The organism is Bradyrhizobium sp. AUGA SZCCT0182 (assembly GCF_018130185.1).
Lineage (GTDB): Bacteria > Pseudomonadota > Alphaproteobacteria > Rhizobiales > Xanthobacteraceae > Bradyrhizobium.
Genome location: NZ_JAFCLY010000055.1, coordinates 1 through 56,422, shown reverse-complemented (window position 1 = coordinate 56,422; position 56,422 = coordinate 1). Strand labels below are relative to the sequence as shown.

Sequence of the window (56,422 nt, the reverse complement as noted above, 5' to 3'; positions counted from 1 at the left end):
ACGACCTCCCATAAACCCCGCAACGCCCGCCTCGATCGCCCCATCTTAATCGAGGCACCGAGACTTACGACCCATACGCCGCGGCCGTTGTTGTTAGAAAAAGGCGTCTGCCGGCGCTGTCTCAACGAGAGGCCGCGGCGTATGGGTCCCGGATCGCGTTCGCTGCGCTCACTTGTCCGGGACGACGTGTTGAGATGTCCGGGCCCGTCGCCGCGTAAAGGTTTGATAAGCCAAAGCCTGAGAATTCGGACGCTGCGCTTCCGGCTGTGGTAAATTGCCTTCACGGATTTTGCCCCAACCGCCATTTGCATGACGATCGTGAACGACCGGACCATCACCCCGCCGATCCATGATCCCGAGCTCGACCGCCGCGTCAAAAGCGCCGGCGCGAGCAAGACGGTTTATGCGCTGGTCACCCCCGAAACCGAAGCCGCCAAGAATTTCATTCTCGGCAACGCGGTTGCTGGCCCCGACGCCGCGCGGCGTCATCATCTCGAACAATTCCGCGACGCCTGGACCGGAAAGCAATTCGCCTCGCATGAAGCCTTCATCGATCGCTGGATGGCGTGGGCGGCGCCCGTGGTCGCGATCGATGCGGCCGGTTTTCCCTGGCGATATCCGACCGCCGGCGGCAGCGAAGCGCTGTTTCACGTCATCACCGCCTACGGCAATCGCGCCCGCGTCGAAAAATTCAATCCCGAGGTGCACGTCTTCGCCGGCGAGTATGAAGGCTACAAGGCCTATGCCGAAGCCTGCGGTATCGCGGTGATCGAACATCGCCGCGCCGAGTGGCAAGCCGTCGGCCGCGCGCTTCCGAAAAATGCCGTGTTCTGCCTGAGCCAACCCTCCGCGATCGACGGCAATGTCTGGCCGCACGCCAATGATTTCCTGGCCCTGCTCGCCGCCACCGAAAAGCCCCGCGTGCTGCTCGACGTCACCTATGTCGGCTCCATTGCCGAAGCGCCCGCCGCGAAAGTTGCCGCCGACAGTCCGGCGGTGCAGGCGCTGGCGTTCAGCCTGTCAAAACCGTTCGGGGTCTATTACGACCGCATCGGCGGCATGCTCTGCCGGAACGCGATGCCGAGCCTGTTCGGCAATCAATGGTTCAAGAATCTCACTTCGCTGCAGCTCGGCTTGATCTTGCTGGAGCGTCACGACGTCTTCGATCTGCCGCGCCGCTACAAAACCGTTCAGCGCGAGGCAGCGATTCAAATCGGCCGACGCCTCGGGCTGACGCTCTCGCCCTGCGACGTCACCGTGCTGGCCCAAGCAGAAGCCAACGCCACCGACCCTGCGCTGGCGGATTTCCTGCGTCGCCCCGCCGGCGATCCCGATGCAGGCTTGCGGCTGTGCCTGACGCCTGCGATGGCCGAAATGATCGGAACCGCCGGGCCGATCGCCGCTCCTGGAGGCGCATCGTGAAAAACCCGGTCATTCTGACGGATACAAAAGAGATTCACCGCCACGTGCACGGTCTGTGGCGTAGCGCGCCGATCCGCGCCTCGCACACCGATCGCGGTTTCATCCACGACATCGTCGAGCAGTTCGCAAGCCTGCCGCGGCTGTTCTGCGACTCCACCGACGACAGATTGGAGCGTGCGCATTTCTGCTCATGGTGGGGCGTCACCATGAATCGCGCTTACGACAATCCCGCGATCGAGGACCTCTATCGCCTGCACGAGATGTTCCACGCGGCGTTCATGCCCTACTTTCCCGGCATCGGTTTTGATGCCTTCCACCGCAAGATGGAAGACAATGAACTGAAGGCCAGCGTCTGTTCGGAGATCCGCGTCTATTTCGAACTGCCGCATCTGCGCGAGCAGGCCTTTGCGCATCCGATCTATGCCGATCGCTATTTGTCCGATCCCTCGATGCAGACGCTGTGGGCCAAGAACAAGCCCGTTGCGATCGAGACGCTGCAGGAAGCGCGGCGCGACGTGATGTTTTCAAAACCCGAACACGAGATGGATCTGACGGAGCGCTGGATCCGCCGCTTCGCGCTACAGAACCGTCAGTGGTCGACCTGCTGGTACGATCAATACCTCGAGATCGAGAGCCACATGTTCGAATTCCAGATCAAGGCGTTGCGGGGTGATCGCTCGGGCGCGATCGCGGAGCATGCGGCCTGGATCGAGGCGCAGGCCGGTCAGGATGCCGAGGATCACATCCCCTACCGCCAGGAAGCCGCGCTGTTCGCCAACATCTATTGGAGCAACCGGCGCCGTTACGAGGCGGAATTCGCGAACGCGATGGGCTAAAGCGTTTTCAAGCGAAGTGGGTACCGGTTCGCGTGAAGAAAACGCGTCAAAAAAAACCTAATACTTACGCGCCAAAACTTTTCGGCGAGCCCGCAACCGGCGTGCCGCCGCCCTGGCCCACCTTCATGACCGCAAGCCCGCGTTCATTGCTGCCGTCGGAGCGGAACCTGAACAGCCCGTCGATGCCGGCAAAGCCGGACGGATTGGTCAGCGTTTCCGGCGCGAAACGTTGCGGACCTTGCGTGCGCGACAATGCGGCGACGAGCGCGACCGCGTCATAGGCGAGCGTCGCGGTGCGCACCGGCTCGCCGCCATATTTGGTACGGTAGCGGCCCGCGAAACTTCGGAAACCCGACGGGTCCGGCGCCGCATAGAGACCGCCCTGCAGCGCCGGGCTCGCGAACACCCGCGGATTGTCCCACAGGCCGGTGCCGAGCAACTGGATGTTGCGCAAATTCACGCCTGCCGCGGTGAGCGCATCCGCCGTGGCCACCACCGAATCGCCGTCATCGGCCATGAACAGCGCGTCGGCCTGACCGAGCGACTGCGAAACGGTGCGCACGGCGGCCGAACGATCGGCGCCATATTTTTCGAACGCGACGATGCGGCCCTTGCGCGCCGCCGCCTGCTTGAAGGCGCCTTCCACCACATTGCCATAGGCGTTGTCGGGCAGCAGCGCCGCAAAGGACTTCTTGCCGATGCCGGCCGAGTAATCGACGATGCGGTTGACGTCGGACTCCGGCAGGAAGCTGAGCAGATAGACGCCGCGGCCGGCCACGCTGGAGTCGGTCGAGAATGCAATCACGGACACGCCCTTCGTGCGCGTCTGCTGAGCGACCGCGGGAACCGACTGCGCAAACAGCGGGCCGAGGATGATCTCCGCGCCTTCACCGAGCGCCTGCTGGGTTGCCTGGCTGGCGCCTTGCGGGCTGCCGCCGTCATCCTTGATCAGAAGCTGGATGTTGGGATTCTGGAACTCGGCCAGCGCCATTTCGGCGGCGTTCTTCATCGACTGCGCGGCGACGCCGGCATTGCCGGCGGCCGAGAGCGGCAGGATCAGGCCGACCTTGACCTGCCCGGTGCCGACCGCGAGCGGCTGCTGCTGCGGGCCCGCGGGCCCGGCCTCGGGTTGCGGTGAGGAGAACGGGTTGGAAAACTGGCCAAAACTCTGCTGCACGCTTGAGCAGGCGCCGAGCAGCGGCGCACCGAGAATTAAGCCGACCGCCGTCCGCCGGGTTGCCCCTGACGGCTGAGGTTTGCGAATGAGCGGGCCCACCATCGTATCTCTTCTCTTGACCGACCTGGATCGGCCAGTCCTTGAACCTCAAGGACTTGAACCTCAGGACCTGAATCCTAAGGCTCCAACCTCCGGAATAAAGGCGGGCGGATTCAGGCATATTGTCGGCGAATAGTTAACCAAAACAAAAGGATTAGGGTCCCGCGGGCGCAACGCCGGTTGCGGATACCTGCCCCCTTCCCGTGATGCTAGCACCAACGTTGCCACCGCACTGTGGCGCTGGCGCTACTACCACTGTGTTCCGGTTCTGATCTTATCAGAACCGGAACACCCGGTCTTTGTACTGACGCGTTTTCTTCACGCGAACCGGTATCCACTTCGCTTGAAAACGCTTTAGATTGGCATGATGCGCGCAAAAACCAGCTCCAACTACGGGCCTGAAGCCGAACCGGGTTCTGTGATCAGGACATTTTCGATTGGCGGCCATGTCCTGACCGCCCCAAAGCCGGTTCCCGGGCTCTATCTGGTGGCCACCCCGATCGGCCACCTCGGCGACATCACGTTGCGTGCGCTTGAAACCCTGGCCGGCGTCGACATCATCGCCTGCGAGGACACCCGCATCACCCGCCGCCTGACCGAGCGTTACGTGATCTCGGCGCAACTCAAGCAGTATCACGAGCACAACGCCGCGATGGCGCGGCCAAAGATCCTGGAAAAGCTGGCGCAGGGCGCCTCGATCGCGCTGGTCTCGGACGCCGGCACGCCCCTGATCTCCGATCCCGGCTTCAAGCTGGTGCGCGAGGTCTGCGCCGCCGGTCATGCCGTGATCGCGATACCCGGCGCCTCCTCGGTGCTGACGGCGCTATCGGTCGCAGCATTGCCCACCGACCGGTTTTTCTTCGAGGGATTTTTACCCGCCAAGCAACAGGCGCGCCGCACGCGGCTGGCAGAACTTGCCCGGATCGACGCCACGCTTGTCATGTTCGAATCCGGCAACCGCATCGCCGACACGCTGGGCGACCTCGCCGACATCATGGGCGAGCGCGACGCCGCGATCTGCCGCGAACTGACAAAACTGCATGAGGAGATCTCGCGCGCGCCGGTCGCCGAACTGGCGAAGCTCGCCGATACGCTGGAGACGCGGGGCGAATTCGTGCTGGTCGTCGGCCCGCCCCGGGCGGATGCACTTGTCATGACCGAGGCTGATCTCGATGACCTGCTACGCTCCTCGCTTGCGCAGGACAGCGTCAAGGATGCGGTCGCCCATGCCGTCGAACTGTCCGGCCGCCCGCGCCGCGAAGTCTATGCCCGCGCGCTCGAGCTCGCGAAAGAATTCGGGATGGAGAGGACGATGGCGAAGACTGACGGCGCCACGCCGCCCGACGCGTCCACAAAACTCGCCGCGCCGGAGCGGGTCGCCGCCTTCCAGACCGGGCTTTCGGCCGAGACCCGCGCCGCCGCGTTCCTGATGGCCAAGGGCTACCGCATTCTCGCCAAGCGTTTCAAAACCCCCTATGGCGAGATCGATATCGTCGCCAAGAAGCGCAATCTGATCGCCTTCATCGAGGTCAAGGCGCGAGCCCGCCTCGATGATGCCGCCTATGCGGTGACGCCGCGCCAACAGGCCCGCATCATCGATGCCGCGCAGGCCTGGCTGATGGCGCATCCCGAGCATGCCGAATTCGAGCTGCGATTCGACGCCATCCTGATTGCGCCGCGGCGATTGCCACGCCATCTGTTAGCGGCATTCGACGCCAGCGTTTAAACCACCCCTTCCACAGACCCGGACCCGCCCCATGAAATTGAATGTCGCCGTCCAGATGGACCCCATCGCGCGTATCAACATCCGCGGCGATTCGACCTTTGCCTTATTGCTGGAAGCGCAGAAGCGCGGCCACGCGATCTCCTATTACACGCCGGACCAGCTCTCGCTGCGCGGCGAGGAACTGGTGGCGCCGGTGCAGGTGCTGACCGTACGCGACGAGCCCGGCAATCATTTCACCCTCGGCGAGCCCAAGCGCACGGCGCTTGATGGCTTCGACGTCATCCTGCTGCGGCAGGATCCGCCGTTCGATCTCGCCTACATCACTTCGACGCATCTGCTGGAGCGCATCCACCCCAAGACGCTGGTCGTGAACGATCCCGCCAGCGTGCGCAACGCGCCGGAAAAACTGTTCGTGCTGAACTTTCCGCAGCTGATGCCGCCGACGCTGATCTCGCGCGACATCAATGAGATCAATTCGTTCCGCGACGAGCATGGTGCCGTCGTCATGAAACCGTTGCACGGCCATGGCGGCGCCGCGGTATTTCGCGTGATGCCGCAGGACATGAACTTCGGCTCGCTGTTCGACATGTTTTCCGTCACCTTCCGCGAGCCCTGGGTGATCCAGCGTTTCCTGCCCGAGGTCAAACACGGCGACAAGCGCATCATCCTGGTCGACGGCGAATTCGCTGGCGCGGTCAACCGCGTGCCGGCCGCTGACGATCTGCGCTCCAACATGGTGCGCGGCGGCGCCGCCCAGGCCACCGACCTCTCGCCGCGCGAACGCGAGATCTGCGCCACGCTGGGACCGCATCTCCGCGAGCGCGGCCTGCTGCTGGTCGGCATCGACGTGATCGACGGCAACCTCACCGAGATCAACGTCACCTCGCCCACCGGCATCCGCGCCATCGCCCGGCTCAACGGTCCTGACGTCGCTGCAATGGTTTGGGACACCATTGAGGCGAAGCGGGCCGCGAAATAATCTTCTTCGCGGTTGTGCGCCTGCACACCACACCTGCACGCCTGTCAGGCGTCTAATCCTACTTGCCAATTTCGAGGCGCGGGAGCAGCCTGTAGCCGCGGATGAATCTGTCCGGCCACAACGCAGTTCTACAAAAACACTGGAGGAAGACGCATGACGATGGACGTATCGCGACGGTCCCTGCTTGCTCTCGGCGCAGGACTTGGTGTTGGCCTCGGCGCCTCGACCATGCTCGGCGGCAGCGCGCTGGCCAAGGCACCCAAGCTCGGCACGCAGACGCCTTACTGGCACCGCTTCGTTCTCGGTGACGCCGAGGTAACCGTGGTCTCCGACGGCCCGCTGCCGCTCGGCCCACCCAAGGGCACCTTCGTCGGCGTGTCCGACGACGAAGTGAAGAAGATGCTGACCGACAACTTCCTCGACGCCGAAAATGTCGTGCTCGAGCAGAACTCGCCGATCGTGAACACCGGCGACAAGCTGATCCTGTTCGACACCGGCATGGGCACTTCGAAAGCGTTCGGGGCGACCACCGGCCGCCAGCAGAAGAGCATGGCGGAAGCCGGCATCAAGCCGGGGGATATCGACGCCGTGGTGTGCTCGCATGCGCATATCGACCACATCGGCGGCCTCGTCGGCGCCGACGACAAGCCGCTATTCCCGAACGCGCAGGTCTACATCACCCAGAGCGATTTCGAGTTCTGGACCGATGAAGGCAAGCTCGGCAGTCCGCTGAAGGATTTTGTGATTCACGCCCGCAAGAATTTGATGCCGGTGCGCGACCGCATCGTCTTCATCAAGGACAACCAGGAATTCCTGCCCGGCGTGACCGCGATCGCGGCCCCCGGCCACACCGTGGGACACACCATCTTCATGGTGAGCTCGAAAGGCAAATCCTTTGCCTTCCTCGGCGACCTCACCCACCACCCGATACTGCTGTTGGAAAAGCCGCGGATGCAATTCTCCTACGACTCGGATCCGAAGCAGGCGGCGGACACCCGCGTGAAACTGCTCGACATGATCGCGGCCAACAAGACCCCGGTCATGTCCTATCATTTCGCCTGGCCCGGCTTTGGTCACATCGGCAAGACCAGCGAAGGTTTCCATTACTATCCGTCGGCGATGGTGATGAACCTTTGAGCTGCAATTATTCGGGGCCGGCCGTGCTGGCCCCGAATACCGCCGGGCTGAACCCGGCACTAGGGATCGACCCTAGACTGGCGTAAGCAAGGTTCAGCGAATCCTGACCCTGACGCTATCTAGGAGAGCCCCGTGACCGACCAACCGAACCCCAAGCCGGGCGACCTCGTCTATGAAGACACCGGAGCCGCCGCCCCGCTGGTCTATTTCGACATCGTCGGCGCCTACGGCACCATGAACGGCTCGGTCGAGATCGAACTCGCCACCCGAATTCTCATTCCCAAAACTGACGGTTCGACCGAGGTGAAATTCATCTCCTCAGGCCGCCTGCGCTGCAGCCAGAACGCCGCCGTCAATTTGCGCAACGGCCTCGATGCCGCGCTGAAGATGCTGGAGCCGCCGACGCCGAATATGGCGGTGGTTGCGGCGAGTAAGCTGAATTGAGGGGCGTCGAGACGGTGGAGGCAATCTCCAAGCCCCCTTTGTCGGACCACGGCTCATGTTGTTTGTGGTAATCCTAAGCGACGATGGAGCAGCAAGCATCTCAGGTTTCTTCACCACTCTCGTTGGTCCTGCTTCCGGGGCTTGATGGATCGGGTCGCCTCTTTGAATGGTTTGTCAAAGCACTGCCCCCAACGCTCAAGCCACAAATCATCTGTTTTCCGAAGCATGAGGACGACTATGGGGCGCTCGAAACCGACGTCTTGCGTTTGCTGCCTCAAGGCCAGCCGTTCGTTATTCTTGCTGAAAGTTTCTCCGGACCCCTTGCGCTACGCGTGGCAGCGATCGGGCATCCGCATCTAATCGCAGTCATTCTCGTTGCGAGCTTCGCGTCGCGGCCCGTCGCTTGGATGCCGCGCTTTGCAAGACACATCCTGCGTCCGCTCCTTTTCCGATTGCCGGGTCAGGTTCTTCTCATGAGATGGTTCTTGTTCGGCTACAGCGCTCCAGTCGCATTGATTGAGGGCACAATTGATTGTCTCAATTCGGTCGACCCGGCGGTTCTGGCTGGTCGAACGAAGGCAGCGCTTACCGTTGATGCTACGGAGGCATTCCTACGGTGCCCCGTGCCGATACTCTATCTCGGCGGGATACAAGACCGGTTGATCACTCCTCAAACGTCTGAACGATTGAAGTCGCTACGCCCCGACCTTGAGTGCGTAATGTTGGATGCGCCGCATTTTCTTCTGCAACGAGCACCTGCCGCAGCGGTCAAAGCAGTGACCGACTTCCTATGGCGCCTGAAGCCGGCTGGTCGTCATCGTGATTGGCGGGACCGCAGCATAGCCATTTGCCAAAAGATCAAGATGTTCCCGTATTGTTCTTGTGTTCCTCCCCCGGTTCCGCTACCCTCGGTAGAGGCAAGGGGTCGGCATGGTTCAGCGGGTTTCTACCGTAGCCTTTGAGGGGATCGAGGCCCGCGCGGTCGACGTGCAGGTGCAGGTCGCGCACGGGCTGCCGGCGTTTGCGATCGTCGGCCTGCCCGACAAGGCGGTTTCCGAGGCGCGCGAGCGGGTGCGTTCGGCGCTGATCGCTTCGGGGCTGGCGCTGCCGGCACGGCGGATCACTGTCAACCTCGCCCCCGCCGACGTGCCGAAGGAAGGCAGCCATTACGATCTGCCGATCGCGCTCGGCCTGATGGCCGCCATCGGCGCGATCCCGCCCGACGCGCTCGCCGGTTTCACGGTGCTCGGCGAACTCGGGCTCGACGGATCGATCGCGCCGGTCGCGGGCGTGCTGCCGGCGGCCATCGGCGCCAATTCACGCGACGAGGGCCTGATCTGCCCCGCGGCCTGCGGAACGGAAGCGGCCTGGGCGAGCCCGGACATCCAGATCATCGCGGCGAAATCGCTGATCCAGATCGCCAACCATTTTAAAGGCACGCAGCTGCTGTCGCGGCCGCAGCCGAAAGTCCACGAGCGCGAGGAAACGCTGCTCGACTTGCGCGACATCAAGGGCCAGGAGAGCGCAAAGCGCGCGCTGGAGATCGCGGCGGCCGGCGGACATCATTTGCTGATGATCGGCTCGCCCGGCGCCGGCAAATCGATGCTGGCGGCGCGGCTGCCCTCGATCCTGCCGCCGCTGTCGCCGTCGGAACTTTTGGAAGTCTCGATGATCGCCTCCGTCGCCGGCGAGATCCGCGACGGCGCATTGACCGCGCGGCGGCCATTTCGGGCGCCACATCATTCCGCCAGCATGGCCGCGCTGACCGGCGGCGGGATGCGCGCAAAACCCGGCGAGATCTCGCTGGCGCATCAGGGCGTGCTGTTCCTCGACGAATTGCCGGAGTTCGATCCGCGCGTGCTGGACTCGCTGCGCCAGCCGCTGGAAAACGGCGAGGTCGCGGTGTCCAGGGCCAATCACCGCGTCACCTATCCGGCGCGCTTCATGCTGGTCGCGGCGATGAACCCGTGCCGCTGCGGCCATGCCTATGAGCCCGGCTATTCCTGCAAGCGCGGACGGATCGATCGCTGCACAGGGGATTATCAGGTGCGCATCTCCGGCCCGATGATGGACCGCATCGATTTGCGCATCGAAGTGCCGGCGGTGACCGCGGCCGACCTGATCCTGCCGCCGCCGAGTGAAGGCTCCGCCGAAGTCGCCGCCCGTGTCGCCGCCGCCCGCGACGTCCAGCTCGCGCGCTACGCCGCCGCCGGCATGCCGCATGTCCGCACCAATGCCGAAGCCCCCGCGTCGCTGCTGGAGACCATCGCGCAGCCGGATGCGCAGGGACAAAAGCTGCTGCGCGACGCCGCCGAGACCATGAAGCTGACCGCGCGCGGCTATCACCGCGTGCTGCGCGTCGCCCGCACGCTGGCCGACCTCGACGGCGCGGACAAGATCGGCCGTCTGCATCTGGCGGAAGCGCTGTCGTATCGCGCATTGGCCGATGATTCGCGGCGCGCGGCGTGACGGTCTCGTGTATGGGTAGAGCGCAGCGAAACCCATCAACTCCATCGCAAGTCAGCGATGGGTTTCGCTGAGCCTGTCATCGGGCGCGCATTCGCGCGACCCGTTGGCTCTACCCATCCTACGAGGTCCCGGGCTTGCGCTTCCAAATCAGAAAGCCGAAACAATTCAGTTGCGGTTGTTGCCTTAGGACTGTGCCGGACCCGCAGTCGCCAAGTCGTCACTCTGGCACCACGTAAGCCGTCCCGGCGGGCCGCTTTCTAATCTTGTCGCGACAAATTGACACCACGGGCAAATCAGTTCTGAGTTTCAGAAATCGTGTCAAGTAGAAAATTTCTGTAAATCAAAAATTTTTCTGTTGTCGGCCGGCCCAAATCAGTGCGCATCTATCGCCATCCCGTCCTGGTCAGAAGGGCGTCGGCCGTCGTCACGGACGTTGGGCGGGTTGCGGTGGACGCTGGTTTACGCTGAGACGACGGCGTGGATAAGCGTACGGCAAAACCGTGTGGTCCTGGCGCCCGTTGCAGGCGTCAAGCTGTCGGAGAAGCGCAAGCGGGAACGGCGGCGACGGAGTCAACCAAGAACTCGTCTCCGGGGAGATCACGGCATAAGCCGTAAAGCCACTGCGCAGGGAATGTCGGATGTTCTCCGCTGCCCTGTATGCTCGTGTGCATTTTGTTTTGTGCAAACCGCACGCGAGACCGCGGGTGCAGCGCGCATCCGGCATTCCCTGCGCCCTCTCAATTTGGAGGGCGGGAAGTTTCTGGCAAAGCTCGGGCACGTCGTGCCGCGAGATCGCGAAGGCATGTTTGCGATGACCCATCCACGTCGTCCCGGCGAACGCCGGGACCCATACGCCGCAGCCCATCAGTGAGAGCGCTGGCGTTAGAGACCTTCTGCAAAATGGGCATCATGCGGCATGGCTCCCGGCGTTCGCCGGGACGACACGTGGAGCGAGCGAAATCTCCTCCCATAAACCCCGTAGTAACGAGTTTTCTTTACCCTCTGCCAACCATAAGCCCCCTGTCGCGGGCTTGTGCTGAGTGGGTAGTGTCATGTTGCGTTTCAAGGTTCTGGCCTCGGTGGTTCCGCTGGCCGTCGTCGCCCTGTTCGCCCGCGGCGAGTTCTCGACCGGTCCGCGCCCCTGCATCGAGATCGCGGGCGCTTCGCTCCAGATCGCGGCCCTGTCCTGGCAGGCCGAACGTCACGTCAGTTTCACCAGCGATCCCGGCCGCGCCACCGTCCGCGTCCAGATCTCCGACAGCGCGGAAGCGGCGGACTTTACCGTCATCGACGACATCGACAGCACCGAGCCCGGCGCCTGCGAAAGCCGTTCGCCGCCGCAGCTGGTCGCGATTTCCAGCTCGCCGTCGCCGTCCGAGCCCGTCATCTATCTCTCAACGGAGGGACCCGCCGATTACCGCATCTTCGTGCGCTCGAAGAGCTTTTCGGCGCGCGACGCCGCCGCCCTCATCGTCAGCGCCCGCGGCGCACAGCCGCGCGTCGTGGCCGCCTCGCTGTGAGTTAACACTTCATCAACCCTGTTTTTATCGCACCCGCGAAAGGCAGCCCGCCTCAAGCACTTTTCAAGGTCGGCGACGCATCGTCTGGCGGGAAGCACCGGGCGAATCGAGCCGCCTCAATTCGAGCAAACAATCTCAGGGTAACTGACGATGGGGCGGACTTACCGGATTAAACTATACTTCCGCCGCTTTGGCCGCCGGCATCCCTGGGTCAGCTTCACGCTTCGCTCCTTCATCGTCTTTTCCGCCACCTTTGGCGGCGCCTACGGCTTCATAACCGCAAGCCGCTCGGAAATATCCGGCTACAATCCGCATACCTTTGCGATCGGCATCAGTTTCCTGTTCGCGATCGCCTGCGTCGCGCTGGCAGCCCAGAGCGCCCGGTTTCGCTTCCTGCGCAAGAAGATGCAAAAGGTCGCCTTGCACAATGAAGCGATGGCGGACCGGAACTGGGAGTTACAGGAAGCCGAGCAGCGCACCCGCCGCCTGTTCGAATCGCAGGGCGATTTGATCATCCTGCGCAACACCGACGGCTGCATCACCTTCGTCAACGATGCCTATTGCGAACTGGCGCAAGCGCCGCGCGAGGCCCTGATCGGCAGCACCGCCACGCTCGAAGTTCTGGAACAAGGCGACAGCGTGCTGGAATGGAACGGCACCCGCATCCATGACCAGAAGATCGCGGGCCCCGAGGGCGCGCGATGGATCGCCTGGCGTGAAGCGCTGGTGCGCAACGATGCCGGCGGGCCATCCGAAATGCAGAGCGTCGGCCGCGACGTCACCAACCGCACCGAGAGCGAGCGAGCGCTCGCCGAAGCCCGCGACCAGGCCGATGCCGCCAGCCGCGCCAAGTCGCGCTTCCTCGCCATGGCGAGCCACGAGATCCGCACGCCGCTGAACGGCATCATCGGCATGAGCGGGCTGCTGCTGGATACGCCGCTGACGCCGGAACAGACCACCTACGTCAAGGCGGTGAAGACCTCCGGCGACGCGCTGCTGTCGCTGATCGAGGAACTGCTGGATTATTCCAAGATCGAGGCCGGCAAGATCGACCTCGAACATCGCGCCTTCGCCCTGCCGGAGCTGATCGAGGGCATCACCGAATTGCTGGCGCCGCGCGCGCAGGCCCGCAAGCTCGAGATCGCCGCCTATATCGACGAGCGCCTGCCGATGGAAGTGGTCGGCGATGCGGCCCGGCTGCGCCAGGTGCTGCTCAATCTCGCCGGCAATGCGATCAAGTTCACCGCGACCGGCGGCGTCGCATTGATTGTCGAGCCCGGCATCCGTCCGGGTGAAGTCAGCTTTGTGTTGCGCGACACCGGCATCGGCATCGCGCCCGAGGCGCAGGAGCGCATCTTCCGCGAATTCGAGCAGGCCGACGACCGCATCGCGCGCAGCTATGGCGGCACCGGATTGGGCCTCAGCATCAGTGACCGCATCGTCAAGCGGATGGGCGGCCGCATCACGCTGGAGAGCAAGCCCGGTATCGGTTCGACGTTCGAGGTGACGATCCCGCTGCCAGCTTCCGAGGCCGGCACGCCGAAGACGTTTGCCGCACCCGACCTGACCGGCCAGTCGGTCATGCTGGTGTCGCCGCAGGGCATCGAGGCCTCGTTGACCGCGCGGCGGCTGCAGCGCTGGGGCGGCCAGACCTGCATGGTTTCCGACGCCGACGTCGCCCAGGCGCTGTTGCCGGAGCGGCTCTGGCACGCCATCCTGATCGATCACGCGCTCGGCACCAAAGCCATCGAGGCGTTCGGCGAGGCCGCACGGCTGCACGCCACACAGCGCATCGTGATGTTCACGCCGGCGACGCGGCAGGAGTTGCAGCCTTCCGCGGCATCCCCCTTCACCGGCTATCTGGTCAAGCCGCTCCGCGCCGCCTCGCTCGCGGCGCGCCTGACGGCCACGCCCGAGATCTCGGCGCCGAGCGTCGTCAGCGATGCCATGACCGGCCTGGATGAGCCTGCTCCGACGCCGGCGCCGGCGAGCAAGGGGCTTTCGATCCTGGTCGCGGAAGACAATGAGATCAACGCGCTGTTGATGCGCTCCTTGCTGAGCCGGCTGGGGCACCAGGCGGTCATCACCACCAATGGCGAAGAGGCGCTGGAATCCTGGCTGTCGGCCAAATCAGCCGGCGCGGGCTATGATCTGGTGCTGATGGACATCCAGATGCCGCAGCTCAACGGCATCGAAACCACCAAGCGGATGCGCACGCTGGAATCCGGCCTGCCCGGACGCCGGACGCCGATCCTGGCGCTGACCGCCAACACGCTGGTGGAAGACCGCTACGCCTGTTTTGAAGCCGGGATGGATGGTTTCCTGATCAAGCCGCTCGATCGCGAGAAACTCGCCGAGGCGATCGCGGGTCTTGCAGCTTCGCGTCACATCGCGGCGTGATATCAATCGTAGGATGGGTTGAGCTCTTCGCGAAACCCATCAATGACTGGCGACGAAGCTGATGGGTTTCGCAAGGGCTCAACCCATCCTACGAAGCTAGCTACAGCCGCCGCAACGCCACCGTCTCGACGACGTGATCGGCGCCCTTCTTGAGGATCAGCGTCGCGCGCGGCCGGGTCGGCAAAATGTTGTCTTCGAGATTGGCAAGGTTGGTGCGTTCCCAGATCGCCAGCGCGGTTGCCGTCGCCTCCTCGTCGGAGAGCAGAGCATAACGATGGAAGTAGGACCGCGGATCGGTAAACGCCGTGTCGCGCAGCGCGAGGAAGCGCCGCACATACCATTGGCGCAGCACCGCCTCGTCGGCGTCGATATAGACCGAGAAGTCGAAGAAGTCGGAGACCACAGGAACCGCCTTGCCGTCGCGCGGCAAGCGGCCGGTCTGCAGCACGTTGACGCCCTCGACGATCAGGATGTCGGGGCGGTCGACCTCGATCCACTTGTTGGGGACGATGTCGTAGGTCAAATGCGAATAAACCGGCGCGCGCACCGGCCGCCGGCCGGCCTTGATGTCGCTCAGGAACGACAGCAGCATCGGCAGGTCGTAGCTCTCGGGAAAGCCCTTTTTCTGCATCAGGCCCTGCCGCTCGAGCACGGCATTCGGAAACAGAAAACCGTCGGTCGTCACCATTTCGACCTTGGGCCGCGGCGACCAGCGCGCCAGCAGCGCCTGCAGCACGCGCGCGGTGGTGGATTTGCCGACCGCTACCGAGCCTGCGACGCCGATGATATAGGGCACCTTGCGGTCGCGAATGCCGAGGAACTGGCGCTGCGCCTGGTAGAGCCGCAAGGTCGCATCGACATAGATCGACAGCAACCGCGACAGCGGCAGGAAGATGTCCTCGACCTCCTGCAAATCGAGGCGGTCGTGCAGCGAACGCAGCCGTTCGAACTCGCCCGGCTCCAGCGTCATCGGCGTGTCGTCGCGCAACCGCGCCCACTGCTCGCGCGTGAAGATCCGGTAGGGGTTGTATTGCTGGTCCGTCGCCCGAATATCCATGGCGTCGCCTCTTGCTCAATCGCGCTTGCGCGCGGCTTTTTCTTCCAGCCCGGACTGGTTGGTACGTTGCCCGAGCGCGGTCTCGACTTCTTCCAGCGTCACGCCGCGCGCTTTGAGCAGCACCAGCAAATGAAACAGCAAATCGGCGCTTTCGGCGATCAAATGGTCGCGATCGTTCTCGACGGCCGCGATCACGGTCTCGACCGCTTCCTCGCCCAGCTTCTTGGCGCAGTGCTCCGCGCCCTTGTCGAGCAACTTGCGGGTGTAGGACGCCTCTCCCCCCGATGCGGCCCGAGCATCGATGGTGGCGGCCAGATCATGAATGGTGAAACGTGGCATCAACTGAACTCAACAATTGCGCCGGCTGAAGGCCCGCGCCATCCCAAGACTGGACTTAGCACTTTTGTGACGGGGAGTCGTCAGGGATCGAGCCGCATCGGCAGCCCGGCGCGCACCATGTGTTCCTTGGCTTGGCGAATGGTAAATTCGCCGAAGTGGAATATCGAGGCCGCCAGCACCGCGGTGGCGTGGCCCTGGCGGATGCCGTCCACGAGGTGGTCAAGGTTACCGACCCCGCCGGACGCAATTACCGGTACGGGAACACTGTCAGCGATCGCCTGCGTCAGCGGCAGGTCGAAGCCTTGCCGGGTGCCGTCCCGGTCCATCGAGGTCAGCAGGATTTCACCGGCGCCGAGCGAGACTACTTCCTGGGCGTATTCGATGGCGTCGATCCCGGTCGAATTGCGCCCGCCATGGGTGAAAATCTCCCAGCGGTCCGAGCCGCCGGCGCGCTTGACCCGCTTGGCGTCGATCGCGACCACGATGCACTGCTCGCCGAACTTTTCGGCCCCCTGCTTGACGAATTCGCGGTTGGAGACCGCCGCGCTGTTGATCGAGACCTTGTCGGCGCCGGATCGCAGCAGCGTCTTGATGTCCTCGATGGTCCGCACCCCGCCGCCGACCGTCAGCGGCATGAAGCAGGCCTCCGCCGTCCGCCTGACAACGTCGAGCATGGTGCCGCGGTTCTCGTGGGTGGCGGTGATGTCGAGGAAGCAAAGCTCGTCGGCGCCGGCGGCGTCATACGCAATCGCCGCTTCCACGGGATCGCCGGCGTCGCGCAGATCAACGAAGTTGACGCCCTTGACCACGCGGCCGTCCTTGACGTCGAGACAGGGGATCACGCGGACCTTGAACATCGGGGACTCCCTAGGCGGCGCTGCGCGCGTTGCGGATCAGCGCCAATGCGGCAGCCGGGTCGAGCCGGCCGTCATAGAGCGCGCGGCCGGCAATGGCGCCCGCCAGCTTCTTGGCGCGCGGCTCCAGCAGCGCCTTGACGTCCTCGATGGAAGCAAAGCCGCCGGAGGCGATGACGGGGATCGAGATGCTCTCGGCCAGCGCAATCGTGGCGTCGAGGTTGAGGCCCTTGAGCAGACCGTCGCGCGCGATGTCCGTAAAAATGATCGCGGCGACGCCGGCATCCTCGAACCGCTGCGCGATTTCGAGCACGGTCACCTGCGAGGTCTCGGCCCAGCCTTCGACCGCGACCTTGCCGTCGCGGGCGTCGAGACCGACCGCGACGCGGCCGGGGAATTTTTTCGCGGCGCTCTTCACCAGTTCGGGATCGCGCACCGCCGCGGTGCCGATGATCACCCGCGCAATGCCCTTGTCGAGCCAGGCCTCGATGGTCTTGAGGTCGCGAATGCCGCCGCCGAGCTGCACTGGCATGCTGACCGCCTTCAGCATCCCTTCGACCGCCAGCGCGTTCATCGGCTTGCCGGCAAAGGCGCCGTCGAGATCGACGACATGCAGATATTCAAAACCCTGATCGGCGAAGGCCCGTGCCTGCGCCGCGGGATCGAGGTTGAACACGGTCGCCCGCGCCATGTCGCCCTGTTCGAGGCGCACGCACTGGCCGTTCTTCAGATCGACGGCGGGAAAAAGGATCACGGCTTCCATTTCAAAAAGTTCGAGATCAGACCGAGCCCAAAACGCTGGCTCTTTTCCGGGTGGAATTGCGTACCGATCGCGGTGTCCTTGCCGACCATCGCCGTTACCGGCCCGCCATATTCGGCGCGCAGCAGCACATCCGCTTCATGCGAGGCGTTGAGGTGATAGGAGTGCACGAAATAGGCGTGGCGGCCCTTCGGCCCCAGCGGCAGGCGCTCCAGCACCGGGTGCTCGCGCACCATGTCGAGCGTGTTCCAGCCCATGTGGGGAATTTTCAGATTCTCCTCGCGCGGCGTGATCTTCTCGACGTCGCCTGCGATCCAGTTGAAGCCGTCGGTGGTGACATGCTCCTTGCCGCGCGTCGCCATCAGCTGCATGCCGACACAGATGCCGAAGAACGGCCGCGCCTTGGAACGCACGGCTTCCGTCATCGCCTCGAGCATGCCGTCGACGGCATCGAGGCCCCTGCGGCAATCGGCGAAGGCGCCGACGCCGGGCAACACGATGCGATCGGCGCGAAACACTGCTTCGGGATCGCGCGTCACCATGATCTTCGGCGGATTTTCCATGCTCCGCGCAGCGCGCTCGAACGCCTTCGCCGCCGAGTGCAGATTGCCGGAGCCGTAATCGATGATCGCAACGCTCATCGTGATCCTCCCGGCTCGGGAAACAGGCCGATGATGCCGCCTTGCGGCATCGGCGGCGGCTTCGAGAATGGCTGTCCCGGAACGTTGCGGGTCGGCGGCGGCCCGCCGCGCTCAACCGCCCATTGGTCGTTGGTGAGGCCGCGCTGCCTTGCGGTCCAGCGATCGAAGAAGCGCTGCTCGGCGGCTTCCTCATCTTCGGCCACCACGATATCGAGCTGCCGCCAGTTGCGCCGCGAGAACGTCCAGCGCCGCAGGCTGGCCGCTTCAAAGCCCATCAGAAGCGCAACCAGGAAATTGGCGAACAGGATGGTACCACCGCCGGTGCCCAGCGCCCTCAGGCCGAATGCGATCGCAACTGTCAGCGCGATCCAGCCGATCAGCGCCAGCCACAGACGATGCCAGACAAGCCACGGCAGGCTCATCACCACGGCCCAGTAATGAAAGCCGTCACGGACGAAAATAAACCTGTCGGTCGCCGCCAGACCGGCGCCGCCATTGACCGGGGCATGCACTGTATAGACCGGCATCGTCACTCTCCGCCGCGAACCAGATCGAGCTGATTGGTCAGTCCGATCAGCCTTTTAGTTCAAGCATGGACCGTTTCGGGAAAACCGGTTCCCACTTTTCGCCAGCGGGGCCCTCCGGGTCCAGATCATGGTCCAAAATCAGCCGCCGAGCTGACCCTTGGTGGATGGCACTTCGCCCGCGGTTTTTGGATCGATGGCAACCGCCGTACGAAGCGCCCGGGCCAAACCCTTGAAGCAGGATTCGGCGATATGATGGCTGTTCTCGCCATATAAGGTTTCGACATGCAAAGTCACGCCGGCGTTGGTCGTGAACGCATTGAACCATTCGCGAACCAGCTCGGTGTCGAACTCGCCGATCTTGTCGCGCGGAAAATCCACCTTGAACACCAGCACCGGCCGGCCCGAAATGTCGATCACGACGCGCGACAGCGTCTCGTCCATCGGCATATGGATCGAGGCATAGCGGGTGATTCCGGCCATGGTGCCGAGCGCCTGCTTCACGGCCTGACCCAGCGCGATGCCGACGTCCTCGGTGGTGTGGTGGTGGTCGACATGGAGATCGCCATCCGCCTTGACCGTGATGTCGATGCGCGAATGCCGGGCCAGGAGGTCGAGCATATGGTCGAAGAAGCCAATACCGGTCGAAACCTTGGACACGCCCGTGCCGTCGAGGTTTACCGCCACCTCGATGTCGGTCTCCTTGGTCTTGCGCTTGATGGTCGCTATGCGCATGAAATGTGCTTTCCTTTGCCTCTTCCCGGCCGAAAACGCGGCCCTTTTAACAGGCCGAAGTCGCCTTCGCCACTGCGGGATCGTGCTTAAAAGGCTCAACTTCCCCCTATAGTGACCAAATCCGACCGATTGTAACGGTGCGCTCGAGCCCCTAAATCTGGTCGGACACGAGGTATTCCATGCAAGCATCCCCCAACGAGCCGTCGGTCTGGCACGGCACCACCATTTTAACGGTCCGCAAGGGCGGCAAGGTGGTGATCGGCGGCGACGGCCAGGTCTCGATCGGCCAGACCGTGATCAAATCCAACGCCAAAAAGGTCCGCAAACTCGGCAAGGGCGACGTCATCGGCGGCTTTGCCGGCGCCACCGCTGATGCCTTCACCCTGTTCGAGCGGCTGGAGAGCAAGCTGGAGCAGTATCCGGGTCAATTGACCCGCGCCGCGGTCGAACTCGCCAAGGACTGGCGCACGGACCGCTATCTGCGCCGCCTGGAAGCGATGATGATCGTCGCCGACAAGGACGTCTCGCTGGTGCTGACCGGCACCGGCGACGTGCTGGAGCCGGAGGCCGGCGTGATGGCGATCGGCTCCGGCGGCAATTATGCGCTGGCCGCCGCCCGTGCACTGATTGATACCGACAAGGACGCCGAGGCCATCGTTCGCCGCGGGCTGGATATCGCCGCCGATATCTGCGTCTACACCAACCGCAACGTGACCATCGAGGCGCTGGGCGGCTGATTGATGGCGGCTTACGTCTTTCGCGCCATGACCTCAGCGGATCTGCCGGTGATCCGGCAATGGCTCGCGCATCCCCATGTCCGGGAATGGTGGGGCGATCCGGACGAGCAATATGCGCTGGTCAGCGGCGATCTCGACGAGCCGGCCATGGATCAATTTGTCGTTTCGACAAACGGCGCCGATTTCGGCTACATCCAGTGTTATGATCTTACCGCCTGGAATTCCGGCTTCGGCACTCACCCCAAGGGCACCCGTGGCATCGATCTCTTTATTGGTGAACCCGGCATGATCGAACGCGGCCATGGCTCGGCGCTGATTCGAGCCTTCGTCGACGCGCGGCTGGCGCATGGCACGCCGCGCATGGTCACCGACCCCGATCCCGCCAACCACCGAGCCGTGCGCGCCTATGAGAGGGCTGGATTCGAAAGAGCCCATATGGTCGATACACCCGATGGTCCTGCGCTGCTGATGGTTCGCAACCCATGACCACCGACAGCGCCGCCGCACGGCCTCCCCTCGCCAACAGTGTTACGGCCTGGCACTGGCTGCTGATGGCCGCCGGCATCCTGGTGCTGCAGGCCTCGATCCTCTATGCGATGGGCCGCCTGCCGATCTGCGCCTGCGGCTACGTCAAGCTCTGGCACGGCGTGGTGCAGAGCTCGGAAAACTCGCAGCACATCGCCGACTGGTACACGCTGTCGCACATCCTGCACGGCTTCCTGTTTTATGGAGCTGCCCATCTTCTGTTTCCACGTCTCGCCTGGCCCGCACGCCTGATACTTGCGATGCTGGTCGAGGGTGCTTGGGAGCTGGTCGAGAATTCGAGTTGGATCATCGATCGCTATCGGACCGGCACCATCTCGCTGGACTATTTCGGCGACACCATCGTCAATTCGATTTCCGACAATTTCGCCATGATCGGCGGTTTCCTGTTGGCTAGGAAGTTACCGGTCGCGGCCACTGTGGCGCTGGCACTGGCGTTCGAAATCGTGTTGGCGCTGCACATTCGCGACAATCTGGCGCTGAACATCATCATGCTGCTCTACCCCTTCGAGGCGATCAAGCAATGGCAGGCCGGCCCGCCGATTATCTAGAGCACGATCCGAAAAGTGGGTACCGGTTTTCCCTCGGGACAAACGCAAAGCGTTTGCCCGGAGGTCATGCTAAGAAGATTGGACTTCCAGCCGCCTTGCCGTGAACGAAATTTCACCCTAGCTAAAGCCAATGACCGACTTTTCCCCCCGTGAAATCGTCTCCGAACTCGACCGCTTCATCGTCGGCCAGTCCGACGCCAAGCGCGCCGTCTCGATTGCGCTGCGCAACCGCTGGCGGCGGCTGCAGCTCACCGGCAATCTGCGCGAGGAGGTGCTGCCGAAGAACATCCTGATGATCGGGCCAACCGGCGTCGGCAAGACCGAGATCGCGCGACGGCTGGCGAAATTGGCTGGCGCCCCCTTCATCAAGGTCGAAGCCACGAAGTTTACCGAGGTCGGTTATGTCGGCCGCGACGTCGAGCAGATCATCCGCGATCTCGTCGAGGTCGCGATCTCCCAGACCCGCGAGCGCAAACGGAAAGACGTGCAGGCCCGCGCCCAGCTCGCGGCCGAGGAGCGCGTGCTCGACGCGCTGGTCGGGCCGGCTTCCAGTCCTGCCACCCGCGATTCGTTCCGCAAGAAGCTGCGCGCCGGCGAACTCAACGACAAGGAAATCGAAATCGAGACGTCGTCATCGGGCGGCATGCCGATGTTCGAAATCCCGGGCATGCCCGGCGCCCAGCTGGGTGCGATTTCGATCGGCGATATCTTCGGCAAGATGGGCGGACGGACCAAGACCCGCCGCCTGACGGTCGAGAGTTCGCACGAGACCCTGGTCAACGAGGAATCCGACAAGCTTTTGGACAGCGATCAGCTGGTGCTGGAAGCGATCAACGCGGTCGAGAACAACGGCATCGTGTTCCTCGACGAGATCGACAAGATCTGCGTGCGCGACGGCCGTACCGGCGGCGATGTCTCGCGCGAAGGCGTGCAGCGCGACCTGCTGCCGCTGATCGAAGGCACCACCGTCTCGACCAAGCACGGCGCGGTCAAAACCGACCATATCCTGTTCATTGCGTCCGGCGCGTTCCACATTGCGAAACCATCGGACCTGTTGCCCGAGTTGCAGGGCCGGTTGCCGATCCGGGTCGAACTGGAAGCGCTGACACGCGACGACATGCGCCGCATCCTGACCGAGCCGGAGGCGTCGCTGATCAAGCAATATATCGCGCTGATGCAGACCGAAGGCGTCACGCTCGACATCACCGACGGTGCCATCGACGCACTGGCTGACGTCGCGGTCGCCGTCAACTCCACCGTGGAAAATATCGGCGCGCGGCGCCTGCAGACGGTGATGGAGCGCGTGCTCGACGAGATTTCCTTTGCCGCCCCGGACCGCCACGGCGAGACCATCAAGGTCGATGCCGACTACGTGCAGAAGCATGTCGGCGATCTCGCGAAGAACGCGGATTTGAGCCGGTTTATTTTGTAGCAAATTGTCGTCCCGGCCTAGTGCGCAATTGCGCACGGGAGCCGGGACCCATAACCCCGGTCATCTATAGTTGGAAGACGCCATCGGCCATTGTGCTAAAGCAACCACGGCCGCGGCGTATGGGTCCCGGCTCCCGTGCGCAATTGCGCACTAGGCCGGGACGACAATGAGCTTGAATCTGTTTATCCGGGAAAACCCCTGGCGCTTGATGCTGGCTGTCAATGTCGCCGTGTTCGTCGGGGTGTTCCTGCACAAGATCACTCTGCCGCCCTTTGTTCCCTACATTCATCTCCTGGTCGACTATCATTTCGGCTTCACCAAGCGCGCGCTGATCGGCGCCATCGTGGCGCTGTTCACCGCGAAAGTGCCGGTGTGGCTGGTGTTCGCGATCAGTGGCGCCGTCTGGCTCATCACGGCGGGCCTGTTCGTGCGGCTGTTCAAGCGGACGTTCGGCTTCGACGACGCGCATCTGCCCCTGTTCGTGTTCATGGCCGGTTCGCCGTTCTTCCTGAAGAATTTCATGCACACGCTCGGGCATTTCGACATCTACGGATGCCTGTTCGCAATTGTCCTGCTGCTGATTCCGGCGCGCTCGCTGTTCTATGTGCTGCTCGCCACGCTGTTCTCGATGATCCTCGTGCTGATCCACCACATTCATCTCCTGATGTATGTGCCGACCATCGCGGCCATCGTGGTGCTGCGTTACTATCTGGCGCAGGGTGTGAGCCGCCCAGGCGCGATCGCGGGCATTGCCGCGCTCGCGGCCACCGGCATTCTTTTCATCGCCGCGCAATTCTACGGGACGATGGCGATTCCTGAATCGGAGTTCGCCGGTTACCTGCAAGGCAGGATGGCCGACCCATCGCGCACCAATCTGCTGAGCTTCAGTTACATCTGGTATCAGCCGCTATCGAAGGAAATGTTGGATACCTGGGCGCGTCTGCCGTCGAACCTGCTCGGCATCCCGGTGTTTGCGCTGCTGATCTGGTTGCATAGCCCGCTGTGGCGATATTTTTCGAGGTTGATCGCAGCGCTTGCAGTCGACGCGCATCGCCGCATCGTCATCGCGGCGATAGCAATCGTCACCCTCGCCTATCTGGTGATGTTCGTGATCGTGTTCGATTACTCGCGCTGGATTTCGAACTGGGCGGTGTGCCTGTTCCTGATCCTGCATGCGGTGAAGATGCTGCCCGCAGCACGCGAGGCGGTGCTGATATCGACCGATGATCGGAAAACCCAGATCTTCGGCTGGATCGTCACGCTAATCCCGCGCGTCGGCATCGTGCGGCCGTTCTAAATACTCACCTGACCCTCCGCACCCGCACATACAGCGCGCCCTCGCCGCCGTGGCCGATATGGGCTTCCTCGAATCCGACCACCAGCGAGCGGAATTCCGGCAGGCTGAGCCATTGCGGCACCTGACGGCGCAACACGCCGCGCTCGGCCTCGGAGCCGCCCACTTTGCCCTTGCCGGTGATGACGAGCACGAAGGTGAGGCCATCGCTGTGCGCGCGCTGCAGGAAGGTCAGCAGCACGCGGTGCGCGCGGATCTGCGTCATGCCGTGCAAATCGAGCCGGGCGTCGATCTCTTTCCGGCCACGCGAAAGCTGTGAGCGTTCACGGCGTCCGATCGGCGCCAGCGGTGGCGGCTCCGGCCGTGACGGAGGAATGATTCGTGGCGAAGGCATCGCCTTCGGTGACGCAACGGGGTTGGCGGCGACACTGGCTTCCGCCTCCGGCGCGGCTGCCGGCGGCTTGACGGCGCGGCGCCGCTTGCGCAGCGGCTTGACCTGCTTGGCCACGCTTTCCCACAGCGCACGCTCCTCTTCGCTGAGGCTGCGCTGGCGCCGCGGCGGCATTGGTATTTCGGGGATCGAGCTCGACGTCCGGCGTTTCATTGACGGTGGCGGAAGCGGCGAGTGTGGCGGTGGCGGACCGGTTCGGAAACCGGTTTGACATCGGGACGGGCCGCCGGCAGCGGCACCGGTTTTACCACAGCAGCCTGCGCGGCGGATGTGGGTGCGGTCACGGCCGGCGTTGCAGCGGGAGTGGCGTTCTTCGGATCCTTTAACGGATCAACCTGCGGAAACAGCTTTGCGATTTTCTCCGACGGCCGCTCGTCCGGCACCGGCATCTTGCGGCCACGCGCGGAAGGATCGAGGCTCTTCGGCAGCAGCATGACAAAACGCATAGGATGGCGGAAGCGGCCTGCTACCTTGCCGGCGTCAGCCCCGGCGCCGAGATAGAGGTCGGCGCGGGCGGGCCCGACGATCGCCGAGCCGGTATCCTGCGCTATCATCAGCCGCCGAAACGGCGTTTTGGATATATCGGTTTCGATCGGCAACTCGCCCTCGATGAAGAACGGCGTGCCGTAGACATGCAGTGCTTTATCAACCGCGATCGAGCGGCCCGGCGTCAGCGGCACGCCCTGGGCGCCGACGGCTTCGTCCTTGTCGGAGAGGTTTACCTCCCGGAAGAACACGTAGGACCGGTTCTGGCGACGCAACTCGTTGGCGCCATCGGGGTTCGCCGTCATCCACTCCCGGATCTTCTGCATCGACATCTGATCCCTGGGGATGATGTTGCGTTCGATCAGGATGCGGCCGACCGGCGTATAGGGATAACCATTATGCGCATCGTAATTGATGCGAACGGTCGAGCCATCATCGAGGCTGACCCGCGCCGAACCCTGGATCTGCGAGAACAGCAGATCGGTCTGGTCTTTCAGCCAGCAGATCTCGAGGCCGCGGCCCTCAATCGCACCGTCCTCGATCTCGGCGCGATCGTAATAGGGCACCAACTTGCGGCGGCCAATCTTGCGAAACACCTTGCCCCCGTTGGGCAACCCGGCCGAGCTCTGCGTGGCGCCGCGAACGAACAGATTGGACGGCCGGCGATAGACCGGCACTTTGTAGACCTCGTTCTCCGTCCGCGAGCCGTCGACGATGGGCTCGTAATAGCCGGTGACAAAGCCCTCGGGCTCGCCGAGCCGCGATATCCGCAAGGGCAGAAAATGCTCCTCGAAGAACGCTTTCGCCCTGGCGCCGTCGGTTAGCTCGAGGCCCCTGGCGACCCGGCAGGGATCGCGCAGCGAGGTACCAATCGCTTTCGGTTCGGATGGTGGCTTGGTTTGCGCTGCTATCGGCTTGCAGCTGTCGCGAAAGGTCTTGTAGGCGGCGAGATGATCGTCTTCGCGCCAGCCGGTGATGTCGGACCAGGCGACCGGCGCATATTGGGTGTTGGTGATCTGGAACGGCAAATCCAGCTGCGGATAAGGAAGGTGACGCTCGGATACCGGATGCGATGGCGGATGTGAATGCGACCGCGTCCGACGCGCGGCAGATGCGTCCAGGGGAGCCAGTGACAACGCGATAGCGATCGCAGCCAGCGCCAGCCTTGCAAGAGACCTTACAAGGCTGTGCGCGCTAGCTGGCGCTTCCGGTGCCAACCAACTTCCAGTTCGGATCGCGGGAACTCGTGTCGCGGGCAAATGTCCAGACATCGGTGATATCGGCGACCTTATCCGGCGTTCCATCGACAATGGCGCCGGTCTTGTCGCGGGTGACCGAGATCATCTGCGACACGAACCGCACCGTCAGCTGTGCCGCCTTGTCGCGGGCTTCCGCACCCACCAGTTCGGCCTTGTCGATCGAAACAAACCGCGTTTCGGTTTTCTGCTCGTGCTTCTCGCGATCCTTGATCACGGAGTCGAAACTCTCATAGACCTCGCTCGACAACAGATCCTTGAGCGCGCGGCGGTCGCCATTGGCAAACGCCAGCACGATCATCTCGTAGGCGCTGCGGGCACCGGAGAGGAAGTGACGGGGATCGAACGAGGAATCCTGCGCGACAAGCGCGTCGAGCCCTTGCGCCAGCGGCGTGCCCGCTTCCGCAATGCCCTTCCAGCGGTCGGTCGCCGGCGCAACGTCCGCGGTCGGCGCCAACGGCGTCTGATCGATCACGGCACCGGGCATCGGCACGACGTTGTTGTCCTGCGTACGCTGCACGACGTTCGGCGCGGCGCGATCGTAGGGCGGCCGTTCGCCCCCAGTGCGCTGTCCGAGGACGCTGCGCAGGCGCAGGAAGATGAAGACGGCCAGCGCCAGGAAGATGATAGTGTAAATATCCACGTCGTATTCGCTTTCTGGTTCTAACGCCGGCAACGGGTCCGGCGGTCGAGGGTTCCCTCATGAGCCCGGGAACGGCAGAGATTACATCTTCAATCGAGACTGCAGCATGTAGGCACGAAACTTTGCCCGGCCAATGGCGCGTTTTGGCGCGGGTGAATTGTAGCGCGTTTTAGCCGCGAGGGGAAATCCGATCATGTCCGGAAATCACGCATATTCAATTATTTAGGATGACCCCAAAGGGGCTCGCTGGGAGGCTGGCCGCGCGCTATTAGCCATATCTGTCACAAATGGCGGTTGGCCGGACCCGCCTTCAGTCCGTCGTCCTTGTGGAATAAGGCGGGGCTATGATAGCCACTCGCCCGGCAATGGCATTTCCGCCCGCCGAGCGAATTCAGACTATAACCCGGGCTCCGCTCGCCAGCGTTTTTAGGAGAGTTTCATGACCAACGGTAACGGCGCGCCCGCAGAGCAGGCCCCTGCCCAGCTCAACGTATTGGCGCAGTATACCAAGGACCTGTCGTTCGAGAATCCGAACGCCCCGGGATCGCTGGCGCCTCAGCAGCAGCAGCCGGCCATCAATATCCAGATCAATGTCGGCGCCAATAATCTCTCCGAAAGCGAGTTCGAGGTGACGCTTTCGATCGAGGGCAAGGCGGAAAATGCCGGCAAGGTCATGTTTTCGTTCGACCTCGCCTATGCGGGCGTGTTCCGCATCGTCAATGTGCCGAAGGAAAACCTGCACCCGCTGGTCATGATCGAATGCCCGCGGCTATTGTTCCCGTTCGCACGCGAGATCATTGCCACCGCGGTGCGTGACGGCGGGTTCCCCCCACTGATGCTCGATCCCGTGGATTTCGTCGGCCTCTACCGCCAGAACATGGAGCGGCAGGCGGCGGCGCAGGCTGCTTCGGGCGCGAAACCCAGCTAACCGACGCTCAGCGGCTAAACGCCGCTGCAGCGTTTCAAGCGGCTCCCAGAAACTCGTTCCAGATCGGCTTGTCGCCCAGCGTGGCGACAAAGGCCCGGTGCGCCTCGCGGTCGGCATCGGTGATTCGGGGTGCGAGCGGCGTCTCGCGCTGCCGGCGCGGCATGTCGCCGGTCCGCTCCGCCCGCGACTCGCGGGTCTCCGAGGCCAGGATCAACTGCGACTGCCGTGCGCCTATCAGGTCGATATAGACCTCGGCCAGCAATTCGGAATCGAGCAGCGCGCCGTGCTTGGTGCGGCGGGAATTGTCGATCGAATAGCGCGAGCAGAGATCATCGAGCCTGTTGGACACGCCGGGATGCTTGCGGCGCGCCAGCAGCAACGTATCGACCAGACGATCGCGTGCGATCGCCGGCCGTTTGATGCGGTCGAGTTCGGCATTGATGAAGCTGATGTCGAAGGACGCATTGTGGATCACCAGCGGCGCGTCGGCGATGAATTCCAGGAACTCCTCGACCACCTCCGTGAACAGCGGCTTGGTGGAGAGGAACTCGGCGGACAGACCATGCACGGCGAACGCTTCGGCCGGCATGTCGCGCTGGGGATTGATGTAGACGTGAAAGGTCTGGCCGGTCGGCATGCGGTTGTAGATCTCGACGCAGCCGATTTCGACCAGCCGGTCGCCGCGCAGCGGATCGAGGCCGGTGGTTTCAGTATCGAGGACGATTTCGCGCATGGGTCTTCTTAAAAACCGGGAATCTTAAAGGCCAGGAATCGGCGAATCAGGTCCGCCGCTGCGGCATCTTAACAACCTCGGCCAGAATGTCCCTGATACGGGCGCGCACGGGGTCGAGACCATGCGAGGTATCCACCACGAAATCAGCGCGCTTGCGCTTTTCCGCATCAGGTAGCTGCCGCGCCACAATGGCGTCAAAGCGCGCTTCGTCCATCGTGCCGCGCGCCAGCACGCGTTCGCGCTGCATTTCGGGCGTCGTCGTCACCACCACGACCGCATCGACACGCTTCTCGCCGCCGGTCTCATACAGCAGCGGGATATCCAACAGCACCACCGGCTTGCCCGCCGCTTCCGCATCTTCGAAGAATGTCTTTCGCGAGGCGCTGAGCATCGGATGAACGATCTGCTCAAGCTGCTTCATGGCATCGGGATCGTGCACCACCTGGACGGAGAGCAGCGCGCGATCGACCTTGCCGTCCACGGTGGTGCCGGGAAACGCCGCTTCGATCGCCGGCGCAGCCTCACCCTCATAGATTTTGTGCACCTCCGCATCGGCGTCGTACACGGGAACCCCCGCCTCCGCGAACAGTTTTGCGGTGGTGGATTTTCCCATTCCGATCGAACCGGTCAGTCCAAGGATCAGCATTCAGATCGCCGTTGTTTGAGAGTTCAGACACCAAGCAGTCGCTCGCTGCGCAAAAGTGCGAGCAGCGGCAGCAACGGCAGGCCGAGGATGGTAAAATGATCGCCTTCGATCCGTTCGAACAGATGCACGCCGAGCCCTTCCAGCTGATAGGCGCCGACGCTGGTCGTTACCGCGTCTCCCGCCTGGTCCAGATAGGCCTCGATTTCGTCCTTGTTGAGAGATCGCATGGTCATGTGTGCAACGCTAATATCTGCGGACAGTATCTTGCCGTCGCGGGCAACGGCAAATGCCGAGTGCAATTCGTGGCGCTTGCCGGCGAGCAAACCCAATTGCTCCGCTGCTGCGGCACGCCCGGCAGGCTTGCTGAACAACCGGTCTCCAAGCGCCAGGGTCTGGTCGGCGCCAACAACGTAGCGGCCGGGTTTTTGCCGCGAAACCCACAGCGCCTTTTCTCGCGCCAGCAACTTGGCGATTTCGCCGGGTGCCGAAAGCCCAGACTCCTTTTGCACGGCGCGCTCATCGATATCGGCCGGAACAGCTTCAAAGGCGATGCCGGCGTTGGCCAGCAGCATCTGCCGCGCGCGGCTCTGCGAAGCCAGGACTAGCGGGTCTTTTCCAAGCCAGATGCTCATGGTAGCCGCGTCATTCCGGAAGCCGTTGCCGCTGCCGGTCGGTGAAAAGTTTCAAAATAGCGGCCGCAGTTTCCTCGATCGACCGCCGCGTCACGTCGAGCTGCGCCCAGCCGAACTTGGCGCTGAGCCGCCGCGCATATGCCACTTCATCGGTGACGGATTGGCGATCGATATAATCGTCGTTGCCGGAATCGGCGCCCATGCTCAGGAGCCGGTTTTGCCGTACCTGAATCAGGCGCTCCGGCGTCGCATGGAGGCTGACCACCAGCGGCTTCTTCAGCGTCTCCAGCTGATGCGGCGCCGGAATGCCCGGCACCAGCGGGACATTCGCGGTGCGGATGCCGCGGTTGGCGAGATAGATCGAGGTCGGCGTCTTGGATGTACGGGATACACCGACCAGGACGATGTCGGCATCTTCGAGGCCTTCCACATGCTGGCCGTCGTCATGGATCATCGTGTAGTTCAGCGCGTCGATGCGCTTGAAATATTCCGCATTGAGAACGTGCTGGGCGCCGACGCGCCCCGTGGTGGCCGCACCGAGATAGGCTTCGAATAATTGCATCACCGGCCCGATGATCGACAGGCTCGGGATGTTGATGTCCTTGCACTTGGTCTCGAGCCGGCCAACCAGATCCTTTTCCAGCAGCGTGAAAAGCACGATGCCCGGCGCCTCCTCGATCTCATCGAGCACACGGTCGAGCTGCTTCTGGCTGCGCACCAAGGGATAGACATGTTCGACCGCGGTGACGTTGGCGTACTGCGCGGCCACCGCGCGCGCCACGGTGATCAGTGTCTCACCGGTCGAATCGGAGACCAGATGGAGGTGAAAATAATTGCCGGTCGTGGGCACCAAAACCCCTGTGTATCCTGTGAATCCTTGTGGACCTTAGCCCAGAGATTTGGCCCTGGATCGCCCTCTCGGGGATAACCCGGCTTTTTCTACACAGGGCTCCCAAAAGGATAAGTCAGATCCCCAATCCGAACGATAGTGAGAATTTGTGGATTTGTCTCTGCATAAGCTCCGGGCAAACCAACGCAAGCGTTTGATGCAAGGCGCATTATTCGAGCGACCAGATTGTCTCGCCGAAATGTGGATGGATGTGAACAAGCCGGGAGAACTGCGGGACAGTTTGTTGTGAGTCCAATTCACCGCTACTTAGACTCAAACCTAAGATTCTAAAAATATTAGTTAGAGAAGCGGTGCATTGAGGATATGTCTCCGTCCCGCCGCTGGCGAAAGCTTTTCAGGCAATGCTGAGAGCGTCTGAACGTTCCAAGCGGCGATGAGGACGAGGCGACGCGCGATGTACGAGTGGATCACGATCACGGCCTACCCGTGGATCAAGGCACTGCATGTGATTGCGGTCATCTCCTGGATGGCCGGCATGCTCTATCTGCCGCGGCTGTTCGTCTATCATTGCGATGCCGAGGTCGGATCGAAGCAATCCGAAACCTTCAAGGTGATGGAACGCCGGCTGCTGAAGGCGATCATCAACCCGGCGATGATGGTCACCTGGCTGGCCGGGCTGTATCTGGCCTGGAGCGGCCATTGGTACGTGTCCGGCTGGTTTCACGCCAAGTTCGCACTGGTGATCGCGCTGTCCGGCGTCCACGGCTTTTTTTCGCGCTGGGTGAAGGATTTCGCCGCCGACAAGAATATGCGAAGCCAGAAATTCTATCGTATTATCAACGAGGTACCTACTGTTCTGATGATCGGGATCGTTATTCTGGTCGTGGTTAGGCCGTTCTAGGCGGCCTTTTTGGCGCGAGGAGTACTTCAGGCCTGCTTGCGAAGCGGCGGGCGATTTTCTATATTAGCCAAATCCCACCCCACGCAGGCGGATGTGGTTGTGTCCCGGTCTCCTCGTTGAGCCGGCCACCGCATCAGGTTTGAAGCCTTACCGGCACTTTCCTCGCTTAGACCTGCGGACCTTCCGTTTTTCGTGTCCGCTTTTCGTTCGAAGCCCCTCGCACCCCTCCTCCAGTTATTCTCCACAGGACCACCCCAATGCGGGAAATGAAACTCCAAGACCTCAAAGCAAAAACGCCGGCCGAGCTCGTCTCGTTCGCGGAAGAGAACGGGGTCGAAAATGCCAGCACCATGCGCAAGCAGGAGCTGATGTTCGCCATCCTCAAGCAGCTCGCGATCCAGGAAACCGACATTATCGGCGAGGGTGTCGTTGAGGTTCTCTCCGACGGCTTCGGCTTCCTGCGCTCGCCTGACGCGAATTACCTGCCGGGCCCGGACGATATCTACGTCTCGCCCTCGCAGATCCGCCGCTTCGGGCTTCGCACTGGCGACACCATCGAGGGCCATATCCGCAGCCCGAAAGAAGGCGAACGCTATTTCGCGCTGCTCAAGGTCAACACGCTCAATTTCGAAGACCCGGAAAAATCCAAGCACAAGGTCAATTTCGACAATCTGACGCCGCTGTTTCCGGACCAGCGCTTCCGCCTCGAACTTGAAGACCCGACGCGAAAAGACCTTTCTGCAAGGGTTATCGACATCGTCGCCCCGATCGGTAAAGGCCAGCGCGCCCTGATCGTGGCGCCGCCACGCACCGGCAAGACGGTGCTGATGCAGAACATCGCGCACTCGATCACCGCCAATCATCCTGAATGCTATCTGATCGTGCTTCTGATCGACGAGCGTCCGGAAGAAGTCACGGACATGCAGCGTTCGGTGAAGGGCGAAGTCGTCTCGTCGACCTTCGACGAACCGGCGGTGCGTCACGTCCAGGTCGCCGAGATGGTGATCGAAAAGGCCAAGCGGCTGGTTGAACACGGCCGCGACGTCGTGATCCTGCTCGATTCGATCACGCGTTTGGGCCGCGCCTACAACACCGTGGTGCCGTCATCCGGCAAGGTGCTGACCGGCGGTGTCGACGCCAATGCGCTGCAGCGGCCGAAGCGCTTCTTCGGTGCCGCCCGTAACATCGAGGAGGGCGGTTCGCTCACCATCATCGCGACCGCGCTGGTCGATACCGGCAGCCGAATGGACGAAGTCATCTTCGAAGAGTTCAAGGGAACCGGTAACTCCGAACTGATCCTGGACCGCAAGGTCTCGGACAAGCGGACTTTCCCGGCGATCGACATCTCGCGCTCCGGCACCCGCAAGGAAGAGCTCATCACCGATCCGCAGCTCCTCAAGAAAATGTACGTGCTGCGCCGTATCCTCAATCCGATGGGCACCATGGACGCGATCGACTTCCTGCTCGACAAGCTCCGCAACACCAAGAACAACTCGGAATTCTTCGATTCCATGAACACCTGATCCGTCAGGCGAGGTTTTGGGGAAGGGCGCCTCGTGCAGACGGGGCGCCCCTTTCGTTGGTCGCCCATGTTGCAGCAATTGCTGCAGCAAAGGTGCAGCATGGCCGGGGAGGCGCATCGGAGCCGACTTTCGATTAAGTATCTGATATTGCTCGGTTTAGATAAGGACAGGCCACGAAACCCAGCCAAGCCATCGGTTTTCGCAGCAAATTTGCTGCACAAATGCTGCAGCAAATTGGCTCTCGGGAGGGCGTTTCCCCTTCTGATCGGGATGTCGACCCGCAGCTCAAATTGCGTTGCCTTTTCAAGCACTCCTGCACAAATAGGCGATGCATCCGCGGGATCAGACCATTTTTGCGCTGTCGTCGGGCCGCGCGCCCAGTGCAATCGCGATTGTGCGGGTATCGGGGCCGGGGGCCGGTCCGGCGCTAATGGCGCTGGGGGGCAAAATCCCGCCGGCGCGGGCAGCGACCCGGATGCTTCTCCAGGACGCCAGCGGTCTGCCATTGGACGATTCGATGGTGCTCTGGTTCCCGGGACCAGCGAGCGCCACCGGCGAGGACGTCGCCGAGTTCCAGGTCCATGGTGGGCGGGCGGTGCTGGCCGCGATCTTCGCGGCGCTGGCCGCTTTGGAAAATATGCGGGCCGCCGAGCCCGGCGAATTCACGCGGCGCGCGTTCGAGAACGGCAAGCTCGATCTGACCGAGGCCGAAGGTCTGGATGATCTCATTCACGCCGATACCGACCGGCAACGGCGCCAGGCGCTGCGCCAGCTCAAGGGCCTGCTCGGCGACAAGGCACGCGACTGGCGTGCGCGCATCATCGAGGCATCAGCGCTGATCGAAGCCGGCATCGATTTTTCGGATGAGGGCGATGTGCCAGCGGAATTGATTGCGCCGGCGCTGGCGAGAATCAAAACGCTCTTAATCGAAATCGAAGAAGTCCTTGCGGCACAGGGCCAAAGTGAACGGCTGCGCGATGGCCTGGTGGTGGCTATCGCGGGTCCCCCGAATGTCGGCAAATCGACCTTGATGAATCAGCTGACGCGGCGCGAGGTGGCGATCGTATCGCCGCACGCCGGCACCACGCGTGACGTCATCGAGGTGCAGCTCGATCTCGACGGTTATCCGGTGACCGTCATCGACACCGCCGGTATTCGCGAGACCGACGATCCGGTGGAGCAGGAGGGTGTGCGTCGCGCGCGGGCTCGTGCCGCGGAAGCCGATCTGGTGCTGTGGCTTGCCGACGGGGAGGACGCGAGAATTGATCACGCAGGCACCGCGCCGGTCTGGCGCGTGCGCAACAAGATCGACCTGGATCCGGCCGCTCGGCCATTGGCCGAGGTACCGGGACGAGGCGAGTTTGCGATTTCGGCCAGGAGCGGGGACGGGCTTCCCGAGCTGATCGCGGCCTTGGTCCAGTTCGCCCAGGATTATTTCGGCGCCAGCGAAGGCGGGTTGATCAGCCGGACCCGGCAGCGGCAGTTGCTGCAGCAGACGGCGACTTCGTTGCGGCGCAGCATTGAGGTGGTCGGAGAGGGCGAGGAACTGGCGGCCGAGGAACTTCGCGTCGCCGCGCACTCCCTTGGGCGGCTGCTGGGGCGCGTCGATGTCGAGGACATACTCGACGTGATCTTCCGGGAATTCTGTGTAGGGAAGTAATATTTCTTTCTTTTAGTTTTTAATTCATTTCATGTCTGGCGTGTTTCACGTGAAACAGTTCCCGAGGCGCTGGTGGAACCCGCTGTTTCACGTGAAACAGATCCATTCCTTTCAATTTCCCGCAACTTCCCGCTTCCGCGATTTCTGACTCCGCGATAGAAGTCCGCCATGATTTCGCGCTCAGATTCCTTCGACGTTATCGTCATCGGCGGCGGCCATGCCGGCTGCGAGGCCGCGAGCGCGGCAGCCCGGATGGGCGCGAAGACAGCGCTGGTCACCCACAGCTTTGCGACCGTCGGCGCGATGTCCTGCAATCCCGCCATCGGTGGTCTGGGCAAGGGTCATCTCGTCCGTGAAGTCGATGCCCTCGATGGTCTGATGGGCCGGGTCGCCGATGCTGGCGGCATCCAGTTTCGGATGCTGAACCGTCGCAAGGGTCCTGCCGTTCGCGGACCGCGGGCCCAGGCCGACCGCAAACTCTATGCGGCCGCGATGCAGGCGGCGATCATCGAGACCGCCAATCTGAGTGTGGTCGAAGGCGAGGCGGATGAGCTGATTGTTTCGAGCGGGCGTGTCACCGGCATTCGTCTCGGCGACGGCCGCGAACTTGGCTGTGGTGCCGTCGTCATCACCACTGGGACCTTCCTCCGTGGTCTGATCCATCTCGGCGAAAAGAACTGGCCTGCGGGGCGGGTCGGCGAGGCTCCGGCGATGGGGCTTTCGACTTCCTTCGAGCGTGCTGGGTTTACGCTCGGCCGTCTCAAGACAGGGACGCCGCCGCGGCTGGATGGCACGACTATCGACTGGTCCGCGGTCGAAATGCAGCCCGGCGACGATCCGCCGGAGCCGTTCTCGGTCATGACCGACCGCATTACGACCCCACAGATCCAGTGTGGGATCACCCGCACCACGCCGGCGACCCATGACGTGATCCGGGCCAATGTACATCGCTCGCCGATGTATTCCGGTCAGATCAAGAGCAGCGGTCCGCGCTATTGCCCCTCGATCGAAGACAAGATCGTCCGCTTTGGCGATCGCGACGGCCATCAGATCTTCCTGGAGCCGGAAGGCCTGGAAGACTCCACCGTCTATCCCAACGGCATCTCGACTTCGCTTCCGGAGGAGGTGCAGCTCGCGATCCTCTCGACCATTCCTGGTCTCGAACAGGTCAAGATGGTCCGCCCGGGCTATGCGATCGAGTACGACCATGTCGATCCCCGGGAGTTGGAGCCGACGCTGCAGGCCAAGCGGCTGCCGGGACTGTTCCTGGCCGGGCAGATCAACGGCACCACCGGCTATGAAGAGGCTGCGGCACAGGGAATTGTTGCGGGGCTGAATGCGGCACTGTCCGCCAGCGGCGGCGAGGCGATCGTTTTCGACCGTGCCGACGGCTATCTCGGCGTGATGATCGATGATCTCGTGACCCGCGGCATCACTGAGCCGTATCGAATGTTCACCTCGCGGGCGGAATATCGCCTGACCCTGCGAGCCGACAATGCCGACCAGCGGCTGACCGACAAGGGGATCGCCTTGGGTTGCGTAGGGCAGGTGCGTTCGCAGCGCCACGGCACCAAGATGGGCGCGCTCGAAGCCGCGAAGTCGCTGGCGAAGTCTTTGACGATCACGCCCAACGAAGCCGGCAAGCACGGCCTGGCGCTGAACCGGGATGGCCATCGTCGCTCGGCGTTTGAGCTATTGGCCTACCCGGAGGTCGAATGGTCCGCCCTGCAAGGCATCTGGCCCGAGCTATCCGCCATTGACCCATCGATCGCCGTCCACCTCGAGATCGATGCCAAATATGACGTCTATCTGAAGCGCCAGACCGCTGACGTCGACGCCTTCAGGCGCGATGAGGGCATGGTTCTGACCGACATCGATTATTCTGACGTGCCCGGCCTCTCCAATGAGGCGCGCTCAAAGCTTGAGGCGGCGCGGCCGCGAACCGTGGGGCAGGCGGGGCGGCTGGATGGTTTGACTCCGGCCGCGCTCGGTATCCTGGCGGCATATCTGCGGCGTGAAGCCCGGCGAAAGACTTCGAAGGTGACGGCTTAAAACGTTTCACGTGAAACGGGGAGGCCCACAGTCCAGAGGGGGCAGGCGGCGACCTGTCCGCCGTAGCTCATGAGCGAAGGCGGACGCAATCCACCTGTCCGTTATGCTGCGCGATGGATTGCTTCGCTTCGCTCGCAATGACAGCCTCAGCAGCGGCGGCCTTCGAGCGAATCGATAAGATGCCGAGCAAGTAAAATTCATGGTCCCAACCTCCGACAAAGCCGCCGCCCTCGCCCTCACCCCCGTTTCACGTGAAACAGAGGCGCGGCTGGATCGCTATGTCGATCTGCTCCGGGAATGGCAGGCCAAAACAAACCTGGTGGCGCCATCGACACTTCCACATCTCTGGACTCGCCATATCGCCGACTCGCTACAGCTCCTGAGCTTGGTTCCCACTGCAACGAGGTGGGTCGATCTCGGCAGCGGCGGCGGCTTTCCGGGTGTGGTCCTCGCCTGCGCTTTGGCCGAGACGCCGGGCGCCAATATTCAGCTGGTCGAACGCAACGCCAAGAAAGCCGCGTTCCTGCGCGAAGCAATTCGTGTGACCTCGGCGGCCGGGACCGTGCATCTCGCTGACATCGGGGATATCGTGGATAGAATCGCCGGCCCTGTCGATTGCGTCACTGCGCGGGCGCTGGCTCCGTTACATCAGCTCATCGGTTTCGCGGAACCGCTGGTAGGAAAGGGCGCAAAAGCGTTATTTCTAAAGGGCCAAGATGTAGAGGCTGAATTGACCGAAGCCACTAAATATTGGAATATTAGGCCGCAACTTCATTCCAGCCGCACGGGCGGACAAGGCTGGATCGTCGAACTCGACCGCATCGAGCGACGCAAAACTTCCGCGATGGGCACCGAGTATGACCGTGATTGATCAAATATATCAAGAAGATAAAGCGGCTACACCGGCGGGCCATCCGCGCATATTGTCGCTCGCCAACCAGAAGGGTGGCGTCGGCAAGACTACCACCGCGATCAATCTTGGCACCGCACTCGCTGCGATTGGCGAGCGCGTGTTGATCGTCGACCTCGACCCCCAGGGCAACGCCTCCACCGGTCTCGGCATCGATCGCCGCAACCGCAACTGTTCAACCTACGATGTGCTGATCGGTGAAGCCCCGCTGCGCGAAGCTGTCGTTGTAACCGCCGTGCCGCGTCTGCATATCGCGGCTTCCACCATGGACTTGTCGGGTCTCGAATTGGAGCTGGGATCGACGCCCGGCCGCGCCTTCCGGCTGCGCGACGCCATCGCGGCGCTGAACAGCAACGCGGCGCCCGACTCCGATTACACCTATGTGCTGATCGACTGCCCGCCGTCGCTCAACCTCCTCACCGTCAATGCGATGGCGGCATCCGACGCGATCCTGGTGCCGCTGCAATGCGAGTTCTTCGCGCTCGAAGGTCTGTCGCAATTGTTGCAGACCGTGGAGCAGGTGCGCTCGACGTTGAATCCTACCCTGTCGATCCACGGCATCGTGCTGACCATGTTCGACTCGCGCAACAATTTGTCGAACCAGGTCGTCGCCGACGTCCGGCAGTTCATGGGCGCCAAGGTCTACAACACCATGATCCCGCGCAACGTGCGCATCTCCGAGGCGCCGTCCTATGGCAAGCCGGTCTTGGTTTACGATCTCAAATGCGTCGGCAGCGATGCGTATCTGAAACTCGCAACCGAGGTGATCCAGCGCGAGCGTGAGCTGCGAACGCATTAGCGCGAAATCGTAGGGTGGGTAGAGCGCAGCGAAACCCACCGCCACATACGCGATCAAGATGATGGGTTTCGCTGCGCTCTACCCATCCTACAAGAAACACAGTTTCTAATTTCGGAGTAAGTTGCGTGAATCCAAGGGAGCTGGCGATGGCCGACGAAGCGCGTTCGCGACTGGGCCGCGGTCTTGCAAGTCTGATCGGCGATGTCGGCGGTGAGGCCGCGCACGTCGAGCGCCCGCGCAATCAGCGCAAGGTGCCGATCGAATTTCTAAAGGCAAATCCGCGCAACCCGCGCCGGACGTTTGCCGATGCCGAACTCGGCGAGCTCGCTGCTTCGGTCAAGCAGCATGGCGTGATCCAGCCGATCGTGGTGCGTCCGGTGAAGGGCGTTGCTGATCGCTACGAGATCATCGCCGGCGAACGCCGCTGGCGCGCCTCGCAACTGGCCGGCCTGCATGAAGTGCCGATCGTGCCGATCGAGGTCAGCGACAGCGACGCGCTCGAGATCATGATCATCGAGAACGTGCAGCGCGAAGACCTCAATGCGATGGAAGAGGCGCAGGGCTATCACGCGCTCGCGGAAGAATTCAAACGCAGCCAGGAAGAGATCGCCAAGGAGGTCGGCAAGAGCCGCAGCCATGTCGCCAACATGATGCGGCTGACGAAGCTGCCGGCGGAAGTGCAGGCCCTCATCGCCAACGGCGAATTGTCCGCCGGCCACGCCCGCGCGCTGATCGGCGTGCCGGATCCGCTTGCCTCCGCAAAGCGCATCGTCGCCGAAGGCCTCAACGTCCGCCAGGCCGAAGCGCTGGCGCATGAAGAAGGCGTGCCGGAGCGCAAGCCGCAGAAGGCCCGCAGCGGCGGCAAGACCAAGGACCCCGATACGATAGCGTTGGAGAAACGCGTCAGCGACGCGCTAGGGCTGGCCGTCACCGTCAATCACCGCGATCCCGGCGGCAGCGTCCAGATCAGCTACCGCAACCTCGAGCAGCTCGACGAAGTGATGCGGCGGCTGGCGAAGGGCGGTTGAACGGAGCGCTCGAATTTATTTTCGGCGTCCCGGCCTTGAGCTCAGATGCGCAATTGCGCATCGGGGGACCCATAACCACCAGCGGTCATTATTTTACCCGCTGGTCGTTGGCTTCCTTTTCCAATAACGCCGGCCGCGGCGTATGGGTCCCTGCGTTCGCAGGGACGACGAAGAGCACTCATCCCCGCCGTTTCGCGTTCGCCGCGATCGACAGCAGCGTGCGTTGCGCGATCGCGGCTGCCAGCGTGGCCTGTTTGCGCATGTCGAATGCGGCGGTCGCGAGCTGGTCGATAATCGCGACCAGCCGCGCGGCGCTGAAATTCCGCAACGCGACTTCAACTGCGCCCTTGCGCGAAAAATGCAGCCGCGGATACCCGCTCTCCAGCAACGTCGAGACCGGCGTGCCCTCGGCCACCGCAAGCGCCGATTTGTGCAGCCATGCGGCCTGGCGTTGGGCTGCCGAAATGATCACGCCGGGATAGGTGCCGGCGATCATCGCTTTGGCGAATTCGCTTTCGACCAGATCAGGCTTTCCCGCAAACGCGCCGTCGACGATCGGGTCGAGCTTCAGCTCGGATGCGTCAGCGACAACCGCCATCACGTCGTCGATCGACACCTCGCCCTGGCCGTGGGCGTAGAGCGCGAGCTTGCGCAATTCGTTGCGCGAGGCTTGCCGGTCGCCGCCGAGCAGTGCGGTCAACACGGCGCGGGCGTCGGGCGCGATGCGCAGGTTGGAGGGCCGCAACTCGTCGTCAATCAACTTGGCGAGGTCGCGTTCGGTGTCGGGATAGCAGGCGATCGCGACCGCGGTCTTGGCGCGCTCGCAGGCCTTGCGCAGCGGCGATTCCGGCCGGAGTTCGCCGGCCTCGATCACGATGCGGCAATCCTTGAGCGGCATCTCCGCCAGCGTGTCGATACCGCCAGCAAAACTGCGCGAGCCGGCGCGCACGCGGATGGCGCGGCGGCCGCCGAACAGCGGCACCGTCATCGCTTCATCGACCAGCCGCGACGGCTCGGCCGACAGCTCGTCGCCGTCCAGCCGCACCATTGAGAACGGATCGTTGGGATCGTCGACGGCGGACGCCAGCAATGCGTCGGCGCGTTCACGCACCAGGCCGGCGTCCGGGCCGTACAGCAGAATGATGGGACGGGCGGAATCAGGCCGGGCGAGAAAGGCGTCGATTTCTTTTCCGCGAAGCGCGACCATACCAACCTTGTCATTCCGGGACACGCGTCTTCGCGTGGACCCGGAATCTCGATCGAATAATCTCTGGATTCCGGGTTCGCGCTAACGCGCGAACCGGAATGACGGGCTCTTAGCTTCCAGCGACGAAGAACGACGCCAGCCGTGTCTGGATGTTCTCGGCGATCTCATTGGCGGAGCGATCCTCGGCGTCGCGGAAGGCGCGGGCGCGGGCGAAACGCTGCATCTGGCCCGGGATGTCATAGGACACGCGGGAGAAGGTCGTGCCGGTCATGACAGATTTGTTCGTCGCCAGATCGATCAGATTGTACTGCGCATCGATGCCGTAATTCTCGCTCGAGGGCAGCGCTGTGGTCGGATCGAGCATCAGCGACGAGCGGGTGGTGGAGAACCGCAGCACCAGCCGATGGGTCGGCGGCATGCCGGTCGCATTGCCATAAAGCTTGAACGCCAGCTGGTTGCGGATTTCGACCTGGATGCGGGCCTCGCGGGAGGCGTTGTTCTTGTCGACGGGCGGGATTTCCACGCCCATCAGCTTTTCGCGCAGGCCGGGCGAGCCGTCGGCGCGTTCGGCATACATCGGCTGAAAACAGCCGGCCGTCAGCGCCGCCAGAGCGACAACGGCCAGCAGCCGAGCGGCGATCCGGGTCCTAGCCAACGACATTCACGATCCTCATGGGAACAACAATCACCTTGCGGACGGCCTTGCCACCCAAGGCGAGTTTTACCGCATCAAGGGCCAGAACGGCAGCCTCAATTTCCGGATTTTGGGCGCCCCGTGGCACGGTTACATCACCCCGTTTTTTGCCATTGACCTGAACCACCAGCGTCACCGTGTCTTCAACCAGCAAATCGCGTTCGATTTGGGGCCAATCGGCTTCCGAAATCAGCCCGGATTGCCCCAATACCGTCCAGCACTCCTCGGCCAGATGGGGCATCATGGGCGCGAACAGTTGAACAAGGATGACCGCGGCCTCCCGGACCGACCAAGAAAGATCTGGACTCAGGTCAGGCGCTGGCTGCCCCTCGCGCCCCAGCACCTCGGCCAGCGCATTGGTGAATTCGCGGATATGGGCGAGGCAGACGTTGAAATGCAGCCGCTCGATGCCGTTCGACACCTTGTCCAGCGCGCCATGGGCCGCCTTGCGCAGGCCCAACGCATCGTCGCCGAACGAGGCCGGCCGGGCGGCCGGGGCCATTTTGGCGATCTCGGCCGATTCGTTGACCAGCCGCCACAGCCGCTGCACGAAGCGCGAGGCGCCCTGCACGCGCTCGTCGCTCCAGATCACGTCGCGATCGGGCGGTGAGTCCGACAGCATGAACCAGCGCGCGACGTCGGCGCCGTAGGTCGCGATGATGTCGTCGGGGTCGACGGTGTTCTTCTTCGACTTCGACATCTTCTCGATCGCGCCGATGGCGACCTCTTCACCCGTCGTCAGCAGAAGAGCGCGCTTGCCATTGCCGCCGGTCTCGACCTTCACCTCGGCGGGCGTGACGTAAGAGCCATCGGCCTTCTGGTAAGTCTCGTGCACCACCATGCCCTGCGTGAACATGCCGGCGAACGGCTCGTCCATGCCGATATGGCCGGTCGCCTTCATCGCGCGGGTGAAGAAGCGGCTGTACAGCAGATGCAGGATCGCGTGCTCGACGCCGCCGATATACTGGTCGATCGGCAACATCCGGTTCACGACATCAGGCGTGGTCGGCGCGTTCTCGTTCCAGGGATCGGTGAAGCGCGCGAAGTACCAGGACGAATCCACGAAGGTGTCCATGGTGTCGGTTTCGCGCTGGGCTTTGCCACCGCATCTCGGGCAGGCGACGTGCTTCCAGGTCGGATGATGGTCGAGCGCGTTGCCGGGCTTGTCGAAGGTCACATCCTCCGGCAGCACCACCGGCAGGTCGCTGTCCGGCACCGGCACCACGTCGCATTTCGGGCAGTGGATCACCGGGATCGGACAACCCCAATAGCGCTGGCGCGAAATGCCCCAGTCGCGCAGGCGGAAGTTCACCTGCCGCTCGCCGACCGGCATGTTGCCGCGCAGTTCGCTTTCCAGCCGCTTTGCGACCTCTTCCTTGGCCTGCTCGATGGTCATGCCATCGAGGAAGCGCGAATTGATCATGCGGCCGTCACCGTCATAGGCGGCGTCCGTGATCACGAACGTCTTCGGATCCTGGCCTTCCGGACACACGACGGGCGTGACGCCGAGCGCATATTTATTGACGAAATCGAGGTCGCGTTGATCGTGCCCGGGGCAGCCGAAGATGGCGCCGGTGCCGTATTCCATCAGCACGAAGTTGGCGACGTAGACCGGCAGCTTCCAGTTCGGGTCGAACGGGTGCACGGCGCGGATGCCGGTGTCGAAACCCTGCTTTTCGGCGGTGTCGATGATTTCCTGGGCGGTGCCGATGCGTTTGACCTCGGCGATGAACTCCGCGAGCTTCGGATTCTTCGCTGCCGCCGCGATCGCCAGCGGATGGTCGGCCGCGATCGCCATGAACTTGGCGCCGAACAGCGTGTCGGGGCGCGTCGTGAAAATCTTCAGCTCAGACTCGCCGGCCGGCGTCGTTGCCGCATCCAGCGCGAAGCGCACCAGGAGGCCCTCGGAGCGGCCGATCCAGTTGCGCTGCATCAGCCGCACCTTGTCGGGCCAGCGATCCAGCCCGTCCAGTGCGTCCAGCAGTTCCTGCGAGTACTTCGTGATCTTGAAGACCCATTGGCTCATCTCGCGCTGTTCGACCACGGCGCCGGAACGCCAGCCGCGGCCGTCGATCACCTGCTCGTTGGCGAGCACGGTCATGTCGACCGGGTCCCAGTTGAGCTTGCGCTTCTCGCGCTCGGCGAGACCGGCGCGCAGCATGTCGAGAAACATCTTCTGCTGATGCTTGTAATAGCTGGGGTCGCAGGTCGCGAATTCCCGGCTCCAGTCGAGCGACAGTCCGATCGACTGCAGCTGCTTCTTCATCGCGGCGATGTTGTCGTAGGTCCAGGCCTTGGGCGCGACCTTGCGCTCGATCGCGGCGTTCTCGGCCGGCAGCCCGAACGCGTCCCAGCCCATCGGGTGCAGCACGTTGAACCCCTTGGCGCGCATGAAGCGCGCCAGCACGTCGCCCAGCGTGTAGTTGCGGACATGCCCGATATGGATGCGCCCGGACGGGTACGGAAACATCTCGAGGACGTAATATTTCGGCCGGGAATCGTCGTTTTTGGAGGCGAAGATCGCCTTCTGGTCCCACTGGCGTTGCCAGCGCGGCTCGGAGTCACGGGCGTTATAGCGTTCGGAGGTCATGGAATCGCTGGGCTTTTATGGATTCGGGGCCGTCTGAAAGACGGCGGACTAGGCCACAAAAGCGGTTGCGGGGTCAACGGGTTGGCGCAGATCGACAGGCCCCCTGGGGCGTCTGGAGCCGCATTGCGGGCGGGTCGGTTGAGGGGCATTTAACGAATTCGTGGGAACCTGCCTATGAAAAGAGCACCAATTCACCGGTAGGAAGCCATCAAAGCCGTGACCGCGGGATTCGACGAGCTCGATTTCGAGTACGCGACGTCGGTCGCTGAAACGGCCATGCGCTCAATGGCCGAGCATCGCGTGCCGCCGACGCCGAACAATTTCCATGTCTGGTTCAACTATACGCTCGGCACGCCGCCGGTGCTCAAGCGGGCGATCGATATCCTGATCGGCAACAAGCGCAAATTCGACGCCCAGACCAATCGCGAAATCTATGAGAGCTATGTCGGATCGAAGGCCACCGACGAGGCGGTGGCCTATGAAGTCTCCCAGCAATTGCATTCGGTGATGGCGTCGGCCAAGCAGTTCCTGACCACGGCGATCGCCGACAACCGCACGCAAATGGCTGCCATCAACGATGTCACCGAGCGCACCGAGGCCGGCGTCGATCCCAAGCAGCTGATCGAGAGCCTGATGGGCGAACTCGCCAAGGCGACGACGCGCGCCACCAAGCTCGAAGTCAGCTTTGTCGAGAAATCACGCGAACTGGCGACGATCCGCGATTCCCTGGTCAAGTCCGAGGAGCGGGCCAAGACTGACACGCTGACCGGCCTGCCGAACCGCCGGGCGCTGGAGGAGTTCTTCCGCAAGGCTCAGCTCGCGGCGATGGAACAGGATGATCCAGTGAGTGCGCTTCTGATCGATATCGATCACTTCAAGCGCTTCAACGACGAGTTCGGCCACGGGGTCGGCGACCAGGTGCTGCGCCTGATGGCGAAAGTGTTGCGCGAGGCCGTACGGGACGTCGATCTGCCGGCGCGATATGGCGGCGAGGAATTGATCGCCATCCTGCCGAACGCTGGCCTGACGACGGCTGCCACGATTGCCGAACGCATCCGGCGTCTGGTTGCCGAATGCCACATCTCCCGCCGTTCGACCGGCGAAGCACTGCCCGGCATCACCATCTCCATCGGGGTGGCCCAGTTTCAGGGCGGCGAATCGATGGCCGACCTGATCGAGCGCTGCGACCGCGCGCTCTATCAGGCCAAGAAGACCGGCCGCAACCGGGTCGTCACCGAGGCCGAACTCGTGCCTGAGCAGCAGGTGGCGGGCTAACCCGCCAGGGCCATTCCGGCCTGATCCGCCATCCGCGCAAATCCATGCTCGACCACGGTGTTGCGGCCGCGGTGCTTGGCGGCGTAGAGGGCGGCGTCGGCGGCTTCGATCAGGTCGCCCGGGCGCAGCGCGTCGTGCGGCAGCGTGCCGGCCACACCGATGCTCACGGTGACGGTGTGATGGCTGCTGGTGTGGTGCGGTATTTTCAGATCCAGCACCGCGGTGCGCACCATCTCGCCGATCGCCAGTGCTTTGAGCGAATCGGTGTTCGGCAGCAGCAGGCAGAATTCCTCGCCGCCATAGCGGCCGGCGAAGCCCATGGTGTCGGCGGCGATCCCGGCCAGCGTTTCGCCGAGCCTGGTCAGGCAGGCGTCGCCCTCGGGGTGGCCATAGGTGTCGTTATAGAGCTTGAAGTGATCGACATCGATCATCAGCAGGGACAATTGGCTGTTGTATTGCTGCGCCTTCATCCACTCGAAATCCAGACGGCTCTGAAACCCGCGGCGGTTGGCAAGACCCGACAACATATCGATCGATGCGATCACAGTGAGGCGGTCGTTGTTGGCGAGAAGCTCGCGCTCGCGCTGGCTGAGCTGGGTGGCCATGGCGTTGAAGGCGCGCGCCAGCGGCATGAATTCAGCAGGCAGTTTGCTGCGCGCGACGCGCGCCGACCGGTCGCCCTCGCCGAAGCGCTTGGCCATGCCGGTCATCACCTCGATCGGGTTGATGATCAGTTTTTCCGCGCCGATCAGCGCGCCCAGCAGCACGAACAGGCAGACGAATCCCAATTGGAGATAGGCGGTGCGGATCTCGCGATTGATCGCGGCGGTCACCCTGGTTTCGTCGATGCTGACGATCAGGCGGGATTGCGTTCCGGAAATGCGGGAGAAACTGATCGTGCGATTCGAGCCGTCGGAAGCGGTGAATGAAAGCGAGCCGGTCGGTGCGTCGGAGCTCAGGGCCTTCTCCGCCACGGCGGACATCAGCGGCACCGAATCCAGCGGCCGGCCGATCATGCTGGTCTGATCGGTGGGCGCGGCGAGGACGACGCCGGCGCTGTCGACCAGCAACGACGAAATTCCCGGCCGCCCGCCGAGATTGGTCATGATCTTCGACAGCCAGTCGATATTGATGCCGGCGACGACGACGGCATCCTCCTCGGGATTGATGGCAGACACCGGATAGGCCGCCATCATCATCGGCCGCCCGTTTGTCTTGCCGAACAGATAGTCGCTGAAAACGAAGTCGCGGCTTGCCTGCGCCTTCTTGAAGTATTCGCGGTCGCCGATTTGCAGTCCCACCTGAATGTTCAAGGTCGAGCACTGCACGAGGCCGTCCTTGGACGCGATCATGATGCTGCGGATCCAGGGCAGGTTGCTCGGCAGGCTGGCGCGCAGGATTTCGCAACCGCGACCGATGCCGCTGGACGCGCGGATATAGGCCGCCGATTTCAGCATCGTCTCGACGGAGGAGACGACTTCGCGCTGGGTATCGGCGCTATGCTGCGCGATGTTGAGGAATTCTTCGGTGGCAAGGGCGATTTGCTTGGAGCGGGCATGTTCGAGCGAACGGACGCGTTCCAGCATCAAGGGCGCCACCAGGATCAACGCCAGCAGCACCAGCCGCGTCCGGATCCCCAGAAGCTTCTTGAGTTTCACTCTGTTGCGGTTGAAAGTAACGGCAGACATCTTGTTCCCCACCCCGCGTGGCAGCGTAAAGCGAAGGATTCAAAAAGCCCTTCCCGAACTTGGTAAAATCCAAGGAAATCCCGTAAATGTACGAGCCACAATTCACATGACGCCTCCGACGACCAGCTCGCTAACAGAACCTTTACCTGGCGGACTTGCTACGGTGGAGCAGGACATCGCGCGCGCTTGCAAGGAAGCGCGCCGCGATCGGGCGACGGTACAATTGATCGCGGTGTCCAAGACGTTCGACGCGTCGGCGATTTCGCCCATTATCGACGCCGGACAGCGCGTATTCGGCGAGAATCGCGTGCAGGAAGCCAAAGCGAAATGGCCTGGGTTAATGTCCGCTTACCAGGGGCTGGCGCTGCATCTGATCGGGCCGCTGCAATCCAACAAGGCGAAAGAGGCCGTGGCGCTGTTCGATGCCATTCATTCTGTCGACCGCCCGAGCATTTGCGAAGCGTTAGCCAAGGAAATCAATTCCCAGAAAAAACAGCCGGAATTGTTCGTCCAGCTCAACACCGGCGAGGAGCCGCAGAAGGCCGGCGTCGCGCCCGGCGAGGCCGATGCGTTCATTGCGAGCTGCCGGGAGAAGTATGGCCTGCTGATTTCCGGATTGATGTGCATTCCACCGGTCGATGAGGCGCCGGCGCCGCATTTTGCGCTGACCGCAAAGATCGCCGCGCGCAACGGCTTGAAGAGTCTGTCGATGGGCATGAGCGCCGATTTTGCGATCGCGATCCAGTTCGGCGCCACGCATATCCGCGTCGGCTCGGCGATTTTCGGGCATCGCTGACTTGTCGTCCCGGCGAAGGCCGGGACCCACGCCGCGGCTTCTCGGTGGTGCACGGTCGGAGTTGATACACTTTGTAAACAATACATAGCGGTGGTTATGGGTCCCGGCCTTCGCCGGGACGACACCGAGTGTGAAGCCGTCTACTCGAACCCCACCGACACTTTCCCGAGCACCCCGAAATCGACCGCGCAGAAATCGCCAGCCTGGATCGGCAGCGGCGGATGGCAGGTGCCTGTGGTGACGACCCGGCCCGCCTTCAGTGTCACGCCGAGCTGGCGCAATTCGTTGGCGAGCCAGGTCAGCGCCAGCCGGGGATCGCCGAGCACGTTCTTGCCGTGACCGATGAATTGCTGGCCGCGCAGCGTGGTGACAGGTCGTTCCTCGACCAGGTCGCGCGCGCGCCAGTCCGCCGTCGTGGCCGGGCCGAGCACGAACAGATGCGCGCAGGCGTTGTCGGCGATGATCTGGGCGTCGCCGGCGCTGACGAAATCCGAAAAGCGCGAATCCGGAATCTCGATCGCCGGATGCAGCGTGTCCACGGCATCGAGCACCTGGCTCATCGTGTAGGGCGTCGATCGCGACGGTAGATCGTAGCGCATGCGAAACGCGAATTCCGGCTCGGCAACGCGCATTTCGTTGCCGGCCATCGACGCCGTGCCGCCGTCAGGGATCACGGTCTCGGCGAGAATGCGTCCGGCCATCGGACCGTCGACATTGATGTGTTTCTGCCCGGCCTCGCTGGTGGCCGCGATCTTCCAGCCGAACAGATGGGTCGTCGAAAATCTTTCGATCGCGGCCTGGATCGCATACGCCTCGATGCGGTCCTGTGGCCGCAGCCAGTTGTCGAGCGCGTCAAGCTTGGTGCCGGCGCGCCAATGGCCGTGCAACGTCTGCGATGCAGACGCAATCTGATGTCTGTCCTGCATAATCCCCGCATCCTGAAATGAAGTTCATCCAATAGTAATTTTGGTTTGCGGCCCCATCCGCCGCAGCAACCGCAGCATCGCAGATTTTGTCATCGAAACGCAGCCTGCTGTGGCGGAAAAATTCGTGCGCGCCAGATGCAGGAACACCGCGCTGCCGCGGCCGGCAATACGCGGCGCGCTGTTGTGATCGATCTCGACGATGAAGTCATAGAGGTGATCGTCGCGTGTGAGGCGGTCGCCGGTCTGGTCACGCATGAGCTGTATTGGCTGGTTGTAGTGACGGTCCTTCGGGTCTTCGCACCAGCCGTCCTCGGGCCGGATTGGCCGGACCGGCAGAAAGGTTGGCGGGCGCGAGTGGCGGTCGGCGCGCCACCATAATTGCAGTGGCCGGTAGGTGCCCCGCGGGGTGCCGCCATCGCCTTCGCGCTTGTTGGCGAGGATGCCGCCGCGACCAAGTGCCACCGGGACGGTCCAGCCGTCCGCCGTCAGCCAGCCCCGGCGCGGGTCGCCGGCGCCGCGGTGAACCCTGATCGCCGAGAGCGGCCGATCACGCGCTTCTGTCCCATAAGTGATTGAAAAATTGGTGCTTCCCATGCCAAACGTCCAAATCCTGGGGTTGCCTCCCCGGCCGCAATTGCTCTATTTGACGCCCATTACAGGACATTCATCCAACAGCCCCTCGAATATGGGATACACTGCGGTTCGCCTTGTGAAATTGTAACAATCTCCTACCTGATTCCGTACCCGATGGCCGAGGTTCGCCCGCGAACCAGTTTCGTCATCGACCAACCGACCAAGACCGGCTTGAGACGCTCCCACTTGTGTCCGCCGCCTGCCTCAAGAGGATCGTACCTATGGCCAATGCCCGCAAGATCCTGATCGTGGATGACGATACCGATCTGCGCGACACGCTGGTCGAGCAATTATCACTGCATGAGGAGTTCGAAGCCTCCGCGGTCGATACCGGCGCCAAGGGCGCCAGCGCCGCCAAGGCCAATTCCCCCGATCTGGTGCTGATGGATGTCGGCCTGCCCGATACCGACGGCCGCGAAGTGGTCCGCTCCCTGCGCAAGGGGGGCTTCAAGGCGCCGATCATCATGCTGACCGGCCACGACACCGATTCGGATACTATTCTGGGCCTCGAATCCGGCGCCAATGACTACGTCGCCAAGCCGTTCCGGTTCGCCGTGCTGCTGGCCCGGATCCGGGCGCAACTGCGCCAGCACGAGGCCAGCGAGGACGCGGTGTTCTCCGTCGGCCCCTACAGCTTCCGGCCCGGCTCCAAGATGCTGACCGGCGCCAACGCCCGGAAGGTGCGGCTGACCGAGAAGGAAACCGCGATCCTGCGCTTCCTGTACCGGGCCGGCCAGATGCCGGTGTCGCGCGAGACGCTGCTGCAGGAAGTCTGGGGCTATAATTCGGGTGTCACCACCCACACCCTGGAAACCCACATCTACAGGCTGCGGCAGAAGATCGAGAAAGATGCCGCCAATCCGGAGATCCTGGTCACGGAAGCCGGTGGCTACAAGCTGGTGCCGTGATACGATTCGGCCCACGAATCGTACCTCCCTGGGCATCACCGGTTCCGTATGTCGATCGAAGATGATGTAGCTCTGCTTGAGCGCGTCCCGACACTGCGCCTGTTGGGGACGACGGCGTTGCGCATGCTGGCGATCGGCTCGGAGCAGCGCGAATTCGGCCGCGGCGACCAGTTGTTCAACGCCGGCGACGAGGCGGATGCCGGCTATATCGTGCAGCGCGGTGCGTTCCGGGTCGAGGACGGCGGCGCTGAAATTATCGCAGGCCCCGGTGCCCTGATCGGTGAGCTGGCGTTGATCGTGGCGATGAAGCGGCCGTCGAGCGCGATCGCGATCGAAAATTCCACCGTGATCCGGGTGTCGCGCAGCCTGTTTCAGCGCGTGCTCGAGAGCGACCCTGCCGCGGCGCGGGCGCTGCGCGACGAACTCGCCACCCGCACCAGCCAGCTTGCCAGCGACATATTGATGGCCGGCGCCAAACTCTCTACCTGATCCCAATCACACCTCCAGCGTCACCGTAACCGGCACGTGATCCGACGGCCGCTCCCAGCCGCGGGCATCGCGGGTGATGCGGAAATCGCTGACGCCGTCCTTCAGCGCGCGCGAAACCCAGATGTGATCGAGCCTGCGGCCCCGGTCGCCGACGGTCCAGTCGGCGGCGCGGTAGCTCCACCACGTATAGACCTTCTCCGACATCGGGATGCGCTCGCGCGCGACGTCGAACCATTCGCCATGGGTCTGCGCCGCCAGCAGCTTTTCGCATTCGATGGGGGTGTGCGAGACCACCTTTAGCAGCTGCTTGTGCGACCACACGTCGTTCTCATGCGGCGCCACGTTGAGGTCGCCGACCAGGATATGCCGGTCGTCGCCGCGCGGATGCAGCGGCTCGCAGGCTTTCATCTCGTCGAGAAATTTGAGCTTGTGATCGAACTTCGGATTGAGCGCGGGGTCGGGGATGTCGCCGCCGGCCGGGACGTAGAAATTATGCAGCACCAGCGGCTTTGCGAGCTGGGCTTTTTCGCCGAACGCCACCGAGATGTGCCGCGAATCGATGTTGTCGCAGAAGGTGCGGATATCCTTGGTCTCGAACGGCAGTTTCGAGACGATGGCGACGCCGTGATAGCCCTTCTGCCCGTTCAGCGCGACATGCTCATAGCCGAGGCGTTTGAAGCGCTTCAGCGGGAAGGCATCGTCGATGCATTTGGTCTCCTGCAGGCAGAGGACGTCAGGCCGTACCGATTTGAGGAATTTGGCGACGATGTCGATGCGCAGGCGCACCGAGTTGATATTCCACGTTGTCAGGGAAAAACGCATGCGGGCCCGAAATGAAAAAGACGTGCGGTTGATGACGCACGTCCTTTGCCCCTAATCAAGAATGTTCAGCCTGGTGGCATCGAATAGTTGGTGAAATCGATCTTGAACAGGCCGGGGTCGACCTTCTTGGAGGTATCCAGATTATAGACCGCTATCGTGGTGTCGTAGCCCTGCGGGTCGGTCACGGTCCATTGCTTGAGCTGGCCGTCCTTGGTGCCGACCATCAGCATCAACCGGCTGGTGCCGATCAGCGCCTGCTTCTCCTCGATGGTGACGCTGATGAAGACGTCATCGGCGGTGACGCTGACGACGTTGGTATCCTTCAACAGATCGATACGGTCCGACAGCAGGAACCGGAGCGGCGTCTGCGACAACGGATAGATGTCCTGGGTCGCGAGCTTCTTGTCGCGCACAGCGAGCGACGATCCGTCGGCGACGATCGCGATCTGGCTGGGCGCGTCATATTCGAAGCGCACCTTGCCCGGCTTCTGGATCACGAAGTCGCCCTTGGTCTTGCTGCCGTCCGGCCCGACCTGGACGAAATTTCCGACCAGCGTCTGCAGCGACGACAGATACGAACTCACTCTGGCGGCCTGCGCCTTCTGGTTGGCATCGAAGGTCGCGAAAATATTGGCGGGCACATTGCGATTTCGATCGGGGATGACAGGGTTCGGCGGCGCCTGGGTCGTTCCTGTCTTTGACGGCGCCTGGGTCGCACCTGTCGTCGCCGGACCTTTTTGCGAATCCTGCGCGCTCATCTGCACGCCGCCGTCGCGGGCCTTGGGTGCGGGCTTTGGGACCGGAACGTTCTGCGAAAAGCCTGATGTCGCTGCGCCGGCAACGGACATGGCGATCACAAGCGCCAGTCCGTAACGGACGCCGCGATGGGTAAAGTAGTGTGTCATCAGATATTTCGAATCTCTATTCAACGGATCGTCCCACTGCCGGTGGTTTTATCGCGCTTTCGACCAAAGGAGATATCGTTTTTCCGTGAGAATTATTACGCCAAATTCAGTTCGTTAGTGGGTCCAATCGCTTGAAATCGCTCTAGAAACCGCTTTCTTCTTCCTCGACCAGAATTTCGCGTTTGCCGGCGTGGTTGGCCTGGCCGACGATGCCTTCGAGTTCCATCCGCTCCATCAATGACGCCGCGCGGTTGTAGCCTATTTGCAGCCGGCGTTGAATGTAGGAGGTCGAGGCCTTGCGGTCGCGCTTGACGATCGCCACGGCCTGCTGGAACAGGTCGCCGCCGCCGTCGCCACCCATGCCGGTGGAATCGAATACCGCGCCGTCCTCGCCCTCGGCAGGTTCTTCCGCCGTAACGGCCTCGAGATATTCCGGCTGGCCCTGCGTCTTGAGATGGCGCACCACCTTCTCGACTTCCTCGTCGGAGGCAAACGGGCCGTGCACGCGGCTGATCCGTCCGCCGCCGGCCATATAGAGCATGTCGCCCTGGCCGAGCAGTTGCTCGGCGCCCATTTCGCCGAGAATGGTGCGGCTGTCGATTTTCGACGTGACCTGAAACGCGATGCGGGTCGGGAAGTTCGCCTTGATGGTGCCGGTGATGACGTCGACCGAGGGACGTTGCGTGGCGAGGATCACGTGCAGGCCCGCGGCGCGCGCCATCTGCGCCAGCCGCTGCACCGCGCCTTCGATGTCCTTGCCGGCGACCATCATCAGGTCGGCCATTTCGTCGACGATGATGACGATGTAGGGCAGCGGTTCGAGGTCGAGCTTTTCGTCCTCGTAGATCGCCTTGCCGGATTCCTTGTCGAAGCCGGTGTGCACCGTGCGCGTCAGCTCCTCGCCCTTGCCCTTGGCTTCGACGAGACGCTGGTTGTAGCCGTCGATGTTACGGACACCGAGCTTGGACATCTTCTTGTAGCGCTCTTCCATCTCGCGCACCGCCCATTTCAGCGCGACCACGGCCTTCTTCGGGTCGGTCACGACGGGCGTCAGCAGGTGCGGGATGCCGTCATAGACGGAGAGTTCGAGCATTTTGGGATCGACCATGATCAGCCGGCACTGATCGGGCCGCAGCCGGTAGACCAGGCTGAGGATCATGGTGTTGATGGCGACCGATTTGCCGGAGCCGGTGGTGCCGGCGATCAGCATATGCGGCGTGCGCGCCAGGTCGATGATGATGGATTCGCCGCCGATGTTCTTGCCAAGGCAGAGCGGCAGTTTGGCGTGCGACTCGTCCTTCAGCGACAGCAGTTCGCGCAAATAGACCTTTTCGCGATGCGCGTTCGGCAATTCGATGCCGATGGCGTTGCGGCCGGCAACCACGGCGACGCGAGCCGACAGCGCGCTCATCGAGCGGGCGATGTCGTCGGCGAGACCGATGACGCGGGAGGATTTGATGCCGGGCGCGGGCTCGAGTTCGTACAGCGTGACGACAGGGCCGGGATTGGCCTTGACGATCTCGCCGCGGACGCCGAAGTCGCCGAGCACGCCTTCCAGCGCGCGCGAATTGGCTTCCAGTTCGCTCTTGCTGAGCGGCTGGCGATCGGACGCTTTTGGTGCCGTGAGCATCGAGACCGCCGGCAATTCGAACTTGTCGGATTTCCGTGGCGATGCCTTTGGCGCCGCCTTCTTGCGCGGGGCGCGGGCGACCGGGGCTTCCTCTTCCTCGTCTTCTTCCTCTTCTTCGTGCTCGTCTTCTTCCTGGGCTTGCGGGGCAATCGACGGCGCCGTCCGGCCGCCGAGGCTGGGCTCCTGCCGCTCGAAGGAAGCGGTGCGGGGCTGCGGCGCGCTTGCGACCAGCGAACGATAGGCCGTGGACATCAGCCAGCCGAGCCGGGCCTTGGCGCTCATCAGGGCATGATAGACCCAGCCGAGCGAGACCGAGCTGCGATCGCGCTCTTCCTCGAACGGCGCGTCATCGTCCTCGATCGGTGTCAGCTCCTCGTCGTCGCGCGGACGCGAACCCCAGCCGCTCGCAAACAGGAAGGTGGCGCACATCGCCGCGAACAGGATGATGCCGAGCACCAGCCGGTAGATGAAACCGGCGGGCCCGAAGATTACGGCCGGCGCGCGCACCAGCGCATCGCCGACGACGCCGCCAAGCCCGGTCGGCAGCGGCCATGCGCCGCCATGCGGCCAGCAGCTGGCAAAGCCTGCCGCAATGATAGTGCAGAGGATCCAGCAGGCCAGGCGCAACGCTTCGCGGTCGAAGGTGCGATGGGTCAGCATGCGCCAACCCCACACCGCGACGGGCAGGATCAGCATGATCGCCCCAAGGCCGAGAATCTGCATCAACAGATCGGCGCCGATCGCGCCGGGATATCCGAGAACGTTGCGGATCGCACGCGAGGTCGCGTGGCTCAAACTTGGATCCTGCACCGACCACGTCATCAGCGCGGCGGCGGCGACGCCGGAGATCGCGATCAGGCACAGGCCTGCGACCTCCCGCAGGCGCCGCGCCAGCGCGTCGCGGATCGAGGCCGGCAGATGGCCGACCAGGGGAATGACACGTTCGATCGCTGGCATGCTCATGGGGCCCTGCGATTAAGCCAAGGTTTCGACCAGGCGGTGCAACGCCTCGGCCGTTGATTCACTGTCCGATACCAGCGCCAGGCGGATATAGCCGGCGCCAGGATTGCTGCCGTCGTTTTGCGGACGCGACAAATAGGTTCCGGGGATCACGCGCACGCCGGCATCGCGATAGAGCTGCACCGTTGCAGCCTCGTCGCCGCCACGGTCCGACACATCGAGCCAGACGCAGAAGCCGCCGGCGGGCCTGACATAGCCGTAGCGATTGCCGAGGATCTGATCGGCGAGATCGAACTTGATGCGATAGAGCCGGCGGTTCTCCTCGACATGCGCCTCGTCGCTATAGGCGGCAGCCGCGACGTGCTGCAGCGGCACAGGCACCTGCGGGGCGGCGACATTGCGCAGTTCGTGAAAGACGCTGAGAAATTTCTTGTCGCCGGCCGCGAAGCCGACGCGCATGCCCGGCAGGTTGGAGCGCTTCGACAGCGATTGAAACGCGACGACGTTGCTGAAATCGGATCCTGCGCATTCGAGCACGCTGCCCGGCGCCTGTTTGGTGTAGATTTCCGAATAGCACTCGTCGCTCAGGATCATGAAGCCGTAGCGATCGGCGAGTTGCGTCAAGCGGGTGAAGTAGTCGCGCGAGGCGACGGACCCCTGCGGATTGGCCGGCGAGGCGATGAACATCGCAACAGTGCGCGCCAGCGTCGCTTCATCGAGCGTATCGAGATCCGGCAGGAAGCCGTTGGCGAGCGTGGTCGGCAGATAGATCGGTTCGCAATTGGCGGCGCGCGCGCCGGCGCCATAGGCCGGATAGAACGGGTTCGGCATCAGGATCGCCGGCCTGCCCTTGCGGGGACCGACATAGCGCGCGGCCGTGATCGCCGCGAAGAACAGGCCTTCGCGGCTGCCGTTCAGCACCAGAATTTCGCTCTCGGGATCCATTGCCCGGGGCAGCTGGAACCGGGCCGAGAGCCAGTTCGCGACCGCCCGGCGGAATGGCTCGATGCCCTTGGCGATCGGGTAGCGGCCGAAATCGGCGATGTGTTTGGCCAGCACCGGCCCGACGAAGCTCGGGACAGGATGCTGCGGTTCGCCTAACGATAACGCGATCAATGGCTTACCGGGTTGATAGGGAGCCAGAAGCTCGGCCGTCCGCAGAAACGGCGAACGCTCGGCCTGACCGGCAGCGGGGACACTGCCGGCGCCCTGCGCCACGCCGGAAGAGGCGGTCATTGCCATGTCTAAAACGCCAGCACTTTCAATTGCGGTCGGGGGGACGGACGGAGCGACCGGAAGCGGATCAAACCACCATAGATACGGCGAGGTTAAGACGCGATTAACCATCGGCGCCAGCGTCGATTTTGAGCGATTTTTGGGTACGTGCGGCTCCCGCTCATCTGAAATCCGTCACCGTGAGGTGAGCTCTTGCGCGCCTCGAAGGGCGACGGCCCGGTCTGTGGCCGATTCATCCTTCGAGGCTCGCTACGCTCGCACCTCAGGATGACGGGTCGACATATGTTCGCGTTCTCGCGACGCATTACGCCCGAGCTTTGCCAGAAACTTCCCGCCCTCTCATTAAGAGGGCGCAGGGAATGCCGGATGCGCGCTGCACCCGCGGTCCCGTGTGCGGTTTGCACAAAACAAAGTGCACACGAGCATACAGGGCAGCGGAGAACACCCGGCCTTCCCTGCGCAATGGCTTTACGGCTTATGCCGTGATCT

The 56,422-nt window shown here is 63.0% G+C and carries 52 protein-coding genes and 1 pseudogene; 28 read left to right on the top strand and 25 right to left on the bottom strand.

The features are described 5' to 3' along the window. The first annotated feature begins 309 nt into the window (after nucleotides 1-309). Nucleotides 310-1,422 (top strand): aminotransferase class I/II-fold pyridoxal phosphate-dependent enzyme, encoded by a 1,113-nt coding sequence (locus tag JQ611_RS36595; RefSeq protein WP_212468184.1) that lies wholly within the window; start codon nucleotides 310-312, stop codon nucleotides 1,420-1,422. Further along, nucleotides 1,419-2,258, top strand: a complete 840-nt coding sequence (locus tag JQ611_RS36590) for a hypothetical protein (protein ID WP_212468183.1) — start codon at nucleotides 1,419-1,421, stop codon at nucleotides 2,256-2,258. The genes JQ611_RS36595 and JQ611_RS36590 overlap by 4 nt, the downstream gene beginning before the upstream one ends. A 64-nt stretch (nucleotides 2,259-2,322) precedes the next feature. Here the strand turns inward: JQ611_RS36590 and JQ611_RS36585 are convergent, their stop codons facing one another. Further along, on the bottom strand, nucleotides 2,323-3,537 hold the full coding sequence (locus JQ611_RS36585) for a penicillin-binding protein activator (protein ID WP_212468182.1): 1,215 nt from the start codon (nucleotides 3,535-3,537) through the stop codon (nucleotides 2,323-2,325). A gap of 364 nt (nucleotides 3,538-3,901) precedes the next feature. Between JQ611_RS36585 and rsmI the strand changes: the two are divergent. From rsmI to JQ611_RS36545, 9 genes and pseudogenes are all read left to right on the top strand, one after another. After that, nucleotides 3,902-4,860: pseudogene (gene rsmI / locus JQ611_RS36580) on the top strand (16S rRNA (cytidine(1402)-2'-O)-methyltransferase). Further along, nucleotides 4,835-5,260 (top strand): YraN family protein, encoded by a 426-nt coding sequence (locus tag JQ611_RS42185; RefSeq protein ID WP_312012346.1) that lies wholly within the window; start codon nucleotides 4,835-4,837, stop codon nucleotides 5,258-5,260. Before rsmI ends, JQ611_RS42185 begins: the two are co-directional and overlap by 26 nt. A gap of 31 nt (nucleotides 5,261-5,291) precedes the next feature. After that, entirely contained in the window at nucleotides 5,292-6,239 is a 948-nt protein-coding gene (gene gshB, locus JQ611_RS36575; RefSeq protein WP_212264133.1) for a glutathione synthase, read from the top strand. A 153-nt stretch (nucleotides 6,240-6,392) separates the two neighbouring features. After that, a complete protein-coding gene (locus JQ611_RS36570; protein WP_212264134.1) occupies nucleotides 6,393-7,376 on the top strand; it encodes an MBL fold metallo-hydrolase in 984 nt (327 codons plus the stop codon). Nucleotides 7,377-7,508: 132 nt separating this feature from the next. Continuing rightward, nucleotides 7,509-7,820, top strand: coding sequence for a hypothetical protein (locus JQ611_RS36565; protein ID WP_212264135.1), 312 nt, complete (start codon nucleotides 7,509-7,511; stop codon nucleotides 7,818-7,820). Between the two features lie 83 nt (nucleotides 7,821-7,903). Next, complete coding sequence (locus JQ611_RS43180) at nucleotides 7,904-8,782, top strand: alpha/beta fold hydrolase (protein WP_212468180.1); 879 nt, start codon at nucleotides 7,904-7,906, stop codon at nucleotides 8,780-8,782. Beyond that, complete coding sequence (locus JQ611_RS36555; protein ID WP_212468179.1) at nucleotides 8,751-10,289, top strand: YifB family Mg chelatase-like AAA ATPase; 1,539 nt, start codon at nucleotides 8,751-8,753, stop codon at nucleotides 10,287-10,289. Before JQ611_RS43180 ends, JQ611_RS36555 begins: the two co-directional genes overlap by 32 nt. Nucleotides 10,290-11,341: 1,052 nt before the next feature. Then, the gene (locus JQ611_RS36550; RefSeq protein ID WP_212264138.1) at nucleotides 11,342-11,809 is read left to right on the top strand and encodes a hypothetical protein; all 468 of its coding nucleotides are present in this window, start codon (nucleotides 11,342-11,344) and stop codon (nucleotides 11,807-11,809) included. Nucleotides 11,810-11,959: 150 nt separating this feature from the next. Next, on the top strand, nucleotides 11,960-14,209 hold the full coding sequence (locus JQ611_RS36545; RefSeq protein WP_212264139.1) for a PAS domain-containing hybrid sensor histidine kinase/response regulator: 2,250 nt from the start codon (nucleotides 11,960-11,962) through the stop codon (nucleotides 14,207-14,209). Nucleotides 14,210-14,309: 100 nt separating this feature from the next. Here JQ611_RS36545 and coaA read toward each other — a convergent pair whose 3' ends face one another. The 7 genes from coaA to hisB form a co-directional block, all read right to left on the bottom strand. Further along, nucleotides 14,310-15,266 (bottom strand): type I pantothenate kinase, encoded by a 957-nt coding sequence (coaA, locus tag JQ611_RS36540; RefSeq protein WP_212031935.1) that lies wholly within the window; start codon nucleotides 15,264-15,266, stop codon nucleotides 14,310-14,312. Between the two features lie 15 nt (nucleotides 15,267-15,281). Further along, nucleotides 15,282-15,605 (bottom strand): phosphoribosyl-ATP diphosphatase, encoded by a 324-nt coding sequence (locus tag JQ611_RS36535; protein ID WP_192736143.1) that lies wholly within the window; start codon nucleotides 15,603-15,605, stop codon nucleotides 15,282-15,284. Between the two features lie 80 nt (nucleotides 15,606-15,685). Further along, complete coding sequence (hisF, locus tag JQ611_RS36530; protein WP_192736142.1) at nucleotides 15,686-16,462, bottom strand: imidazole glycerol phosphate synthase subunit HisF; 777 nt, start codon at nucleotides 16,460-16,462, stop codon at nucleotides 15,686-15,688. Nucleotides 16,463-16,472: 10 nt separating this feature from the next. Then, entirely contained in the window at nucleotides 16,473-17,222 is a 750-nt protein-coding gene (gene hisA / locus JQ611_RS36525) for a 1-(5-phosphoribosyl)-5-[(5-phosphoribosylamino)methylideneamino]imidazole-4-carboxamide isomerase (RefSeq protein WP_212468178.1), read from the bottom strand. Next, on the bottom strand, nucleotides 17,210-17,860 hold the full coding sequence (hisH, locus tag JQ611_RS36520) for an imidazole glycerol phosphate synthase subunit HisH (RefSeq protein WP_212386243.1): 651 nt from the start codon (nucleotides 17,858-17,860) through the stop codon (nucleotides 17,210-17,212). Before hisH ends, hisA begins: the two co-directional genes overlap by 13 nt. Beyond that, a complete protein-coding gene (locus JQ611_RS36515) occupies nucleotides 17,857-18,387 on the bottom strand; it encodes a DUF2628 domain-containing protein (RefSeq protein WP_212468177.1) in 531 nt (176 codons plus the stop codon). The genes hisH and JQ611_RS36515 overlap by 4 nt, the downstream gene beginning before the upstream one ends. Before the next feature lie 138 nt (nucleotides 18,388-18,525). Continuing rightward, nucleotides 18,526-19,119 (bottom strand): imidazoleglycerol-phosphate dehydratase HisB, encoded by a 594-nt coding sequence (hisB, locus tag JQ611_RS36510; RefSeq protein WP_192736138.1) that lies wholly within the window; start codon nucleotides 19,117-19,119, stop codon nucleotides 18,526-18,528. Nucleotides 19,120-19,298: 179 nt separating this feature from the next. On the opposite strand from hisB, the gene hslV reads away from it, so the two are divergent. The 5 genes from hslV (at nucleotide 19,299) to JQ611_RS36485 (ending at nucleotide 23,679) form a co-directional block, all read left to right on the top strand. Beyond that, nucleotides 19,299-19,856 (top strand): ATP-dependent protease subunit HslV, encoded by a 558-nt coding sequence (gene hslV / locus JQ611_RS36505; RefSeq protein WP_192736137.1) that lies wholly within the window; start codon nucleotides 19,299-19,301, stop codon nucleotides 19,854-19,856. Nucleotides 19,857-19,859: 3 nt separating this feature from the next. Then, a complete protein-coding gene (locus JQ611_RS36500) occupies nucleotides 19,860-20,342 on the top strand; it encodes a GNAT family N-acetyltransferase (RefSeq protein ID WP_409363263.1) in 483 nt (160 codons plus the stop codon). Continuing rightward, nucleotides 20,339-20,950: a DUF2585 domain-containing protein gene (locus JQ611_RS36495; RefSeq protein WP_212264144.1), complete on the top strand. Its 612-nt coding sequence runs from the start codon at nucleotides 20,339-20,341 to the stop codon at nucleotides 20,948-20,950. The genes JQ611_RS36500 and JQ611_RS36495 overlap by 4 nt, the downstream gene beginning before the upstream one ends. A 130-nt stretch (nucleotides 20,951-21,080) precedes the next feature. Next, on the top strand, nucleotides 21,081-22,382 hold the full coding sequence (hslU, locus tag JQ611_RS36490) for an ATP-dependent protease ATPase subunit HslU (protein ID WP_212264145.1): 1,302 nt from the start codon (nucleotides 21,081-21,083) through the stop codon (nucleotides 22,380-22,382). A gap of 166 nt (nucleotides 22,383-22,548) precedes the next feature. Next, entirely contained in the window at nucleotides 22,549-23,679 is a 1,131-nt protein-coding gene (locus JQ611_RS36485; protein WP_212264146.1) for a hypothetical protein, read from the top strand. A 4-nt stretch (nucleotides 23,680-23,683) separates the two neighbouring features. Here JQ611_RS36485 and JQ611_RS36480 read toward each other — a convergent pair whose 3' ends face one another. From JQ611_RS36480 to JQ611_RS36470, 3 genes are read right to left on the bottom strand one after another with little or no spacing between them, the layout of a single operon-like run. After that, nucleotides 23,684-24,280 (bottom strand): Smr/MutS family protein, encoded by a 597-nt coding sequence (locus tag JQ611_RS36480; RefSeq protein ID WP_212386241.1) that lies wholly within the window; start codon nucleotides 24,278-24,280, stop codon nucleotides 23,684-23,686. Next, a complete protein-coding gene (locus tag JQ611_RS36475) occupies nucleotides 24,277-25,830 on the bottom strand; it encodes a murein transglycosylase A (RefSeq protein WP_409411324.1) in 1,554 nt (517 codons plus the stop codon). Before JQ611_RS36475 ends, JQ611_RS36480 begins: the two co-directional genes overlap by 4 nt. Continuing rightward, nucleotides 25,808-26,512, bottom strand: a complete 705-nt coding sequence (locus JQ611_RS36470; protein ID WP_212264149.1) for a Tim44/TimA family putative adaptor protein — start codon at nucleotides 26,510-26,512, stop codon at nucleotides 25,808-25,810. The genes JQ611_RS36475 and JQ611_RS36470 overlap by 23 nt, the downstream gene beginning before the upstream one ends. Nucleotides 26,513-26,951: 439 nt before the next feature. Between JQ611_RS36470 and secB the strand changes: the two genes are divergently transcribed. Further along, nucleotides 26,952-27,440, top strand: coding sequence for a protein-export chaperone SecB (gene secB, locus JQ611_RS36465; RefSeq protein WP_212264150.1), 489 nt, complete (start codon nucleotides 26,952-26,954; stop codon nucleotides 27,438-27,440). A gap of 34 nt (nucleotides 27,441-27,474) precedes the next feature. Here secB and dnaQ read toward each other — a convergent pair whose 3' ends face one another. Genes dnaQ through JQ611_RS36445 form a run of 4 tightly spaced genes read right to left on the bottom strand, consistent with a single transcriptional unit; the run spans nucleotide 27,475 to nucleotide 30,301 of the window. Beyond that, nucleotides 27,475-28,173 (bottom strand): DNA polymerase III subunit epsilon, encoded by a 699-nt coding sequence (dnaQ, locus tag JQ611_RS36460; protein ID WP_212468176.1) that lies wholly within the window; start codon nucleotides 28,171-28,173, stop codon nucleotides 27,475-27,477. 46 nt (nucleotides 28,174-28,219) lie between these two features. After that, the gene (gene coaE / locus JQ611_RS36455) at nucleotides 28,220-28,819 is read right to left on the bottom strand and encodes a dephospho-CoA kinase (protein WP_212264152.1); all 600 of its coding nucleotides are present in this window, start codon (nucleotides 28,817-28,819) and stop codon (nucleotides 28,220-28,222) included. A 23-nt stretch (nucleotides 28,820-28,842) separates the two neighbouring features. After that, entirely contained in the window at nucleotides 28,843-29,451 is a 609-nt protein-coding gene (locus JQ611_RS36450) for a nucleoside triphosphate pyrophosphatase (protein WP_212468175.1), read from the bottom strand. A 10-nt stretch (nucleotides 29,452-29,461) separates the two neighbouring features. Beyond that, nucleotides 29,462-30,301, bottom strand: a complete 840-nt coding sequence (locus JQ611_RS36445; protein ID WP_212207596.1) for a pyruvate, water dikinase regulatory protein — start codon at nucleotides 30,299-30,301, stop codon at nucleotides 29,462-29,464. Between the two features lie 454 nt (nucleotides 30,302-30,755). Between JQ611_RS36445 and hemJ the strand changes: the two genes are divergently transcribed. The 7 genes from hemJ (at nucleotide 30,756) to JQ611_RS36410 (ending at nucleotide 39,174) form a co-directional block, all read left to right on the top strand. Further along, on the top strand, nucleotides 30,756-31,202 hold the full coding sequence (hemJ, locus tag JQ611_RS36440; protein WP_212264155.1) for a protoporphyrinogen oxidase HemJ: 447 nt from the start codon (nucleotides 30,756-30,758) through the stop codon (nucleotides 31,200-31,202). A 257-nt stretch (nucleotides 31,203-31,459) separates the two neighbouring features. After that, a complete protein-coding gene (gene rho / locus JQ611_RS36435; RefSeq protein ID WP_074821153.1) occupies nucleotides 31,460-32,725 on the top strand; it encodes a transcription termination factor Rho in 1,266 nt (421 codons plus the stop codon). A gap of 328 nt (nucleotides 32,726-33,053) precedes the next feature. Next, nucleotides 33,054-34,385: a tRNA uridine-5-carboxymethylaminomethyl(34) synthesis GTPase MnmE gene (gene mnmE / locus JQ611_RS36430; RefSeq protein WP_212468174.1), complete on the top strand. Its 1,332-nt coding sequence runs from the start codon at nucleotides 33,054-33,056 to the stop codon at nucleotides 34,383-34,385. Between the two features lie 168 nt (nucleotides 34,386-34,553). Continuing rightward, on the top strand, nucleotides 34,554-36,437 hold the full coding sequence (gene mnmG, locus JQ611_RS36425) for a tRNA uridine-5-carboxymethylaminomethyl(34) synthesis enzyme MnmG (protein WP_212468173.1): 1,884 nt from the start codon (nucleotides 34,554-34,556) through the stop codon (nucleotides 36,435-36,437). A gap of 199 nt (nucleotides 36,438-36,636) precedes the next feature. After that, complete coding sequence (gene rsmG / locus JQ611_RS36420; RefSeq protein ID WP_212468172.1) at nucleotides 36,637-37,308, top strand: 16S rRNA (guanine(527)-N(7))-methyltransferase RsmG; 672 nt, start codon at nucleotides 36,637-36,639, stop codon at nucleotides 37,306-37,308. Beyond that, nucleotides 37,295-38,146 (top strand): ParA family protein, encoded by an 852-nt coding sequence (locus JQ611_RS36415; RefSeq protein WP_212386234.1) that lies wholly within the window; start codon nucleotides 37,295-37,297, stop codon nucleotides 38,144-38,146. The genes rsmG and JQ611_RS36415 overlap by 14 nt, the downstream gene beginning before the upstream one ends. Before the next feature lie 146 nt (nucleotides 38,147-38,292). Further along, nucleotides 38,293-39,174 carry a ParB/RepB/Spo0J family partition protein gene (locus tag JQ611_RS36410; protein WP_212264160.1) on the top strand — a complete coding sequence of 294 codons (882 nt, stop codon included), beginning with the start codon at nucleotides 38,293-38,295 and terminating at the stop codon, nucleotides 39,172-39,174. Nucleotides 39,175-39,352: 178 nt separating this feature from the next. Here JQ611_RS36410 and holA read toward each other — a convergent pair whose 3' ends face one another. The 3 genes from holA to leuS form a co-directional block, all read right to left on the bottom strand. Next, complete coding sequence (gene holA, locus JQ611_RS36405; RefSeq protein WP_212386232.1) at nucleotides 39,353-40,381, bottom strand: DNA polymerase III subunit delta; 1,029 nt, start codon at nucleotides 40,379-40,381, stop codon at nucleotides 39,353-39,355. Between the two features lie 109 nt (nucleotides 40,382-40,490). After that, on the bottom strand, nucleotides 40,491-41,042 hold the full coding sequence (gene lptE / locus JQ611_RS36400) for an LPS assembly lipoprotein LptE (protein ID WP_212264162.1): 552 nt from the start codon (nucleotides 41,040-41,042) through the stop codon (nucleotides 40,491-40,493). Further along, nucleotides 41,029-43,665 carry a leucine--tRNA ligase gene (gene leuS, locus JQ611_RS36395; protein ID WP_212468171.1) on the bottom strand — a complete coding sequence of 879 codons (2,637 nt, stop codon included), beginning with the start codon at nucleotides 43,663-43,665 and terminating at the stop codon, nucleotides 41,029-41,031. Before leuS ends, lptE begins: the two co-directional genes overlap by 14 nt. 285 nt (nucleotides 43,666-43,950) lie before the next feature. Here leuS and JQ611_RS36390 point away from each other — a divergent pair, with 285 nt between their 5' ends. Then, nucleotides 43,951-44,940 (top strand): GGDEF domain-containing protein, encoded by a 990-nt coding sequence (locus JQ611_RS36390; protein ID WP_212468185.1) that lies wholly within the window; start codon nucleotides 43,951-43,953, stop codon nucleotides 44,938-44,940. Here the strand turns inward: JQ611_RS36390 and JQ611_RS36385 are convergent. Then, on the bottom strand, nucleotides 44,937-46,628 hold the full coding sequence (locus tag JQ611_RS36385) for a diguanylate cyclase domain-containing protein (RefSeq protein WP_212264164.1): 1,692 nt from the start codon (nucleotides 46,626-46,628) through the stop codon (nucleotides 44,937-44,939). The two genes, JQ611_RS36390 and JQ611_RS36385, sit on opposite strands and share 4 nt — an antisense overlap. Nucleotides 46,629-46,734: 106 nt before the next feature. Between JQ611_RS36385 and JQ611_RS36380 the strand changes: the two genes are divergently transcribed. After that, nucleotides 46,735-47,424 carry a YggS family pyridoxal phosphate-dependent enzyme gene (locus JQ611_RS36380; RefSeq protein WP_212264165.1) on the top strand — a complete coding sequence of 230 codons (690 nt, stop codon included), beginning with the start codon at nucleotides 46,735-46,737 and terminating at the stop codon, nucleotides 47,422-47,424. Nucleotides 47,425-47,564: 140 nt separating this feature from the next. On the opposite strand, the gene JQ611_RS36375 is transcribed toward JQ611_RS36380, so the two are convergent. Next, nucleotides 47,565-48,350, bottom strand: a complete 786-nt coding sequence (locus JQ611_RS36375; RefSeq protein WP_212468170.1) for a 2-keto-4-pentenoate hydratase — start codon at nucleotides 48,348-48,350, stop codon at nucleotides 47,565-47,567. A gap of 24 nt (nucleotides 48,351-48,374) precedes the next feature. Then, on the bottom strand, nucleotides 48,375-48,944 hold the full coding sequence (locus JQ611_RS36370; RefSeq protein WP_212264167.1) for a L,D-transpeptidase: 570 nt from the start codon (nucleotides 48,942-48,944) through the stop codon (nucleotides 48,375-48,377). A gap of 260 nt (nucleotides 48,945-49,204) precedes the next feature. On the opposite strand from JQ611_RS36370, the gene JQ611_RS36365 reads away from it, so the two are divergent. Both JQ611_RS36365 and JQ611_RS36360 read left to right on the top strand, forming a co-directional pair. Beyond that, nucleotides 49,205-49,891, top strand: coding sequence for a response regulator transcription factor (locus tag JQ611_RS36365; protein WP_044539278.1), 687 nt, complete (start codon nucleotides 49,205-49,207; stop codon nucleotides 49,889-49,891). 48 nt (nucleotides 49,892-49,939) lie between these two features. After that, entirely contained in the window at nucleotides 49,940-50,380 is a 441-nt protein-coding gene (locus JQ611_RS36360; protein WP_212264168.1) for a Crp/Fnr family transcriptional regulator, read from the top strand. A gap of 6 nt (nucleotides 50,381-50,386) precedes the next feature. Here JQ611_RS36360 and JQ611_RS36355 read toward each other — a convergent pair whose 3' ends face one another. From JQ611_RS36355 to JQ611_RS36340, 4 genes are all read right to left on the bottom strand, one after another. Next, on the bottom strand, nucleotides 50,387-51,202 hold the full coding sequence (locus tag JQ611_RS36355) for an exodeoxyribonuclease III (protein ID WP_192740639.1): 816 nt from the start codon (nucleotides 51,200-51,202) through the stop codon (nucleotides 50,387-50,389). 65 nt (nucleotides 51,203-51,267) lie between these two features. Beyond that, complete coding sequence (locus JQ611_RS36350) at nucleotides 51,268-52,107, bottom strand: outer membrane lipoprotein carrier protein LolA (protein ID WP_212468169.1); 840 nt, start codon at nucleotides 52,105-52,107, stop codon at nucleotides 51,268-51,270. A 142-nt stretch (nucleotides 52,108-52,249) separates the two neighbouring features. Then, nucleotides 52,250-54,700 carry a DNA translocase FtsK gene (locus JQ611_RS36345; RefSeq protein WP_212264170.1) on the bottom strand — a complete coding sequence of 817 codons (2,451 nt, stop codon included), beginning with the start codon at nucleotides 54,698-54,700 and terminating at the stop codon, nucleotides 52,250-52,252. Between the two features lie 12 nt (nucleotides 54,701-54,712). Then, a complete protein-coding gene (locus tag JQ611_RS36340) occupies nucleotides 54,713-55,939 on the bottom strand; it encodes an aminotransferase class I/II-fold pyridoxal phosphate-dependent enzyme (RefSeq protein WP_212468168.1) in 1,227 nt (408 codons plus the stop codon). Nucleotides 55,940-56,422: the final 483 nt, after the last annotated feature.

Bases quoted from the DNA above. Each gene is read 5' to 3' on its own strand.
- JQ611_RS36595 (WP_212468184.1), top strand. From the start codon at position 310: ATGACGATCGTGAACGACCGGACCATCACCCCGCCGATCCATGATCCC.
- JQ611_RS36585 (WP_212468182.1), bottom strand. From the start codon at position 3,537: ATGGTGGGCCCGCTCATTCGCAAACCTCAGCCGTCAGGGGCAACCCGG.
- JQ611_RS42185 (WP_312012346.1), top strand. From the start codon at position 4,835: ATGGAGAGGACGATGGCGAAGACTGACGGCGCCACGCCGCCCGACGCG.
- gshB (WP_212264133.1), top strand. From the start codon at position 5,292: ATGAAATTGAATGTCGCCGTCCAGATGGACCCCATCGCGCGTATCAAC.
- JQ611_RS36570 (WP_212264134.1), top strand. From the start codon at position 6,393: ATGACGATGGACGTATCGCGACGGTCCCTGCTTGCTCTCGGCGCAGGA.
- JQ611_RS43180 (WP_212468180.1), top strand. From the start codon at position 7,904: ATGGAGCAGCAAGCATCTCAGGTTTCTTCACCACTCTCGTTGGTCCTG.
- JQ611_RS36555 (WP_212468179.1), top strand. From the start codon at position 8,751: ATGGTTCAGCGGGTTTCTACCGTAGCCTTTGAGGGGATCGAGGCCCGC.
- JQ611_RS36550 (WP_212264138.1), top strand. From the start codon at position 11,342: ATGTTGCGTTTCAAGGTTCTGGCCTCGGTGGTTCCGCTGGCCGTCGTC.
- JQ611_RS36545 (WP_212264139.1), top strand. From the start codon at position 11,960: ATGGGGCGGACTTACCGGATTAAACTATACTTCCGCCGCTTTGGCCGC.
- coaA (WP_212031935.1), bottom strand. From the start codon at position 15,266: ATGGATATTCGGGCGACGGACCAGCAATACAACCCCTACCGGATCTTC.
- JQ611_RS36535 (WP_192736143.1), bottom strand. From the start codon at position 15,605: ATGCCACGTTTCACCATTCATGATCTGGCCGCCACCATCGATGCTCGG.
- hisF (WP_192736142.1), bottom strand. From the start codon at position 16,462: ATGTTCAAGGTCCGCGTGATCCCCTGTCTCGACGTCAAGGACGGCCGC.
- hisA (WP_212468178.1), bottom strand. From the start codon at position 17,222: ATGGAAGCCGTGATCCTTTTTCCCGCCGTCGATCTGAAGAACGGCCAG.
- hisH (WP_212386243.1), bottom strand. From the start codon at position 17,860: ATGAGCGTTGCGATCATCGATTACGGCTCCGGCAATCTGCACTCGGCG.
- JQ611_RS36515 (WP_212468177.1), bottom strand. From the start codon at position 18,387: ATGCCGGTCTATACAGTGCATGCCCCGGTCAATGGCGGCGCCGGTCTG.
- hisB (WP_192736138.1), bottom strand. From the start codon at position 19,119: ATGCGCATAGCGACCATCAAGCGCAAGACCAAGGAGACCGACATCGAG.
- hslV (WP_192736137.1), top strand. From the start codon at position 19,299: ATGCAAGCATCCCCCAACGAGCCGTCGGTCTGGCACGGCACCACCATT.
- JQ611_RS36500 (WP_409363263.1), top strand. From the start codon at position 19,860: ATGGCGGCTTACGTCTTTCGCGCCATGACCTCAGCGGATCTGCCGGTG.
- JQ611_RS36495 (WP_212264144.1), top strand. From the start codon at position 20,339: ATGACCACCGACAGCGCCGCCGCACGGCCTCCCCTCGCCAACAGTGTT.
- hslU (WP_212264145.1), top strand. From the start codon at position 21,081: ATGACCGACTTTTCCCCCCGTGAAATCGTCTCCGAACTCGACCGCTTC.
- JQ611_RS36485 (WP_212264146.1), top strand. From the start codon at position 22,549: ATGAGCTTGAATCTGTTTATCCGGGAAAACCCCTGGCGCTTGATGCTG.
- JQ611_RS36480 (WP_212386241.1), bottom strand. From the start codon at position 24,280: ATGAAACGCCGGACGTCGAGCTCGATCCCCGAAATACCAATGCCGCCG.
- secB (WP_212264150.1), top strand. From the start codon at position 26,952: ATGACCAACGGTAACGGCGCGCCCGCAGAGCAGGCCCCTGCCCAGCTC.
- dnaQ (WP_212468176.1), bottom strand. From the start codon at position 28,173: ATGCGCGAAATCGTCCTCGATACTGAAACCACCGGCCTCGATCCGCTG.
- coaE (WP_212264152.1), bottom strand. From the start codon at position 28,819: ATGCTGATCCTTGGACTGACCGGTTCGATCGGAATGGGAAAATCCACC.
- JQ611_RS36450 (WP_212468175.1), bottom strand. From the start codon at position 29,451: ATGAGCATCTGGCTTGGAAAAGACCCGCTAGTCCTGGCTTCGCAGAGC.
- hemJ (WP_212264155.1), top strand. From the start codon at position 30,756: ATGTACGAGTGGATCACGATCACGGCCTACCCGTGGATCAAGGCACTG.
- rho (WP_074821153.1), top strand. From the start codon at position 31,460: ATGCGGGAAATGAAACTCCAAGACCTCAAAGCAAAAACGCCGGCCGAG.
- mnmE (WP_212468174.1), top strand. From the start codon at position 33,054: ATGCATCCGCGGGATCAGACCATTTTTGCGCTGTCGTCGGGCCGCGCG.
- mnmG (WP_212468173.1), top strand. From the start codon at position 34,554: ATGATTTCGCGCTCAGATTCCTTCGACGTTATCGTCATCGGCGGCGGC.
- rsmG (WP_212468172.1), top strand. From the start codon at position 36,637: ATGGTCCCAACCTCCGACAAAGCCGCCGCCCTCGCCCTCACCCCCGTT.
- JQ611_RS36415 (WP_212386234.1), top strand. From the start codon at position 37,295: ATGACCGTGATTGATCAAATATATCAAGAAGATAAAGCGGCTACACCG.
- JQ611_RS36410 (WP_212264160.1), top strand. From the start codon at position 38,293: ATGGCCGACGAAGCGCGTTCGCGACTGGGCCGCGGTCTTGCAAGTCTG.
- holA (WP_212386232.1), bottom strand. From the start codon at position 40,381: ATGGTCGCGCTTCGCGGAAAAGAAATCGACGCCTTTCTCGCCCGGCCT.
- lptE (WP_212264162.1), bottom strand. From the start codon at position 41,042: ATGTCGTTGGCTAGGACCCGGATCGCCGCTCGGCTGCTGGCCGTTGTC.
- leuS (WP_212468171.1), bottom strand. From the start codon at position 43,665: ATGACCTCCGAACGCTATAACGCCCGTGACTCCGAGCCGCGCTGGCAA.
- JQ611_RS36390 (WP_212468185.1), top strand. From the start codon at position 43,951: ATGGCCGAGCATCGCGTGCCGCCGACGCCGAACAATTTCCATGTCTGG.
- JQ611_RS36385 (WP_212264164.1), bottom strand. From the start codon at position 46,628: ATGTCTGCCGTTACTTTCAACCGCAACAGAGTGAAACTCAAGAAGCTT.
- JQ611_RS36380 (WP_212264165.1), top strand. From the start codon at position 46,735: ATGACGCCTCCGACGACCAGCTCGCTAACAGAACCTTTACCTGGCGGA.
- JQ611_RS36375 (WP_212468170.1), bottom strand. From the start codon at position 48,350: ATGCAGGACAGACATCAGATTGCGTCTGCATCGCAGACGTTGCACGGC.
- JQ611_RS36370 (WP_212264167.1), bottom strand. From the start codon at position 48,944: ATGGGAAGCACCAATTTTTCAATCACTTATGGGACAGAAGCGCGTGAT.
- JQ611_RS36365 (WP_044539278.1), top strand. From the start codon at position 49,205: ATGGCCAATGCCCGCAAGATCCTGATCGTGGATGACGATACCGATCTG.
- JQ611_RS36360 (WP_212264168.1), top strand. From the start codon at position 49,940: ATGTCGATCGAAGATGATGTAGCTCTGCTTGAGCGCGTCCCGACACTG.
- JQ611_RS36355 (WP_192740639.1), bottom strand. From the start codon at position 51,202: ATGCGTTTTTCCCTGACAACGTGGAATATCAACTCGGTGCGCCTGCGC.
- JQ611_RS36350 (WP_212468169.1), bottom strand. From the start codon at position 52,107: ATGACACACTACTTTACCCATCGCGGCGTCCGTTACGGACTGGCGCTT.
- JQ611_RS36345 (WP_212264170.1), bottom strand. From the start codon at position 54,700: ATGAGCATGCCAGCGATCGAACGTGTCATTCCCCTGGTCGGCCATCTG.
- JQ611_RS36340 (WP_212468168.1), bottom strand. From the start codon at position 55,939: ATGGCAATGACCGCCTCTTCCGGCGTGGCGCAGGGCGCCGGCAGTGTC.